This window comes from Algoriphagus sp. oki45 (assembly GCF_036245605.1).
GTDB lineage: Bacteria > Bacteroidota > Bacteroidia > Cytophagales > Cyclobacteriaceae > Algoriphagus.
On the sequence record NZ_BTPC01000001.1, the window covers coordinates 2075442 to 2133112 of the forward strand.

Below are 57671 nucleotides of genomic sequence, written 5' to 3' on the forward strand. Positions count from 1 at the left end.
ATCTTAGCAGAGGTGAAGAGCATGGCAGAAGCGTTTTTACAAGCTGCTACACAGGCACCGCATCCGATACACTGTGCCGCATCCATCGCCAAATCTGCTACGGTCTTTGGAACTGGGATTTCATTGGCATCAGGAACCCCGCCTGTATTTACAGACACATATCCTCCCGCTTGGATGATTCGGTCAAAGGCAGAGCGATCTACCACCAAATCTTTGACTACAGGGAAGGCTTTGGCCCTCCAAGGCTCAATGGTGATGGTCTCTCCATCATTGAAGGAGCGCATATGCAGCTGGCAAGTGGTGGTCTGCAAGGGACCATGCGGCTTACCATTGATGTATAAGGAGCACATACCACAGATACCTTCCCGGCAATCATGATCAAAGTGAACCGGGTCTTCCCCCTTTTCGGTCAATTGATCATTCAGCACATCCAACATCTCCAAGAAAGACATGTCTTTTGAAATCCCATCCACAGGATAGGTCGCAAAACCTCCCTTGTCTGAGTTATTCTTCTGTCTCCAAATTTTTAATGTCAATTTCATATTTCTAGCTATGAATTATTGTCAAATGATTATTTATAACTACGCTGGGTCAACTTCACATTTTCAAACTCAAGCGGCTCCTTGTAAAGCTCTTCCTGAGTACCCTCTCCGACGTATTTCCAAGCGGCTACATATGCAAAGTTTTCGTCATCACGAAGGGCTTCACCTTCTGGAGTCTGAAATTCTTCACGGAAGTGGCCACCGCATGATTCTTCTCTATTCAATGCATCATCCACCATCAATTCACCCAATTCAAGGAAATCAGCAACACGGTGGGCTTTTTCAAGAGATTGATTCAATTCTTCATTGGTCCCCAATACTTTCACATCCTTCCAAAAATCAGCCTTCAATGCCTGAATCTCAGCTTTTGCTTTTTTCAAGCCTTCTGCTGTTCGAGCCATGCCACATTCGTTCCACATGATTTTGCCTAGTTTTTTGTGGAAGTAATCCACTGTCTTAGACCCATTGATGGATAGAATAGTCTTTATTCTATTTTGAACCTCTTCTTTAGCTTTGGCAAATTCAGGGTGATTTTCATCCACTTTCTTTGGCGGCACTTGAGCGAGATAGTCCCCTACAGTGTAAGGAATCACAAAGTATCCATCTGCCAATCCCTGCATGAGAGCTGAAGCTCCCAATCGGTTGGCTCCGTGGTCAGAGAAGTTAGCTTCTCCCAATGCATACAGCCCCGGAACGGTCGTCATCAAATTGTAATCTACCCAAAGACCACCCATGGTGTAGTGGACCGCTGGATAAATCATCATTGGCACCTGATAGGGATCCTCTCCTGTGATTTGCTTATACATATCGAAGAGGTTGCCGTATTTCTGCTCAATGATATTTCTTCCGTCCCGCTTGATCGCGTCACGGAAATCCAAGAACACCGCTTCACCGGTTTCATTGACTCCACGTCCTTCGTCACAGACATATTTCGCATTTCTGGAAGCAACATCTCGAGGAACAAGGTTACCGAAGGAAGGATATTTTCTTTCCAAGAAGTAATCTCTGTCTTCCTCCTTGATATCGTTGGCCTTGATTTGGCCTTTTCTGAGTTTTTCAGCCGTTTCTTTAGTTGCCGGCACCCATACTCGTCCGTCATTTCTGAGAGATTCGGACATCAGCGTCAATTTGGACTGATGATCACCTGAAACAGGAATACAAGTTGGGTGAATCTGGGTAAAGCAAGGGTTGGCAAAGTAAGCACCGCGCTTGTGAGCTCTCCAAGCCGCTGTCACATTGGAACCCATTGCATTGGTTGATAAGAAGAAGACGTTTCCGTATCCACCGGTGCAAAGCAAAACTGCATGAGCTGCATGCGTTTCCACCGCACCTGTGATTAGGTTTCGGGTCACTATCCCTCTTGCATGGCCATCAATGACGACCACGTCCATCATTTCTGTTCTTGGGTAAAGCTTTACTTTTCCATTCGCTACCTGACGGCTGAGCGCAGAATAGGCACCCAATAACAATTGCTGTCCAGTTTGGCCCCGTGCATAAAATGTTCGGGATACCTGAGCACCACCGAATGAGCGGTTGGCCAATAGCCCTCCATATTCTCTGGCAAAAGGCACTCCTTGGGCCACGCATTGATCAATGATTTTTACAGACACTTCGGCAAGTCGGTAGACATTGGCTTCTCTTGCCCGGTAGTCACCGCCTTTGATCGTGTCATAGAATAGTCTAAATACAGAGTCACCGTCATTCTGGTAGTTCTTGGCAGCATTGATCCCTCCCTGAGCAGCAATAGAATGCGCTCTTCTAGGGCTGTCCTGGAAACAAAAGGCCTTGACATTGTATCCCAACTCCGCTAACGAGGCTGCAGCAGAGGCGCCTGCCAAGCCTGTACCCACTACGATGACATCGTATTTTCTTTTGTTTGCCGGATTGACCAGCTTGCTGTTAAACTTGTGCTTTGTCCATTTTTCGGCCAATGGACCAGCAGGTATTTTGGAATCTAGTATCATACGGGACTATGGATTAACTAGTAAAGTAAATATATAAAGGCATGCTGGCGAATAGGATCGGAACTGCAATGCAGTAAAACTGACCCACCGCCTTGATAGCAGGTGAATACTTTTTATGATTCAGGCCTAAGGTTTGGAAAGCAGAAGCGAATCCGTGGGAAAGGTGAAATCCTAGAAATCCCATGGAAATCACATATAGGGCCACCAGCCACTCTTGTTTGAAGGCTTCACTTACTATTAGAAACAAATTTTTGTATTCTTCTCCTTCGATGGTAACCATGGGCATCTCTCCCCAGTGCATTTTGGCCCAAAAACCCTGCAAGTGAACAACCAGGAATACCAAAATGATCGTACCCAAGATTCCCATATTTCTGGAAGACCAAGTACTGCTAGTTGCTGCCTTGGATTCGGCATAACCTACCGGCCTTGCTGATTTGTTGTGTTTGGTCAAGAAAATGGAATAGATGACGTGACCAATAATAGAGATGTAGGTCAGATAAGAGAGAATTTTAACTGCCGGATTGGTAGTCATAAACTTGGCATATATATTAAATGCCTCTCCACCGTCATTTTTGAACAAAAGCAAATTACCGGATACGTGACCTGTCAGAAACAGAATCAAAAACAAACCGGTCAAGGCCATGATCAACTTTCTACCTAAGGTACTGCTCAAGGTTTTTGTAACCCAACTCATACAAGTGATGCGATTAGTTTAGAACGAATTTCTTTTGCATTAATTTGAGGCCAAATTTAAAAGGGAGCAGACTAGCAAACAATGCAATCGAGTTCCATGCGCTTATTTTAATTGTTTCTAAATAATAATATTCCTAAGCTTTTTTCCCTTCATTCGTTATTATGCCAACAGCCTGTTTATTTTTATTGTTTGAAAAAGCCCTGAAATTCTCTTTTCTTACCTCTAGCATAGAAGAAAAGAAAAATTACTCCGTTATATGAAGTAACTTTTACTGCATTAGCGGCGTTTTTCACAAACAAAGACCAAAGCAAACCCTCATGAAGCTTAAATTTTCGCTCTTCACATTTTTCCTTTCACTGCTTGGGATGATCCATGAGTCTTTTGCCACCCACATCAGGGCAGGTGAGATCATTGCAGAGCGGATTTCAGTTCAGACACTCACTTACAGAATCACGGTAGTGGGATATACCGATACCCGATCCAGCGTAGTCTTTGGCCCAGGTACTATCAACTTTGGAGATGGAAGAGAAGAGCAACTCAACACAGAAAGCGATTTTTCATTTGTAGAAGATGTAGGAGACCTAATCGAGAAAAACACGTTCATCATTACCCACACTTTTCAGGGGCCAGGAAGATATAAAATACGATTCCAGGAGTTTAACAGGAATGATTTGACATTGAACATGGATAATTCGGTAGACACTCCTTTTTACGTGGAAACCGAAATCAACATCGATCCATTTATTGGAGTAAACAATTCACCAGTCCTCACCATCCCTCCTGTAGACAACGGAGCTGTAAATGTTCGCTATATTCATAATCCTGGAGCTTATGACCCAGATGGAGACAGCCTTTCTTACGCCATTGATGTTCCCAAGCAGGCTTTTCAAAGAGAAGTAAACAATTACCGTGATCCCAATGTGGCCGAATTCAGCAGGAGTCAGGAGTCAGGTCAGACCCCAGCTCTTTTTGGGATAGATCCGGTATTTGGCGACTTAATTTGGGATGCGCCGGGTACTGCAGGGCAGTTCAACGTAGCCTTTCGAATCATCGAGTGGAGAAAAATCAATGGGAGATTTGAGCAGATCGGTTACGTGGTCCGCGATATGCAGATTATCATCGAAAACTCCAATAACCGAAGGCCTGAGTTGATTTTGCCCCCTGACCTGTGCGTAGAAGCAGGAACGCTCATCGAGGAAATAATTCAGGGGCAAGATCCGGATGGAGATCCAGTGAAAATTGAAGTTTTTGGTGAACCCATAGAAATCAATACCTCTCCAGCCACCTATTCTCCTGAAAATGTATTCCAGCCTCAGCCAGGCATAGTCAATTTCAATTGGCAAACGGTCTGCAGCCATGTCAGAGAAAGAGAATACGATGTACGTGTGCGAATCACCGACCAACCTCGGTCTGGACCCAAACTGGTGGATATCAAAACCTGGAGAATCAAAGTAATCGGTCCTCCACCTGTTTGGGATCAAATCGAACAAATGCCGGGCAGGACTGCTGAGCTATCTTGGGATCCTTATGTCTGTGCAGCCACTGCACAGGAAATGCAGATATGGAGAAGAATCAATTCTGATCCTTACCAGCCAGACTCCTGTGAGACAGGAATTCGTCCGGGATATGAGCTAATCGGCATCACCGATATGAACACCTTCAGCTTCAAAGATCTCAATGGAGGTGAAGGGCTTGCTCCCGGAAACACTTATTGCTACCGCTTAGTAGCTGCATTCCCTCAACCAAGGGCCGGATTAAGTATAGTTTCTGAGGAAATTTGCCTCACTATTGATGTGGATGTCCCTATCATCACCAATGTCAGTGTAGAACAAACTGATCTCACAGATGGGGAAATATTTGTCAAGTGGACCCCACCGTATGACATCGATGTAACCCAATTCCCTGGTCCATACACCTACGAACTCCTGAGAAGTGAGGGTTTTGAGGGAAATCAAAACAGAGTCAGTTTGGGAATTACCTCGGATACCTTGTTTACCGATACGGGCTTAAACACTGAAAATCTAGTATACAATTATCGGGTAGTTCTACTCGATCAAAATATCAAAATTGACACTTCCTCCTCAGCTTCTTCTGTCAGATTAGAGCCAACAATTATAAATGAGGCCATTGAATTGAATTGGACTTTCCAAGTTCCTTGGAATAACCAAGTCGCACAGTTCCCTCATGAGGTTTGGAGAAACAGAACCGATCCTGAAGCCTCCGATGATCTAAATTTTGAAAAAATAGCCGAAGTTGACGTGACTACTCAAGGCTTTACTTTCTTGGATGATGGCAGCTTTAATGGAGTGCCTTTAAATAGAGACACTGAATATTGCTATTTTGTGGTGACCAAAGGTTCCTATAACGTCGATCGAATCACCTATCCTTTAGAAAACAAGTCACAAATCATCTGTGCCAAACCGGATGACGACCGACTGCCATGTCCTCCGGTGCTGACCTTCGAAGGTCCTGAATGCTCCGCCTACGTTGCAGAACAGCCATGCAATTCCAATACCTTCGAGCATGAACTGAGCTGGGAACCGGATTTCTCAGGAAATTGTGATGATGAACTCAGCGGCTATCGCTTGTATTTCACTCCAGATGGAGAAGAAGGGGTATTCAATCTGGTGGGCGAATATTCCAACCTCGCTCTTAATGCCACCCTTACCAATCTTCCTAACTATAGAGGCTGCTATTATATCACCGCAGTGGATAGATCCGGCAACGAAAGTGAGCCTAGCAATGTCGTCTGTGTAGACAATTGTCCTGTATATAACCTGCCCAATGCATTCACTCCGAATGGAGACGGAAACAACGATACCTTTATCGCCTTTGATAATCCCTTCTCCGCTTGTCCTAGATTTGTTACGGGAGTAGAAATCTTCATCGTCAATCGATGGGGAGCGGAGGTATTCCGGTACAATAGCTTAGAAAGCAATGAAAATGATATCTTCATTCGCTGGGATGGAAGAGATTCCAATGGAAACGATCTGCCGGCTGGAACCTATTTCTACTCCGGGAAGGTATTCTTTGATGTGTTGGATCAAAGTCGCCGAGAGCGAGAATTGAAAGGCACCATTCAAATCCTGAGATGATCCCGGGCAGGTCAGTCATTCTTTTTGACGGGGTCTGTAATCTTTGCAATACCTCAATCGATTTCATCCTAAAACGAGACAAAAACAATCGTTTTTTGGTTGGGGCATTGCAAAGTGAAGCAGGAAAATCCTTACTTGAAAAGCTTCAAATCACAGGAGATTATCTGGATTCTTTGGTTTTGATCGAAGGAGAAAAGGCCTATTTCCGAAGTACAGGAGCCCTCAAGATTGCCAAACACCTTTCCGGACTTTGGCCTTTGCTATATCCCTTGATCTTCATTCCTGCCTTTTTCCGTGACCCCGTTTACGATTGGATAGGAAAGAATCGATACCGATGGTTTGGTAAAAAAAACACCTGCCGACTTCCCTCACCTGAAGAAAAAGCAAAATTCATCAGCTGATTTTTTCAAAAAGCCTGTATAATCATCCAATAAATCGGCATTCCCAAAGTAATGTTGAAAGGGAAGGTAATGGCCAAGGCCATGGGAACGTACAATCCTTCGTCAGCCTCCGGATTGGCCAGCTTCATAGCCGCAGGTACTGCAATGTAGGAGGCCGAAGCAGCCAGAATAGAGAAAATCAACCGATCCCCTACTCCCGGTGCAATCCAATGAGTTAAAAATGCTACGAGGCACCCATTAATCAGTGGAATGACAATTGCGAAAACGGTAGAAAAATAGCCGGTTTTGAAAAAGGCTTTTAGCTTCCTGCCACTATTTATCCCCATATCCAAAAGGAATACAGCCAAAAAACCCTTGAAAATATCGGTCACGAAGGGCTTGATCCCCTCCGCCTGCTTTTCATCTGCTATCAACCCAATCACCAAACTTCCCAGAATTAGCAATACAGAACCATTGGTAAAAGCATGGATGATGATTTTACGGAGACCTCCTTCCGGTTTTTGCTCAGAGTATTTGCGAAGCAATATCACCCCTGAGATAATAGCAGGAGCTTCCATAAGGGCCATTACCGCCACCATATGTCCTCCAAAGGTGGTGCCCTGAACATCCAAAAATGCTACCGCCGCCACAAAAGTCACCGCAGAAATGGAGCCGTAGGAAGCCGAGATTGCAGAAGCATTGGCGACTCCAAGTTTTTTCTTAAGAATAAAAAAAGTATAAAAAGGAATAGAAGCAGATAGAAACAAGCCAAAAACCAAAGCCCAAAGAATCCCCGAATCAAACTCACTGTGGGATAATTCCTGCCCACCTTTGAATCCAATCGAAAGCATCAGATATAGCGCGATAAACTTGGCACTGCTGCCGGGTATTTCCAGATCGCTTTTGAACCTCACCGCCAAAATCCCCAAAACGAAAAAGAGCAAACTCGGATTCGTGAGGTTGTTAATCAAAATTTGAAAATCCATGGCCCAAATATCAGGCGAGAATTTTTTAAAAAAAACAAACCATAATAAATTTCAATACGTAATGGTTTTTAAATTAAAATAATTTATGAATTTTTCTCTCCAACAACTCCGCGCCTTTCAGATCGTAGCCAAGCATCAGAGCATCACCAAAGCAGCCAAAGTGATGAACCTTACTCAGCCTGGTGTATCCATTCAGCTCAAAAATCTTCAGGAGCAGTTTGATGTACCATTGACCGAAATCATTGGCAAAAAGATTCATATCACAGAGTTTGGACAAGAGTTGGTAGATACCGCAGACCGGATTTTCTCAGAACTTGACCAGATTCAACAACGAATGCTGGAGCTTAAGGGCCTTTTGGGAGGAAAAATGAGAATCTCATCCGTTTCCACCGGAAAATACTTAGTACCCTACCTGATGGCAGATTTCATGAAAATCCATCCTCATGTAGAAATCAGCTTGGAAGTGTCCAACCGCTTTACGGTACTGTCCCATCTCCAGGAAAATACCACAGACTTGGCTTTGGTTTCTGTATGGCCGGAAGATATGGATTTGGAGAGCATCACCATCGCCGAAAATAAATGGTACCTCGCCTGTGCCCCGGAGAAAAAAGAGCTGTATCAAAAAGAAATCAATGCAGGAAACTGGCACAAAATCCCCTTTGTCCTCCGGGAAAAAGGATCCGGAACCCGGACAAAAATGGAGTCCTTCTTCAACGAGAAAGATATCAGCATCGAAAGCAAACTGGAATTGGCAACCAATGAGGCTGTGAAGCAGGCCGTAATGGCTGGATTAGGGGTTTCAGTCCTTTCTATTTTTTCTATGCATCAGGAGATTTACGACAAACGGATTGAGATTCTGGAATTTGAAGGACTTCCTCTTCTTGCAGATTGGAAGCTGATTTGGCTAAAGCAAAAAAATCATCCGCCGGCTATTAAAGCCTTTATCCGATGGCTGGGAGAAAACAATAAAGCCGTCATCCATGACCACTTCAAGCTGGTCGATCAGCTGATGTAATGGGTGGAGGAAGTAAAATCGCCTATATTTGCCCCTTCAACCTACCCTACCCAGTGAAATCTAGTCCAAGTGATTAGCCTAGTTCATGAAGCTCTAGACGCTGATTTAGATTTCAGGTGAGGGCTCAAATCATTAACAAAAACACATGAAAGCATTTGTTTTTCCGGGTCAAGGCGCCCAATTCCCGGGGATGGGAAAATCACTTTATGAAGAAAACTCAGAAGCTAAAGCGCTCTTTGAGCAGGCCAATGAAATCCTGGGGTTTCGCATCTCTGACATCATGTTTGAAGGAACGGACGAAGAGCTAAAACAGACCAAAGTGACCCAACCTGCTATCTTTTTGCATTCGGTTATTTTGGCCAAAACCACCCCAGATTTTGCTCCAAACATGGTCGCCGGACATTCCTTGGGGGAGTTTTCAGCCCTAGTTGCCAATGGCACCCTTTCCTTCGAAGACGGCCTCAAACTCGTTTATCAGCGAGCATTGGCCATGCAGGAAGCCTGCGAAATCAACCCCTCCACCATGGCTGCTATCCTAGGACTTGCTGACGAAAAGGTAGAGGAAATCTGTTCGGAAGTAGAAGAAAGAGTCGTTCCGGCCAATTACAACTGCCCCGGGCAGCTGGTCATCTCAGGCACTAATAAAGGAATCGAAATCGCCTGTGAGCGAATGAAAGCTGCAGGTGCCAAGCGGGCACTCCCTCTCCCTGTGGGAGGAGCTTTTCACTCTCCGCTGATGGAACCTGCCCGTGAAAAACTCCAAAAAGCGATTGAAGCAACTGAATTTCATACCCCATCTTGTCCGGTCTATCAAAATGTAAGTACGACAGCAGTCTCTGACGTGGCGACCATCAAGCAGAATCTCATCGCTCAGCTTACTGCTCCTGTCAAATGGACTCAATCAGTACAAAACATGGTAAAAGACGGAGCCACCCAATTTGTAGAATGCGGACCGGGAAAGGTTCTCCAAGGGCTGGTCAAAAAAATCCATCCTGAAGCCGAAGTGTCAGGCTTATAATCAAAAAAGAAGAGGCTATCTCATAAATCGTTTCGTTGTCAGCCTGACCCTTCGATTTCGAGACTCTCGTCTCTAAAGTGCTCAGGGTGACAGGAGTCGAAGGCAAATTCCAATTATCTGGAACACATTTCGACTTCGCTCAATGTGACAAACTTTACTTTTGAGACAGCCTCTTTACTTTTCATAAAGCTTCACCTCGCTGGGGTCACCACATTCCTGAAGCATTTCCAGGGGAGTTTTCCCGGATAGGGGATGTCTAAAATCAGGAAGAAGCTCACCCAAGGGGACAAGCACAAATCTCCGATCGGCAATAAAAGGATGAGGCACGGAGAGTCGCTCATTTTCAATCTTTTGATCTCCAAAATACAGGATGTCAATATCCATGGTTCGGTCGCCCCAGGGATCTTCCCGCTTTCTCCCCAAATCCCGCTCAATTTCCTGAAGGATATCCAAAACATCATCAGGATCGAGTCCAGTAGAGATGATAGCCAACTGATTTAAAAAATCCCCCTTTGCCACGCCTCCCCAAGCCGCTGTTTCGTAGATTTTGGAAACCCGAAGGAGCTGGAAATGATCATTCAAACACTCAATAGCCCGAAAAAGCAACTTTTCCCGGTCACCTTTGTTCCCTCCTAAACATAACACAACCTCTGTTTGCATCGCTTATCACTTAGGTGATTGTAAACACCGCCCAATTTGAGTTAATTTTGGGCAAATTAAAATTCCAATAGACTGCAAAAAACTAATTTGCTTTTGTAGTTGTAGTAAATTGGATTTGAAAAAGAAAGAAAAAAACAAAGTATAAAAAATGAAATTTCTAGGTAACGTATTGGCCGTCATCGTCGGTCTTTTTGTCTTTTCGATTCTCAGTTTTCTCGTCCTTTTTGGGATCATTGGGATCATTGCCTCCTCTTCCGAAAAAGAGGTCAAAGTGAAAGAAAACACCGTGTTGCACCTGAATCTCAACGGAAGAGTGCTAGTAGAGCGAACTACGGATAATGATTTTGATTTTGGAGGCTTTGGAAACCCTTTCGGAAATCAAATGAATGCGGGTTTGATCAATTTGAAGAAGGCAATCGCAGAAGCAAAAACCAATGATAATATCAAGGGGATTTATCTCAACACCGGGTTGATTTTGGCCGGACAGGCGGGATTATTGGACCTGAGAGAAGCACTTCTTGATTTCAAAGAATCAGGAAAATTTATCATTGCCTATGACGAAGCCTACGGAGAAGGGGGTTACTTTTTGGCTTCTGTAGCTGACGAAATCTACCTCAATCCCTTAGGAGGCATTGACTTCAACGGACTCGCTTCTGAATCTATTTTTCTGAAAGGCTTCTTCGAAAAAGTGGGAATCCAGCCTGAAGTATTCCGCGTGGGCGAGTTCAAAAGTGCCGTTGAGCCTTTCATTTTGGACAAAATGAGCCCGGAAAACAGACTTCAGACCCAATATTTTCTGGATGACATCAATGCACATGCTGTCAATCTCATTGCTGAAAGTCTGAAAATGACTCCGGACAGCCTGATGAAAATCAACTCAAAAATGCTGGTAAGAAAGCCTGCTGATGCTGTGACCTATGGCTTGGCTACCGAATTGCTCTACGAGGATCAAGTGCATGCTAAGCTGAGAGAAAAGCTGGGATTGGAGGAAGATGCAGACATCTCCAGAATTAATGCTACTGATCTGGCGTCTTTGGCCAAGTCAAAAAATATCACCTCCAAAAACCTAATCGCCGTCATCATTGCCGAAGGGGAAATCGTCGGTGGAAGTGCTGAGGGAGTAATCAGCTCGGAGAAGTTTGCAAAGGAAATCCGAAAAGCCCGCAAAGACGACAATATCAAAGCCATCGTACTTCGTGTCAACTCACCGGGGGGATCTATTCTAGCCTCAGATGTGATCTGGAGAGAACTGACAGAGGCCAAAAAAGCCAAGCCGGTAATTGCATCCATGGGAGAAGTGGCCGCATCAGGGGGATATTACATCTCAGCCCCTGCAGACACGATCGTAGCTCAACCCAATACCATCACGGGTTCTATTGGTATTTTTGGCTTGTGGTTTAATGTACAGGAGCTAATCAATGACAAGCTTGGTGTCACAACGGATGTAGTAGCCACAGGCGAACTCTCTGACTTTATGAATCCGGGCCGACCAACCACCGAAGTAGAGCGCATGATCATCCAATCCTCGATAGAAGACGGATATGAAACCTTCATTTCCAGAGTGGCTGAAGGCCGGGGTATGCATCCTGATTCTGTAAAGAAAGTGGCCTCAGGACGCGTTTGGACAGGAAATCAGGCCAAAGCCAGAGGCTTGGTGGATGTCTTGGGAGGATTGGATACTGCTATTGAAATTGCAGCTGCCAAAATCGACGCAGGTGATGATTACAGGGTGGTATTTTATCCTGAACAAAAGCCTTGGTTTGAAGAATTCATGACCTCATTCTCCGACAATGTCCAGGCAAAACTTCTTCAGGTATACCTTGGAGACCAATATCCACTTTATCAGAAAATACAGAAGATCAAGCACTATCAGGGCGTGCAAGTTCGCATGCCACAGGATATCACTATCAAATAAATCAAAGCATTCTAAACCAAAAAACCCCTCAAATTCCGGAATTTGAGGGGTTTTGCTTTTACGGCTTTTGAAGGAGAATTTGCCAAGCCTTTTCTACATTTCCGGCTTCTAATTCCATTTTTGCCCACCTGTGCAAATGATCCGTCCATGAGTCGGGGTCATTTTGGAATCGAATCCGCATTTCTTGAACTTCCGAAGATCGGGAAAGTTCCTCCACTTCTTCTTGGGAGGGTAATTGTTCCACATTTCCTAAGCGTCCCAGATTGTTTCCTGTCAGTACAGGACTTTTTCTGATTTCCTCGGGAATCTGGTCCACCCCGATTCCAAGCTTGGTTAAGGGTTTTGGGATTTGAAAAAGGGAATCCGGGGTAATTTTGGAATACCAACTTCCTCCCAAACGCGCGACAGGTGCTAGAATGTGAGGATCTATGGCCCCATGCTCATCCAGAATCCTTTCATCCAAGTGAATTCTGAGAATCTCACAGATCACCAAATTCCCGGCCCCTCCTTGATCACCCAAAGATTTGACCTCATTCACCCGGCACTCAAAAGCTACCGGGGACTCTTTGACCCGAGGAGGAGTAATCAAGTCGGATTTAACAGACGTCAGTCCCGCCTTTTCAAATTCATTGACCCCCTTGGGATATTCTGTACTGGCCAGAGACATCTGCTCCACCTGATCAAATCCTACGATGTGAATCACCACTTCGGGCACTTCCAGTACATTTTCCAGCGTGTGTTTGGTGGTATTGTCACGGACTCTTCGACTAGGAGAAAAAACGAGAATCGGAGGATTGGCACTGAAAAGATTGAAAAAACTGAATGGACTGAGGTTCACATTTCCTTCCAAATCCACAGTACTGGCAAAGGCAATCGGCCGAGGAGCTACTGCCCCCTGCAAAATGGCCTGCAAATCTTGGGTTTTGAGTTCGTTGGGATCAATGGTTTTCATACTTTTAAAATAGCATGTGTTTTCTAGATCAATAAGCCTTTTTACACGAATAAGTTCATCATGACCTCAAAAGCCAACCTAATCCACTCGCTGCTAGCGGGATTACTTTCGCTCCTTTTATTAGGACCTGTTTCAGCTCAAACCCACCGTTTTGCCACCTTTAATATTCGCTGGGACAACCCCAACGATGAAGGCAATCTTTGGAAAGACCGGGCACCCCATGTTATTCATTTAATTCAATTTCATCAGATTGGGCTTTTTGGAACTCAAGAAACCTTGGTTCATCAATTGAGGCAAATCAATGAAGGCTTGGGATACCAATCCATCGGAGTAGGCCGGGATGATGGCATGGAAAAGGGCGAGTTTTCACCGATTCACTATGATCCTGATTTATATCAATTGGAAGATTCGGGGACTTTTTGGCTTTCTCCCACTCCAGAAAAACCAAGCAAAGGTTGGGATGCATCCTTGAATCGGATTTGCACATGGGGAAGGTTTAAAAGTAAGGATGGGGCTAGGTTTTATGTGTTCAATATCCACTACGACCATATCGGACAGCTGGCGAGAGAGGAAAGCAGCAAACTGGTCGCTTTACAAATTCAAAAAATCAATACCGAAAATCTTCCGGTCATCTGGATGGGAGACTTCAATGTAACTCCGGACAATCCCGCATATGAAACCATCGTTTCCAACAACAACTGGAAGGATGCCCGTCTGATTTCAAAAACACCTTCTTACGGTCCCAAGGGGACATTTACCGGTTTTGACTGGGAAAAAATGCCGGATGGAATTATCGACCATATTTTCGTTTCCGGGAGAATCGAGGTTCTCCGCCATGGAATCTTGACGGATAATTATGGAAAAAAATACCCATCGGACCATTTTCCGGTGATGGTGGAATTGAATTTCTGACCTTTTGCTTTTCCTAAGTTTTACCTTTTGGGAAGGCCTTTGGTGTCAAAAAAATAAAGAAGTTGTCTCTTAAATCGTTTCGTTGTCAGCCTGAGCGGAGTCGAAGGCCATTTCCAGCTTTCCGGACGACATTTCGACTTCGCTCAATGTGACAAACTCACTTTTTAGACAGCCTCTTCGCTGTTGGATAAAATTTCTTATTCCTCTGCCAAAGCAGCTACTCCAGGAAGTACTTTTCCTTCCATGTGCTCCAGCAAAGCTCCTCCACCGGTGGACACATAGGAAACCTGATCCGTGAATCCAAACTTATTCACTGCAGCGGCTGAGTCACCTCCTCCGATCAGGGAGAAAGCTCCTTTTTGAGTCGCCTGAGCCACATACTCAGAGATTGCTATTGTTCCTTTGTTAAAAGATTCCATTTCAAAAACCCCCATTGGACCATTCCAAAGTATGGTTTTGGATTCCAATATGGTTTTGCCGAAAAGCTCTCTGGTCTTTGGTCCGATATCCAAGCCCATCCAACCATCAGGAATCTCTCCGCTACTTACCAAGTCTTGGTTGGCATCATTGGCAAAGGCATCCGCAATGACTGTATCTACCGGCAAAATTAAATTCACTCCTTTTGCTTTGGCTTTTTCCATCAGTTCGAGGACATAATCCATTTTATCGGCTTCTAGAAGGGATGTTCCGATTTGGCCACCTTTGGCTTTCGCAAAAGTGTAGGACATCCCGCCTCCGATAATCAGATTGTCCACTTTGTTCAATAGACGCTCAATTATCAGGATTTTGTCTGCAATCTTGGCTCCACCCATTACAGCAGTATATGGCCTTTCTGCCTTATCCAATACCTTATCGGCATTAGTCAACTCGGACTCCATGAGGTAGCCCGCTACCTTATCTTTGAAAAACTCAGCAATCACGGCTGTGGATGCATGCGCCCGATGGGCTGTACCAAAGGCATCATTTACATAGACATCTCCTAGTTTAGCCAATTTGCCTGCAAAGTCCTTGTCACCTTTTTCCTCTTCTTTGTAAAAGCGGAGATTTTCCAACAAAAGAACCTCTCCCGATCCCAATCCAGCCGCCAACTTAACCGCTTCTTCTCCAATACAATCTCCGGCAAACTTGATCTTTTGTCCCAAAGCTGCTTCCACTGCCGACACAATGTGCTTCAGGGAATATTTATCCTCAGGTCCACCTTTGGGCCTACCCAAGTGAGACATCAAAATAGCAGATCCTCCATCTTTCAAAATTTTCTTGATCGTGGGGATTGCAGCCTGAATACGTGTATCGTCAGTGACAGCAAAATTCTCATCCAGAGGTACATTGAAATCCACTCGAACGAGCGCTTTCTTCCCTGCAAAACTCAGGCTATCGACATTTTTTACGGTTGAACTCATAAGATTAGTTTAATGGTTTTTCAAATTTGTCTTTTAAAAAGAGTTTGAATTTAAGCCAATTTCATGCAAATCTTGCCCTTTGCCCATGATCAATTTGCTAATTCTTCGGCTTGGGATTCCGTAATCGATTGAATGGATAGGATGATTGGAAGATTCAAAAATTGAAAGATTGAAAAATTTGTCTTTTGAGGAAGACATCGAAATTATACTTAGAAGTTATTTGACTGCAGCTCTTCTCAACCGGTCATTGATTGCTCTTCCCAATCCTGTTTCCGGCATCAGCTCTGCTAAGATTATTTCGGCGTTGCTTTGATCTAAACTACGCATGACTGCAAAAAGATTTTTGGCGGCTTCTTGAAGATTAGCTTTTTCACTCAAAATGAACTGATTTTCCACACCGGGAAAATGCTTTGAAAAACTCAGCACCCCAAACAATGCTCTTTCTTCTTTCTTTTCAGAAATGAGCTTTTCCAAATCTCCCAGTACAAAAGGCTTTCTCGGCGCATAATGGCTCTCCAGCTGACCCGGGGCGGAAGGATTGCTGGAACTATGGTCTTTCACTTTTATGGGACCGATTTGCTTTTCAATTTCTGAAATATCCAATCCTCCCAATCGATAGATCACCACGTCATCTCCTTCCAAACCCACTATCGTACTTTCCAAGCCTACTTCGCAAGCCCCTCCATCAAGTATGTAAGGAATCTTATCTCCCAATTGGGCCTCTACATGAGCAGGAGTGGTCGGACTGATGTAGCCAAAAGGATTGGCACTGGGAGCTGCCAAAGGAAAATCAAGGGAATCAAGCAAGGCTAAGGTCTGGGGATGCTTGGGCACCCGAACGGCTACCCGCTCCAATCCCGAGGTTACCAAATCAGGCACAATGGGCTTTCTCGGCAGAAGCAAGGTCAGTGGCCCCGGCCAAAAGGAATCCGCAAGTTTTTTCAGCCTTTCCGGAAAATCCAAAACAAAATCCTCTACTCTTTTCAAAGAAGAGGTGTGTAAGATCAGCGGATCAAAACTGGGACGATTTTTTGTCTCAAAAATCAAAGCGACTGACTCGGGATTAATGGCATTGCCGGCAAGACCATAGACAGTCTCCGTAGGAATCCCCACGAGTTGGCCATTTTCCAAAAAATACTGGGCTTGGGCAATATCTTTTCCGATTTCAGCCATGGCTTAGTCTTCGCAGAAGTCTTTGATCCAGGTTTCCGCTTGGGTATAGCCCAAAGAAAGAGCCATTTTCAGATCAGCACAGCCCTCACTTTTTTGACCCAGAGCACTCATTCTAGTCACTCCCAAAAGGTAGTAAGCCTCGGCGTTTTTCGGGTCCAGATTGACGGTGTTGGTGAGCGACTCCAGTCCGTGGAGAGGGTCGTTCAAGCCCAATTCAGCCTTTGCCTTTCGAAAATGTGCATCCGCTTGATTGGGGTCTGACTCCAGCACAGCCTGAAAATCCAAGAGCGCGTCTTCGTATTGCTCCATATTCAGAAGAGCGGTACCCCTGTTGAAAAAAATATCCGTCTGACTGGCGTCCAAGGCACTCGCAATATTGAAATCGGCTAAGGCTTCCTTGTATTTCTCCAGCTCCATTTTGGCATTTCCCCGATTAAACCAAGGCTTATAACTGGTCGAATCAGCCGTTATGGCTTGGTCAAAAACAGGAATCGCTTCCTGAATTTTTCCTTGTTGAAAAAGCGCAACTCCCTTGGCATTAAGTGCGGTGGCATTGGTAGGATTTTTTTCCAGCAATTGATCAAAAATGCGAACGGCATCTGACCAAGCTTGGGAATCCATCTTTTGCATGCCTTTTTGCATCAATTCATCTTCACTTGGGCTGCATGCAAACAAGCCTGCAAAAAGCAATGTAATCAACCAGATTTTTCTCACGGGAGGGTAATTTTTGCGCAAAGATAGGCAATTGGGCCTTAGAACTGCTTCAATTTGGTTCGGTATTCGGCAGGAACCGGTACCGGTTTCATGGTTTTCATATCTACAGAGACCAAAACGCATTTGCATTTTGCGAAGACCAATTCTTCTCCGGCGGCATTTTTTCCCACCAAGTATTGATCCAGATCAAAGGAGGAATTCCCAACCCGGGTGCATTTGACCAAGGCCTCCACCTGATCTTCCATATGGATGGGACGAAGATAATCGATCTCTACCCGACCGACCACAGTCCCCACAGTCAGCACGTTCCAGCCACAGGCCTCATAGAGAAATACCGCCCGTGCGTGTTCGAAATAGCTAAAATAGATGCCATTATTTACATGAAGATATCCATCAATATCGGAAAAGCGGACTTGGATGGGCTTTGAAAAAGAAAAAGCAGAACGAATCTCTGCTGGATTAACCTGAGGCATTAAAGTAATATTTCTGATTTGCTCGTTTTTTCCAACATCCTCAGTATGGAGGGATTGTATCCGATCATGTCCACTACCGAGTCAAAAGCTATCCAAGCAAGAGAAATGCTTTCCTCAGAAATCTGCAATGGTTCCTGAATATCCGCTTCCAATAGATAGCGAACATCGAAATGAAAATGCTCGGGCACATGGGGACGCTCCGGGATGATATGCTTATCCAGATCGAAAATGGTGGAATCCACCAGACGAAGGCTTTGAAGACCGCTTTCTTCTTGTGCTTCTTTCATTGCCACCTCGATCAGATTCTCGTTTCCATCGGCATGGCCTCCCAATTGCAACCATCGACCCAACTTGCGATGAAGAGTCAAAAGTGTATGGGTACGTTTCTTATTGACAATCCAGGCAGATGCAGTAAAGTGGCCCGCCAGCCTTTCTCTTTTGTAAGCCAAGGGGTCTTGGGTCAATTCCAGAAAATCGGCAATAAAGGGGGATTCTTCCTCGTAGGGTGTTCTGTATACCTGAAGTTGATTTCTCAGACTGAGTCTATCCATTGTTGTTTTTTTTGAAGATGCCATCCAACAGCTGATCGAAGGAGCCGGCATCCTGGTACAGGCGATCGGAATATACCGTCGCCAGGCATTTGATATAGCTGGGTTGATTGTCAATCGAGACTTTTTCCAGGGCCACATTTCCAAAAAGCTGAGAAATCAACTCCCCTTCCTTGGGTACTTGCAAAGGCGGCTTGAAATAAAATTTCTCAGTCACCTTTACCTGTTCGTTGATTTCTTCAAATTTTCGATCCAAACTGACCTGATGATATCCCAAAGCTAAAATACGACGGCTAAAAGCCAAGAAAATCCTGGAAAAGGATTGAAAATCGAAGGGTTCATCGTAGGTCACCGCAAATCCATTGGCATAGGGAGACTGCATAATGTGAACTTGTGGTCTTTCGTTGATTTGGGTTCGCTTGAAATGATAATTTCTGAATATCAGATCAAAAAACCGCTGGCACTCGGCAGACTCCATCCACTCATCCAGATCTTTTTGATCTTCCTCTTGGATGACAAAGTTTTCTTTCACCTTCATCGGGGTATTTTCCGAAGGTTTGAAAAGTTTTTTGAATAAATCATCGAGGAAATTAGCCATGAGTGATCAATTTCAGTTTTCCCTCCTTGGTTTTGGTGATCTTTCCCTGATCGATCAATTGACGGACAAGTTGGAGATGAGGAGGAGTAGCGGGTTTATTGATCTTTTCCAAAAGATCACTTTCACTTAACTCACCGCCTTGAGCTAAAGTTTCCAAAATTTTCTCAGTGAGCCAATCTTCTACTTTTTCGGGAATCTTGGCTTTTTTGCCTGAAATGCAAACATCACAGATTCCGCAATCTTCCTCAGTCATTTCCCCAAAATAGCCCTGAATGAATCTGGATCTGCATATTCTGCCCTGATGGGCATATTCCACCATACTTTTGGCTTTCTCCATAGTGAGCTCCTTTCGAGCTTGAATTCGCTGAAAATTGAGCGGAAGCTTGCCCGCGTCGTATCGCTGAGTCAGAAAAGTGAGTTGGGGCTGATCCTTTTTCTGATCGTAGTCCAGCACTTCCATTTGGTGGAGCTGACGCAAAGCTTTGACTAGCTCGGATTCCTTCATCTCAAGCACTTTGGCCAATTTGTTTTCCTGAATTTTGAGGTATTCGGAAAAAAGATTGCCGCCATAAGTCCTCAGGAGCACTTTGATGACCGGATCAAGCTTGGCATGGGCAATCTGAACTTCATAAAGCCGGGTAGGATTAATCAAAAAATGAATCCTGGAGGGGACATAAAAACTCTCACTCAGCTCAATAAATCCCTCCTCTTCGAGTACTTTAAGCGCATAAAAGGTCTCCAAAACTCCTAACTGGTAGGTGTCACAAAAATCCGAAATCACAAAATCAAAACTGCTCATCAGATTAGTGCCAACTGCCAACTGAAAATAATTGGCCAAGCACTGATAGACCTTCCGAAGGTATTCGATCGGCGGATAGACTAGAGCAGATCGATTCATCACCTGCTCAAAATCCTGTTCATTTGCCATCAGAACGGCAAAGGCTTTGGCGCCATCCCTCCCAGCTCGTCCGGCTTCTTGGTAATAGTTTTCCAGATTTTCCGGCAGATCACTATGCAAAACCACCCGAACATCCGGTTTGTCAATGCCCATTCCAAAAGCATTGGTACTGACCATCACCCTGATTTGATTTTTTTTCCATGACTCCTGTCTGGACGAACGTTCTTCATTGGAAAGTCCGGCATGATACGGGGAAGCGGAGATTCCGAGCTGCTGAAGACTTTTTGCTATCTGATGGGTACCCTGCCTATTGCGCACATACCAAATCGCCGTGCCGGGAATCTTGTTCAGAATCTCCACCCCTTTCTCCAGTTTGTTTTCCACTTGCCGGACACTGTAACTGAGATTTTTTCGTGCAAAACTCTGCTGAATTACCTTCGGGGAATTCATTTCCAGCCTTTCCTGAATATCCCTGGCTACCTCTGGGGTCGCTGAGGCGGTAAGTGCAAGGACTTGGGCTCGGGGATGATAGGCCCGGATTTTGACAATTTCCAGATAGCTGGGGCGAAAATCATAGCCCCATTGAGAAATACAATGCGCTTCGTCGACAGCAATCAGATTGACATTCATCTGCTTGAATCTCTCGATGAACAGCTCGGTTTTCAATCGTTCGGGAGAAACGTACAGGAACTTATAGTCTCCATAGATGCAATTGTCCAGGGTGGTATCAATTTCTCTGCTGCTCATCCCGGAAAATATCGCTGCCGCTTTGATTCCTTTTGCTTTCAGGTTGTCCACCTGATCTTTCATCAGGGCAATCAAAGGAGAGACGACCAGACAAATCCCCGGTCTAGCCAATCCTGGAATTTGATAACAAAGACTTTTTCCTCCCCCAGTAGGCAAAATGGCCAAGGTGTCCCGAGTGGATAAAACCGAGTCAATAACCTGCTTTTGGACTGGACGAAAGTCCTCAAATCCAAAAACCTGCCGGAGAATATGACTCAGTTGATCCTCCACCTACCAAACGGGTTTGGTTTTGGACAAAAAAGCAGCGATACCTTGGATACAGTCTTCACTGGCACGGGCTCGGGCATTGGCCTCTGCCGCTGCGATTAGCGCTTCATCCCTTTGCTGCTTTCCAAGGGATCGAAGAAGGCGCTTAGTTTCTTTCATGGCTAGGCCGGAATTGGATTGAATCAGCTTTTGAGCAAATTCCTCAGTGAATTGCTCCAAAGCCCCATCTGCCACCACTTGAGTAATCAGGCCCAGTTCGGTAGCTTTCTGAGCAGAAATCAATTCACCGGAAAGCAAGAGTTCCGTCGCTTTGGCCTGCCCAATCTGCTCCGCAAGAAAGACTGACACCAAGGCAGGAATAAAGCCGATTTTCACTTCGGTATATCCAAAAAGTGCTTCCGGCGCCGAAAAAGCAAAATCACAGACTGTAACCAGCCCACATCCTCCTGCTAGCGCGTGTCCCTGAACCTGCGTTATCACCGGCTTAGGGTATTCATATATCTTGGTAAAGAGATCAAGCAGCTTCCGACTGTCTTCCAAGTTTTCTTCGAAAGTGAAATTTTGCAACTGTCGGATATAATCCAAATCAGCTCCTGCGCAGAAGGCCTTTCCTTCTGCTTTGAGCACGATCACTTTAGCTTCCGAATTGCCAGCAAGTACCTCCAAGGCCTCGGAAAGGGAGGCAATCAGATCGATACTCATTGCATTTCTTTTTTCCGGCCGGTTGAGTGTAATCCAACCTATCCGTTCTTTTACCTCTACTACTACTAATTTTTCCATTCTATTTGGGTTGTTGGGATAAAGTTGGGTCAGAAAATCCCAAGGTCAAAAAAGATTTCAGAAAATCACCCGAAAGCCTGTTTCATCGATCACAATGCTTTCTGCTATCTGACCCGATTCCACTTCGTTGCCTTGAAAATAGCGAATTGACTTTGGCTTTTCCTTATTCCAGAAAATCCTTTTTTGATCTACTGAAAAAGAAAAATCATAACCTGGAACCCTAAAAATTGAATCCAAGAAGACCGCTTCCAGTGGTTCCGGAAAGCAACTTCTACCTTCCTGAACTCGATTGGGATCGATAGAAAAGCTCAGCTGATCCAGAGGAAAGCTTTGATTCCAGGATAAGGTTTGGTCACCTGATTGCAATTCCAAAAGGAGTCCTTTTTCTCCTGCGAAAACCCATAGAGACCTTGCAGGCTTGCTCGATTCTCTGATTATCCCCTCACCAATCCAGACAGCCCAAACCATTAGGAAAAGCGCTGTAAATTTTCTCCGGTCACCCCATTCCCAATTCCCCCAAATCAAAAGCAACACCCAAACCAGAAGCATTCCGGAAATGGAAATAGTCAATCGGTCCAAGCTCCCGAAAGGCAAACTCTGAAAGAACTCCGCCGTCCAAATCTGAACTCGGATTAATCCGTCGATCGCCCAGCCCAACACATCCCCTACTCCCCATACCCAGCTGAAAGCCAAGAAAGGCAATCCGACAGCCATAATTAAAAAAGCCAAGGGTACAACTACCAAGTTGGCGAATAGAAAATAGGTGGGAAACAGGTGAAAATAGTAAACAGAAAGTGGGAAAGTCGCTAACTGAGCCGCAATACTGACTGCGGCCAATTGCCAGAGGTACTCCAAAACCCTATTTGGTGGAAGCCACCATCTTACAATCAGGGGTTGCAAAGCGACAATTCCGGCCACAGCCGCATAGGAAAGCTGAAAGCCGATTTCAAAGAGAACATCCGGATCCCAAGCGATCATGATCATGGCCGAGAAAGCCAGGATATTCCAGATCGAAGGTCTTCGCTGTCTCATTTGCCCAAGGGAAAACAGAGAAAACATGGTAGAAGCCCTTACCACCGAAGGGGAAAGCCCGGTCAATGCCGCATAAATCCAGATAATCGCAATCACAGCAATCAAATACATTTTCTCGGGCTTTCCTTTTAGCTTTATAAGGCGAAGAGGGAAAAGCAAAACCAAATAAATAATCCCGACATGAAGACCAGAAACCGCTAGAATGTGCATGGTACCGGTCTCGGCGTAGGAATTGCGCAAAGTCTTGTCCAGGTTTTCTTTTTGCCCTAGCAATAGCGCCTGAGCAATCTGTCGGGCATCGGATGAGGGTACTTTTGCCTCAATGGATTCAGAAAAAAAGTTTCTCAGGCGATCCATGCCAAACCTCCAAGACTCGTGAGGCAAGGAATCCATCACCCGTAAATTTTCACCTATAAATTGTCGGTAAGAAATCCCCTTTTTGGCCAAGAATGCCCGATAATCAAACTCATCAGGATAAGATGTAGGAGATATTTCTTCAGGAATTTTGGAAATAAAAAGAAGGTCTCCGGGCCGAATCTGAAGGGAATCCTGATGGTAAACCAGGACTTTTCCATCCCCCCTTTTCCAGCCGGTAGAATCTTTAATTGCCAGAATCCTTACCAGATTCTCGCGAGAATTGGGTTTTTCTGAATCAAACTTCTGAGCCTCTGCTAGGTAACCCAGTGAATTTGTCGAAAAGGGAGTTGGAGATTCTGCCTTGGTCTTTTGGTTCCAAAGTGAAAGACCAAAGCCAAGCAAAATCAATTGAGTGTAGGCCAAAAGAGCAAACGGTGGACGAAAGGTCAGATTTTTCTTGACAAGGAAAATCAAATAAGTCATCCAAATTGACCCTAGTAAGCCAAGAGATGGAGACAAAAGTGATTGAAGCGGAAATAGCTTTCCGAGAAGGATCCCCGCTATCAAAAAGGGCAGATAGCGCAAAAATGGAAAGTCGCCAAATCTCATTTTCTGAAAAATTAAAGCTTTAATTTAAAAAAATTGAACAAAAAAAGAACCCTTGCGGGCTCTTTATTTATATGCTTGGTCTTTTAGAATCTATAGCCTAAACTAAAACCCCCATTGAATTCGATAGAGGTAAATTTATCATTGACAGCCTCACTGAAGTTTCGGGCTACACTTGCATAAGGTCCAAAAGCAAAGTGCTCGGAGACTTCAAACTTATATCCCACTCCTGCACCAAATATAAAAGCGGTCATATCTGTAGTCACTACTCCTCCATCACCCGGCTCCTCAAAGTCTCCAAAACGAAACTTCATAAAAGGATAAAGGTGAAATCTCCCGTTGGGATTATCACCAAAATAGAAGTTCATTCCAGCTTGAACTGCGTTGGTTTTGTAATTTTTACCATTTCCCTGGCTATTGTATCCAAAGCGATCATTGATATGAAGCTGGAGGTCAAGTGAATGATTATCACTCAAAAACCGCTCATAACCCACCTCAAATGATCCCAAAAGAATCAAATTGAGGAAATTGATTTTTACCTCATTTTCAAAATTACCCAGATTTGGATTGGAAGAAGAGGAGGATGAAATCACCTGCTGGGCATTGACCATGCTGATAGTCATTCCCACAAAAAGGAGAGATAGGAAAATTTTTTTCATGTGTTCAAAATTTGTTAACTAAATACGACAAGGATTAGGCCAATTGCATTTTGAAGTGCTGAATGCTGCATTCTTCAAACATTTCACCTACCTTTTTGAATCCGAATTTTGAGTAAAGTGGAACTGCATCCAACTGTGCATGAAGATACTTTACTTTTCCTTCTGCATGACTATCCGAATGAATATCTTTTAATACAGCCTCTACGAGACTTTTTCCCACTCCTTTTCCCCTGAATTCTTTCAAGACGGCAAATCTCTCCAACTTGATTCCCTTATCGGTATATCTCCATCGAGCGGCACCGACAGGCTTACCGTCCATCCGAGCAAGAAAATGGGTTGAACTTTCTTCAAACTGATCATATTCATCTTCCTTGCTTACTTTCTGCTCAATGACGAATACCTGCTCACGGATTTTGACGGCTTCTTGAAAAGAGGATGGATCAGAAATTTTTTCGACCTTGAGACTCATAGCGCTGCTGATCTTTTTCTTCCTGATTCTTTTCGTAGGCCTCGATGATCGCCTTGACCAGTTTGTGTCGGATGACATCTTTTCCGCTCAAATTTACGATTCCGATTCCCTTTACATCTTTGAGAATCCTTAATGCCTCGGATAGGCCGGATTTCTGTCGAACCGGTAAATCCACCTGAGTTTGGTCTCCGGTGATAATCACCTTGGAGTTAGGCCCCATTCGGGTCAAAAACATCTTGATCTGCTCACTTGTGGTATTTTGAGCCTCATCCAGGAGTACAAAAGCATCATGGAGCGTTCTCCCACGCATATAAGCCAAGGGTGCGATTTCGATCACTCGGGTTTCTTGGTAGTATTTGAGCTTTTCAGGTGGCACCATATCCTGAAGGGCATCGTAGATCGGTCTCAGATAGGGATCGAGTTTTTCCTGCAAATCTCCAGGTAAAAACCCGAGATTTTCCCCAGCTTCAACAGCAGGACGAGTAATAATTATCCGCTTTACTTCCCGGTTTTTCAGGGCTCTCACGGCCAAGGCCACAGCGATGTAGGTTTTTCCTGTTCCTGCAGGTCCCAAAGCAAAAACCAAGTCATTTTTTACGGCTGCCTCCACTAGCTTGCGTTGATTGGGAGACTTGGGCTTGATTACGAGTCCTTTATTTCCAAAGACAATTACCTGGTCTTTGCTCGCTTCGGCAAAAGGGATTCCTTCTACATCCAGATAATCTTTGACATTTTCGGGGGTGAGATGACCAAATCGGTCAAAGTGCTCCAGAAGTAGATTGATCACATCATTGATCCGTAGAATTTCTGGTGCACCACCCTGAATGCGGATTTCATTCCCTCTGGATATGATTTTACTTTGGGGAAAAGCCTGAGAAAGCTGCCTGATATTTTCATTGGCAGCGCCCAAAAATTCAGGCAATGGGATATTTTCTAATGTGATTACTTTTTCGACCAAACTGATTGTGGATTTTGATATGGCTCAAGGGCTAAAGAAGAAAATTTCTATTTTTGTTCGATCCCTTACAAACAAAATTACACAATTTTAATAGACTTGCTCTTATGGCATTGGTTACTTTCCTCTCTGATTTCGGGGACCAAGATTACTACGTACCGGCTGTCAAAGCCAAAATGCTTTCCATTAATCCACAACTCAACATTATCGATATTTGCCACAAGATCGAGCCTTTCGAGATCGAGCATGCTGCTTTTTTGCTTAAGTCTGTTTTCAGAGAATTTCCAAAAGGCACTGTCCACCTAGTCGGGATCAACACTGCTGATGATTTGACTCAGGGATATATGGGGGCCAAACTTGAAGACCATATTTTCATCTGCCCAAACAATGGAATTCTCAGCCTGATTACTGAGCAAGAACCGGGGATCATGGTGCAGTTTGCGGACATTCACCTGCAGGACACTCCCTTTCCAACCAAGGACATTCTTGCCCCCATCGCAGCAAAAGTGGCTAGTGGAGCTGCAATCCATGATTTTGGAGGTCCTCTGAAAGGATTCCGCAAACTTATGTCCCGACAAGCCAAGGCAACACGTGAACACATCCTAGGCCATGTGATCCGAATCGATCGCTATGGAAATCTGATCACCAATATTCAACGAGAGGTTTTTGAAAAACTCAATCCGGGAAAATTCACTATCCAGTTTGGCCGGGAATCTGTGCAGCGCCTGCAAAAAGGGTATGGACAGGTGGAACTCGGCGATCCCTATGCCTTTTTCAATAGCCTGAATCTTTTGGAAATCGGAATCAACCATGGACATGCTGGAAATCTGCTGGGTCTAAAGCGGGATAGCGTGGTCTATATAAATTTCGAAAACTGATGCTCACCCGAATCGTCCGTATGGTTTTCCGCCCCGAAGAGGTCTCCTCATTTCTGGAAAATTTCGAAAAAAACAAAAAAGCGATCCGAAATTTCCCCGGTTGTCATCATTTGGAGCTCTGGAGAGATTTTTCTGAAGAAAATATTTTCATGACTTATAGCTATTGGGAAAGTGAGGAAGCACTGAATAAATATCGTGATTCTGAGCTCTTTAAATCGGTATGGAGCTATACCAAGACCTTATTCGCAGAAAAGCCGCAGGCATTTAGCATAAAAAAATTGCAGGAAGTGCAGGAGTGAGTTTGTAGGAAATCATTTTTGTTTTCATATTTGCAGCCCGTTCGGCAAGGAACGGGAATACTTGAAATGCCCAGGTGGCGGAATTGGTAGACGCGTTGGTCTCAAACACCAATGAGGTTACACTCGTGCCGGTTCGACTCCGGCCCTGGGTACATGACAAAAGCTCGCAGATATGCGGGCTTTTTTTGTTTCAGCCTCTTGCTGGCTGAAGCTTTTCCAAAGATTTAGACTTTGGAAAAGTTCTGTTGAGCTGAGCATCAAACTTTCAGATTTCATACTTATTGACCATAAAACCATGCAAATTGAAAGTTAAACTTTCAATTTGCATACTTTTTGATTATTTTTCATGAAATTTGAAAGTTAATCCAGAATCCCATGATCCACCGAACTCTTGAAAACAAGCTAATCCAAGGTCTGAAATCCATGCCTGTAGTGGTTATTTTGGGACCAAGGCAGGTCGGAAAAACCACATTGGCCTTGGAGTTTGCCAAGCCTCTTTTGGATAAACCTGTTCATTACCTCGACTTGGAGTTGGATTCCGACTTAGCCAAGTTGGATGACCCGGAAAGCTATCTTCGGCAATTTGAAAATCAACTTTTGGTCATCGATGAGGTGCAGCGTAAGCCAGACCTTTTTCGAATTATCCGAGGCCTTGTCGATATCCGAAAACGGGCAGGAGAAAAGGCGGGCCACTTTCTCCTTTTAGGTTCGGCCTCAAAGGAACTGCTCCAGCAGTCTTCTGAAACCTTGGCTGGGAGAATCCGATACTTGGAACTGACTCCTTTCACCGCCAATGAACTCCACCAAAATGATCCTCTAGGGTTCAGTTTGGAAAAACTTTGGTTTAGAGGAGGATTTCCGGACAGCTATCTGGCGGAAAGTGACCAAGAAAGCTGGAATTGGCGACAGGATTTTATCACCACCTATGTAGAAAAAGACATTCCGCTATTCGGCCCTCAGGTTCCTGCCACCCGGATGAAGCGGTTTTGGACGATGCTAGCCCACTTTCATGGTCAGCAGGCCAATCTAAGCAATATTGGCAAAAGTCTGGACGTGAGTCATACCACAGTCAAAACGTACTTGGACACCCTTCAGGATTTCTTTATGGTAAGACAAGTGCAGCCTTGGTCAGGAAACATCAAAAAAAGGCTGGTGAAGACACCAAAAATTTTCATTCGAGATACGGGCTTACTTCATGGCCTGCTAAGCATTTACAATTTCGACCAGCTGCTTGGTCATCCGATCATAGGAGCCAGCTGGGAAGGTTTTGTGGTAGAAAATATCTTGAACACGATCTCTTCCACCTGGACTCCGAGATACTATCGCTCTAGCAACCAAGCCGAAATTGATTTGATCTTGGAAAGAAACAACCAGGAAGTGTGGGCAATTGAAGTAAAAAGATCTAGTGCGCCCTCACTTTCTGCAGGCTTTCATAATGCCTGTGAGGATATCGGCGCCACCAAAAAATGGGTTATTTACTCAGGAAAGGAGCGATTCCCGGTCAAAAATGAAACGGAAGTGATTGGCTTGATCGAGTTTTTAGGATTATTAAAAGGATAGTAATGTGAGAATAGAGTACCAACTTTTCCAAAGTTCAAAACTTTGGAAAAGTTTTTAAAGCCAAAATATCCTATCTCCCCAAAAACCAATAAATCAATACCGTCACCACGCAAAGAAGAACAGATAACGGTTTGGCCAATCGCCAGGATTGAAGATTGAGAGGCCCTGAAGGAAATTGGTTCACCTCTTTTGGAGGATATTTTAAACTTACCAGATACATCACCAGCAGATTGAGTAAAAACTCAATTCCCCATACATGCACAAAATGGAGATCTACTTGGAAAATAAAGGTGGTGAACAAGTAAAAAAATAGCCCAACTGCCAATCCTGCTTTGGCACCGGCAGCTGAGATTTTCGGCCAAAAAAAGCCTGCCAAAAGAATAGAAGCTATGGGAATAAAAAAGATCCCATTCAGCTGCTGCATGAGCTGATAAAGTCCCTCGGGAGCATTGCCCACCATGGGTGCAATCAAAATAGATGAAATCGCCAAAATCAAGGAAACCCATTTCCCTACCCGCACCAACTGAAGTTCCGATGAGTCGGGACGGACGATCTTTTTGTAAATGTCCAGACTGAAAATGGTAGATGCGGAGTTGAGCACCGAATTAAATGTGCTTAGTACCGCCCCCAATACCACTGCAGCAAAAAATCCGATCATACCAGCGGGTAAAACTTTCTTCACCAAAATCGGATAGATCATATCCTGATCATCAAAATGCTCCTCACCAAAATAGTAAAAGGCAATCACTCCCGGTAAAACGATGATCAAGGGAATCAAAATCTTGAAAATCCCAGTGTACAAAAGCCCTTTTTGGGCCTCTGCCATATTTTTGGCACCCAAGGCCCGCTGAATAATCGTCTGATTCATTCCCCAGAAATACAGCTGATTGATCATCAAACCGGTGAAAAGCGTGCTGAATGGCAAAACAGAATCTTCTGCTCCTATCACGTTGAATTTTTCAGGAACAGTTTCATACACTTTGGCCATACCAACCCCAATATCTCCGCCTCCGATTTCCCAAAGGGCAAAAACCGGAACAGCCAGTCCACCAACGACTAGTCCGATAGCATTAATTGTATCGGAATAGGCTACCGCTTTTAATCCACCCAGAATGGCATAAACTGAACCAATCCCTCCTATTGCCAAAACGGAAATCCAAACACCCTGAGATCGACTGAAACCAAATATTTCAGATACAGAAAACAGACTCTCCAGATTGATGGCACCGGTGTAGAGCACAATGGGAAGCAAAGTGAGCACAAACGAAAGCATGAGGAGAATGGAAACAAGCGTCTTGGTGGTCTCATCGTAGCGATAGGCTAGGTATTGAGGAATCGTGGCCAGTCCCATTCTGAGGTAAATAGGCAAGAAATAAAGAGCCGCAATCACCAAGGCGATCGCGGAAGTAACCTCCCAAGCAATGATGATCATGCCATTCTTATAGGCGGATCCATTCATCCCGATAAGGTGCTCTGTGGAAATATTGGTCAAAATCATTGATCCTGCGATGACTCCCCCGGTCAGGCTTCTGCCTCCCAAAAAATACCCATCTCTGGATTTAAGGTTTTCCTTTCTGAGCCTATACCAAGAGATAAACGCCACCAAAAATGTAAAGCCCAAAAAGGATAAAATGGTCAACATGGATTGGGGGAAACGATTCTTGAAATCAAATAAATACAAAAGGGATGATCGCCTCATCCCCTTCAACCAGTTAAAATTTAAGAACGGAAGGCAAATATTTGGCCACCAGATCCTCATAGTAGGGCCTCAATGCCTTGGAATCAGGAGGTACAGGCACCTTGGAATACAGGTCGTAAGGGTTAAACTTGTCCACCCATTTAAACATCTCCCGATCATGATCATTCAACAGGTGATCGTAGGCATTCTCCCTGTGCTGCGCGTAAAAGGAGTGATATCGGATCATGTACAATGCCGGCTCAGGGAGGTAGTTTTTGAACATCTGATACAGATATTCATCATGCCCCCAGGACATTTTTACCCGGTCTAGACCACAATGATGAGAATAAACCCCATACTTGGTATTGTATCGCTCATCCTCTGAGTCCGGATTCAAATCAAAAAATTCAGGATAAACAATCCGGTCGGAATGCTTGCATCCTACCGGAAACGTATCGCCAACCACCGCCCATTGAGGTTCCCCAAAGAGACAAAGTACTTTTCCCAAATCATGAATAAATCCAGTCAAAACAAACCAATCCGGGTGTCCGTCTGCTCGAATCGCTTCTGAAGTCTGCAACAAATGCTGCAATTGATCCAAATTAGTATCAGGATCCGAATCATCCACAAGCGTATTCAGGTAATCTACCGCATCCCAAAAAGGCATTTCTTTTTTTTCAAATCTGAGAAACTCTTTTTCCTTTTCGACCACAAAATCATAGGTCTGGTAGGTGTGATTGAGTTTGTAAAATTCCCGGACGGTATCCACCCTCTCGGAATCGTGGTAGTTTCGCTAATCTTCCTTCGCTTTCTCTTGCTTGGATTTCGGTTCGGGATAACGAACCAAAAGATCCTCTTCCCATTCCTCGATGGATTGAAGCGGAGACTTTTCTGATTCTGACAACTTGGTTTTCATGGGCTTAGCTTTGATTGGGGAAGATAAACACAAATTCAAAAAAAACCAGCTGGTGCATCTTCAAGGATTAAAATCAAAAAAGCCCCCTTTCGGAGGCTTATTTGGTTTTATCCATTTCCGCGGAGAATCTCCATCGGAGGCTGATTGATGATTCGACGCCCATTCAGCCAACCCAACACAATTGTCAGACCAGTGATTGCTAAATAAATGATCAACCCTTCCTTCCAAGCCAAGCTGAAATTCATTTCGAAGACAAACTCTCCCAAGAGGAAGGTGGCCATAAACGAAAGTAAGATTCCAGAAAGTGAAGCCAAGCTTCCCAAAAAGAAGTATTCTAAGGTATTGATCACTCGGACGATGCCCGAGCTCGCACCCAAAGTCCGCAAAAGGATACTTTCCCGCATCCGCTGATACTTGGAGATAATCAGCGAGCTGATCAGCACCAAAATCCCCGTGGCAATGGAGAAAAAAGCCATAAACTGGATCACAAAGCTGATTTTACCCAAGATATCCTCCAAGGTCTCCACAATCGTCCCGAGATTGATGATTGAAATATTCGGAAACTCCCGGACGATCTCTGACTGCACATCGGCAGCTTGACGGTCGTTTTGGGTTTTGGTGATGATCACATGGAATTTGGGGGCCTGTTCCAAAACTCCACTCGGGAAGAGCACCAGGAAATTGGTAGAAACCTGATTGAATTTCACATCCCGAAAGCTGCCGATGTAGGTTTTGATCGGACGGCCTTGGACATTGAAGATCAGCTCATCGCCGATTTTCATTCCATTCCCTTCTCCAAATCCTTTTTCCAAGGAGACAAACACACTGTCTCCTCTAGCTCCCAAGGGGATCAGTTCGCCTGAAGTCAGGGTTTCGGAAGAAATCAAGGTATCCCGATAAGTTACTCGAAACTCCCGGTTGTACAGCCAACGACTGTAATTCTCTTCGTCTGGAAGCTCTTCATTCTCTCGCTTATCTATTCCATTAATCTCATTGAGCTGCATGGTCACGATAGGCACCTCTTGGATGATACGCATTTTTCGGCCTGTCACTTTGGACTTGACATCCACCAGTTGAGGAGTTTGAATGTCAAACATCAGCATATTCGGCTGATCTTCTTTATCGGCAAACTTGGCCTCCTCCAGTAATTGGTTTTGGAGGAAAAAGAGCGTGCTGATCATTGCCGTTCCCAATCCGATGGTGGCAATCAGTGAAATGGTCTGATTGTTTGGCCGATAAAGATTAGCCAAAGCCTGTCTCCAGGGGTAGCTAAGTGTAATCGGTAAAAACCGCCTCACAGCCCACATGATGAACTTTCCTACTCCCCAAAGTGCTCCAAAAGCCACCAATACAAATGCCGTAAAACCGATAGCCCAGGCCACCTGCTTCAAAAGGTAAAAGCTAAATCCAAAGATAAAGAGTAAAATCCCCAGAACTACCGCCCAGCGGGCAGGGTCCTTTAGCAAGGTGGAATCGGCAGTTTCCGGTCTCAATGTAGCCATTGGAGAGACATTCCGCACTTTCAGCAAAGGAAGCAAGGCAAACAATACCGACACAAGAAGTCCTGTAATCAACCCAAAACCTACCGAAGTCCAGGAAATCCCCACCGTCACCTCCACAGGAAGGAAATCCGCAAAAACGGCCGGAAGAACAAACTGAAGCAAGGTGCCCAAAATCGACCCGATTAGTGCTCCGAAAAGACCCATGACTACGATTTCGACCAGATAAATCAACAACACATCCCGAGATGCTACTCCCAAACAGCGGAGAACCGCCACAGAGGCGAGCTTTTCTTTAACAAAAACATTGACTGCTGAGGCCACTCCCACACAACCCAAAAGCAAAGCGATGAAGGCTACCAAGCTCAGGAAGTTGGACAAGTTGCCGAAAGAACGGCCGGTGGATCTCTTTCTATCCTCGACGGTGTCGGCATCTACCCGATCGATCTCCCATTGGTCCTCGAAGGGCTTGATCAGTTCTTCCACATCTGTACCAGGCGTAAACTGCAAGTATCGATTGTACTCCACCCGGCTTCCGTATTGTACCAGCCCGGTTTCCTCAAGGTAGGCCATCGGAATATAGACTGCAGGAGCTACGGTGGCAGTGATCCCTGTCTGACCGGGGACTTTTTGGAGTTCGCCCACGATTTGAAACATTACCGCCCCAACCTTGATCGAGTCACCGACTTGTGCATCAAACTGCGCCATGAGCGTCTTTTCCACCAAGGCTTTTTTGCCTCCACTTCTAAAATCAGCATCTCCTTCTGCAGGTACCGTTTCCAATTTTCCATAAAAAGGAAAATCTCCCTCCAAAGCCCTAACCTGAGTCAGTCGGCTGGCGTCTTTGGCAGGAAAAGCTACCATGGAAGCAAAATTGACCTCGGAGGCAAATTGGATGGCCGCAGAATCAATAGCCTGATCGCCCAAAGGCTTGTTGTTTTCCAAGACCAAATCCGCTCCCAAGAGCTCCTTGGCCTGATTGTCTATGTCTTTGACTAGATTTTCCCCAAAACTGCTGATCGCTACCAAGGCAGCTATCCCAACCACGATGGAGGACACAAAAAGCAATAGGCGGGAGAGATTTTTGCGAAAATCCCGCATCGCCATTTTCAAAATCCAATTGAAATCAGGCATGGGCGTCCTCCTGTATTTTACCTCCCTTGATATGGATGATTCGCTGGGTTTTGGCAGCTAGGTCCAAGTCATGTGTCACCAAAACCAGAGTGGTTCCTTTTTCGGTATTCAGGTCAAAAATCAATTTTTCGATCATCTCTCCCGTTTCGGTATCGAGGTTTCCGGTGGGTTCGTCTGCGAAAAGAATTTTCGGCTCATTGGCAAAAGCCCGGGCAATCGAAACCCGCTGCTGCTCACCTCCGGAGAGTTGGGTGGGATAGTGTGTGGCACGATCTCCAAGTCCTACTTTTTCCAAAAGCTCTTGGGCTTTTTGACGCGCATCTTTTCTTTTTTTCAGTTCCAGAGGAACCATTACATTTTCCAAAGCGGTCAGCGTAGGCAGAAGTTGGAAGTTTTGAAAAATGAACCCCACATCTTGGTTGCGCACCGCTGCGCGCTGATCCTCATTGAGATTTTCAAGAGCCTTGCCGTTTAAGACCACCGATCCGGTAGAGCCGGAATCGAGTCCTGCGCAGAGTCCCAAAAGGGTGGTTTTTCCACTTCCGGAAGGCCCCACGATGGAAATGGTTTCCCCGGCCTGGATTTCAAAATTGACATTTTCCAAGACAGTCAGTTTGCGGTTGCCGCTTTGATAGGTCTTGGAAAGATTGCGAATAGCTAGTATGCTCATGGAATGTAAATAGGCGATAAGTAGAAAAGAAACTCGGTTGAGGCCAATTGGTTAGCCAAATTAAAGTCTGACACTTCAACCCATGTAAAGAAAATAAAATTCCCCGGCATGGGCCAAGCCGACTCGACAGACGGGGAGATTTGCTCGACCAACGAGGAAAAAGCTATTTTTAAGGAAAAATTCAGAGTTTGGAGATGCCAATCTGAACCTTTTTTTCAGAATTCCTTTCTAAAGGTAAATCACTCAAAAAATGAAAAGACAAAAGTCCACCCTTGCGATTTTACTGCTCCTGTTCACTTCAATGGTTCTATTTTCCTGTGGGGGAAATTCATCGGAAACCCAAACTGCAGAACAGACAGAGACGACGTCTGAAAGTCAGGAAGAAAAGCAGAAGGTAATTCTGTTTTTCGGAAATAGCCTTTCTGCAGGCTATGGCATCGACCCGGAGGATGCTTTTCCGGGGTTGGTTCAGGCTAGACTGGATAGCTTGGGTGAAAACTTCAAAGTCATCAATGGGGGGCTAAGCGGAGAAACCACTGCGGGTGGTTTGAGCCGATTGGATTGGTTTCTGGAAGAGGAACCTTTCATTTTCGTACTCGAACTGGGAGGAAATGATGGGTTACGAGGCATACAGCTGAGCGAAACGAAGAAAAATCTTTTGGCGATCATCGACAAAGTCAGAAGCAAGTATCCTGACACCAAAATCATTTTGGCAGGGATGCAGATTCCACCGAATATGGGACAGGAGTACACGGATGAATTCATGAAAATTTATCCTGCAGTCGCACAAGAGAAAAATGTCAAACTGATCCCTTTCCTTTTGGAAGGAGTGGCCGGCAATCCTGAACTCAATCTTCCGGATGGGATTCACCCAACCGAGGAAGGTCATCAGATTGTATTTGGGACGGTTTGGCCTTTTATAGAAGAAAATATCTAATCCATAAATAGCCTCTGTAATTGGAGGCTATTTTTTTGATACGATTTTTTAAATTGAATCGAGACAGGAAATAACCTATCCTTAAGCGTAATTTTCGAAATTGGGAAAATTGACTTCCATTCACGAAAATTTTACTCTATATTTTCGACTTCATTAAAATTTTTAAAAATGAGCTTTCAAATCAAAGAAACCCCAGACAGCTACGATGTGATCATCGTCGGTTCTGGTGCAGGAGGAGGAATGGCCTCTAAAGTCCTCTCCGAGGCTGGCCTTTCCGTGGCGGTGGTAGAGGCCGGAGGTGATTTCGATCCGGCAAAAGAGGAAGATCGGACGCAGCTTCGTCCACCTTGGGAATCCCCACGACGGGGAGCAGGTACACGAATCCGCCCATTTGGGGATTTTGACCAGGCTATTGGAGGATGGGATATCGATGGAGAACCCTACACCCGCAAAGACGGAACTTCCTTTGACTGGTTCCGATCCAGAATGGTCGGTGGCCGAACCAACCACTGGGGAAGAATTTCTTTGAGATTCGGTCCCAATGATTTTAAAAGAGCCAGCATTGACGGATTGGGCGACGATTGGCCTATTGGCTATGAGGATCTGAAGCCCTATTATGATAAAGTAGATAAGCTAATTGGAGTTTTTGGCTCCAAAGAAGGCATTTACAATGAGCCAGATGGCTTTTTCCTCCCTCCTCCCAAGCCAAGACTACATGAGCTATATATCAAAAAAGGAGCGGAAAAAGCAAATATTCCCACGATACCCGGGCGTCTATCCATGCTCACCCGACCGATTAACAATGAACGGGGAGTCTGTTTCTTTTGCAATCAGTGTAATCGAGCTTGCCAAGCTTATGCCGATTTCTCTGCAGGGACTTGTCTGGTACATCCTGCAATGAAAAAAGGCAAGGTCGATCTTTACACCCATTCCATGGTCCGTAAAGTAACTACCAACGATCAGGGATTGGCCACCGGAGTGTCCTTCGTATCCAAGATCGACATGAAAGAGTACAAGCTCAAGTCTAGAGTAGTGGTATTGGGAGCCTCTGCCTGTGAATCTTCCCGTATTCTGATGAACTCCAAATCCAAATCCCACCCCAATGGAATCGGAGGGGATTCAGATGCCTTAGGAAGATACTTGCACGACTCTACGGGAGCAAGCCGTGCGGGTATTCTGCCCGAATTGTTTGACCGGGATCGGTACAATGAGGATGGTGTCGGAGGGATGCACCTCTACACGCCTTGGTGGCTGGACAACAAGAAGTTGGACTTTGCCCGTGGATATCACATCGAATATTGGGGAGGAATGAGCCAGCCCTCTTATGGATTTGGGGGAGGAATGGACAGCATGCGAAAATATTTGAAGGACGAGTTTGGAAACCCAAGTCCCAACGGAGGCTATGGAGAAGGGCTGAAAAAAGATATTCGCCGAATATATGGCTCCACCCTGAGCATGGGAGGTAGAGGAGAGAGCATTCCTCAGTACACCAACTACTGCGAAATCGACCCGAATGTGGTGGATAAATACGGAATACCAGTCCTTCGATTTCATTACAAATGGACCGACCAAGAAATCAAGCAGGCCAGGCACATGCAGGATACCTTCGAGGAAATCCTGACCAATGCAGGAGCCACTCTCTTGGGTTCAAAACCGGGTCCCGAGACCAATTATGGTCTGGCAGCTCCCGGTCAAATCATCCATGAGGTAGGAACCACACGAATGGGAAATAACCCTAAAACCTCCGTCCTCAACTCCAACTGCCAAGCACACGACTGCAAAAATGTATTCGTAGTGGATGCGGGACCTTTTGTATCTCAGGCAGACAAAAACCCCACCTGGACTATCATGGCCCTGTCTTGGAGAACTTCCGATTACATTGTCGAACAATTGAAACAAAAAAACATCTAACCTATGAACAGAAGAGAAAACCTCAAATTGCTCTTTACCGGCTCCGTGGGAGCGGGTTTGTTGCTGACCGGTTGCGAGCCGGAGCAGGTGGCTGTCCAAGGTCAGGTAATGAATGGAGGCACACTGGGTGGACGTACAGAGGAAGAAAAGGCCCGGGACGCACGTTTGCTTTCGGAAACCTTTTTCACCGAAGAGGAAATGAAAAAGTTAAATACACTGGTAGACATCATCATGCCCGCTGATTCGGAGTCTCCTTCTGCGACGGAATTGAAAGTGCCGGATTTCATCGAATTCATGATGAAAGACCAACCAGGAATGCAAACCCCCATGCGGGGCGGATTGATGTGGCTGGATTTTGAAGCAGATGAGTTGTTTGGGAAAAAGTTCAATGACTTATCCAAAGAAGAAGTCATCCAAATCGTGGACTTAGTGGCCTGGCCTGAAAAGGCCACAGAAGCTTATTCCGGTGGAGTTCGCTGGTTTAATATGCTCAGAAATTTGACCTGCTCCGGCTATTTCTCTACTGAAGCAGGCTGGAAATATATTGGCTATTTGGGCAATCAGCCCAATGTTTGGGACGGCGTCCCGCAAAATGTCCTGGATAAACATGGCTTTTCCTATCCGGAAAAATACCTCAGCATCTACCTCAAGCCCGAAGAAAGAGGAAAAGTGGCTGTTTGGGATGAGGAAGGGAATCTGATTGGATAAGCAAAACCCATTTAATGATAAACCCGTCAGTTAATTCTGGCGGGTTTTCCTTTTTAAAAATATTCCAGTGACTTTGTTGATTTATAGAAATTCATTGATTTTTTTAGTGAAAAAACTGGAAATGAATCGATATTCTTACCTCTTACTTTTATCCTTTGGGTTTTTAATCTGGAGCTGTAATCCAAATGCTCAAGAGACGATTGTAAAAAGCAATCCAGCCAACTGGGAGTTTGAAAAAGTGGATTCGCTTCAGATTGACATTCTGGGTAATCCCGTCTTGGCAGATGTGGAGTTTGGCAAAGTATTGATCTACGATACCCAAAGTCGGGAATTCTTAATCCTGAAACTTCAGGGAGAAGTGCAGAGCCGGTTTATAAAAGATCCAGATTCCTTTGACAATTTTGGGTTTCCCCTCTTGCTCCCCGCCTTTTTAGACGAAAATCAGGTGATGATTCCGGGTACTTCAGGCCTGTATATTTATGATCTGGAGGGAAAAATGGAGGCCAAAATCCCCCATCCCGAAGTGCTTTCGGGAAGTACTTTTACCAATTTCCCGGGCTATTCCATTGACTACTTGAAAACTGGGGACAATCAACTAATTCTCAGCAAATCCTTTCGAATCTTCGAATCCTACGTCGGCCAAAAGGAATTCTATTCCCGGTTTCGGGCCTTGGAAGTACTCAATTTAGAAGACAACACAAGCCGGGCTTGGATTCCCTTCCCGGAAGACAGCCGATTCAAGAATGGGAATGGCTATATCCAAAGTGACTTTGAGCCTTATTTCGCAGCAGACGAAAAAGATGTGTATTTGGCCTTCGCCGGAGAACCCCGACTTCATCAGTTTGCCTGGTTGGGAGATTCGCTCAGCCACCAAAAAACGCTGGACTTGAAGCTTCCCGATTTTGCAGAAATCACCGGGAAGCCCTTGGAAAAGCTGGCAGATGTTGGGGTATCCACCAACCTTTCCACAGCAGCAATTCGTAAAGTCAGCCTTTGGGGGGATCGTATCTTGGTTTTGTTTTACCCTGGATTATCCACCGAGCAAGCGGAAGCCATCACTATGGAATTCCAAAAAGGAAACAGGGAGGAAGCCTTGGCAATGAGAAAATCATTTTTGGGCGACCGAAAGATGGGCATGGCTGTGGTGGACAAAACCTCATTCCAGCAACTGGGCATAGCCCAGTTTCCGGATTGGGTCAATCCTGGTGGATTTGTGAGAGAGGCCGAAGATTTTTGGTTCCAAAAAGCCTTCAATCCCGATGAGGAAGAGGATTTCTTGAAGATTTACAAAGTTAAACTGGTTGAAAAATGAGACGACTTTTAGTCCTTATCCTTGGATCTATTTTCCTATTCTCCTGCACTTCCAATGAGAAAAAAGACCTATCCGAATCAAATGAATGGGAACTAATCGTCGTCGATTCAATTCAGGTAGATTATTTAGGTCTTGTAGATGGATTGGAGTTCAAAGACGGGAAAGGGGTCCTGTTCAATTTCAAGGAAAACAAACTCTTGGAATTTAACTCAAGTGGAAAAATCCTCCACGAGCAAAGCTATCCCTTCGATGGTCCGGATAAGGTATTTTATCCTGTTCAGTTAAAATACACGAATGACGACAAGCTTTATGGGGCAAGTTTCATCGGATGGCTATACGAATTCAACTCGGACCTGACATTCAAACGGGAAATCAAATTGCCCTTCCTGACCGAAGCGAAGGACGGAGGGGGCTTGAGAAGGGTCCTTGAGGAATGGAGGGATAAATTAATCCTATATTATCCGGGGCGGGATGGAGCCAACCCGTATGACCCATTCTTTTTCAGAGATCATTTTTTGTTGGAAAAAGTGGATCCATCAACGGGAGCAGCTGAGCCGATTATTCGGACACCTTCCACGTCCCGGTATAGTTCGGACAAGTACTACGAAAGACCCTGGGTCAATTTTGGGATTTTGGGTGATACGCTCTACTTCACTTTGGATAATGAACCCCTAATTCATTTGTACGATTTGAATCAAAACGGAAAGTATCTAAGCACCCTAAATTTTCAACCCAGTAGGTTTGAAGACAATGGAGAACACACAGAAAAATACCAATATATCTCCGGCACTCAAATGCTGGATGGCAGGATCAAGCAACTTTTCCCAACAAAAGAAGGTATCGTAGTCACTTTCGAGGAAGGGATTACAGCCGATATTTTTGCTCAAAACGACCTGAAAGACCCCAAAAACTTCCCGCTTTATCCCCGATTCCAAAACCAAATCCTGAAGATCATCCAGCTGGACGGAACGCTTTCCAACGAAATCATCATCCCAAATCAAGTAGACCGCTTGGTAGGTCTTCAATCCCTCGACGAACCCTTTTTCGCCGTTCGGGACGACGAATGGATTGGAGAGGAGCAGGATTACATTACATTTTATAAACTCAAATTGGTCAGAAAATGAAAAACCAACTTTCTTTACTACTTCTCCTGATTTTTTTGGCCATTTCCTGCAGCCAAAAGGAAGAATCCCTTTCCGAAAAACCCCTTTCTGAGCAGCAGTTCGAGTTTGAGATTTACGACTCATTAGTGGTGGATTATTTGGGGAATCTAACCTTGATGGATCAAAGTCCTGACGGAAAGCATTTTTTGCTGATTGACCAAAATACTGACTCAATTCTCGTAACAGATCCCTCCGGAAAAACAATTTACAGTTACAAAATTACTGGAGAAGGTCCTGAAAAGATGGAAGGAAACCGGACTGGAGTTGCCAAGTTTTTAGATAATTCCACCTTTTTGATCCCTAGCAGCAGAGCCCTTTATCAGTATTCACTGGCTGGAGAATTGATCAAAAGCTTCCCCCCGGATTTTGAAGGAATGTCCCAATTGGTCATCCCTTCCAGCACTTCTCATACGAGGATGGGAGATCAGGTGATCACGCTCATGAAAGGCCGATACGACAAATTGGGTTCTTCAGGATTGGAATACCAAGCCCAATCCCGTCAGTTGGAAATCTTTGACTTTCAGACCGGAGACTTTTCTCCCATCGTACCTTTTCCCAAAGAATCGAAGTTCAGCAGCTCTACACTGGAATTTGGATTAATCGACCATTACCCTGCCTTCACTGTTCGAGATGACAGCCTTTACCTGATCTTTAGAAATGAACCCAAACTATTCATCTACTCCAAGGATCAATGGGACACTCCAGCAAGTATAAAACCCATTCCCCTTCCGAAATTTATTGAGCGGGAGATCAGTCAAAAAGACGCCGAAGGATTCAATGTTCGGGACTTTTTTTATGGCTCCATCGGAGGAATTTGGGCTCTGGAAAATCAAAACTTTTTGATTAGCTACCTCTCAGGACTGACCAATGAGGAATCAGATGAAGCTATAGCAGCGGCAGGGTCAGACTTCAACAAAATCTTTGAAGAAGGTGAAAAGAAAAACTCCGGAGGATATGTCCTTTTCAATGGAAATCAGGTTAGTCCCGTAATCATTAAATCAGAGCAACTGGGAAATATCAATTCAATCTACTCCCAAGAAGAAATTTGGTTTTCCCCAGACTTTGAAAAGGTAGAAAATGATTATTCAGTGATCTACAAAACCCGATTGATTTCCAGATGAAAAAGCTAATTTCCCTCTATTTACTTCTTCCTATTCTGACCTTTTCCTGTAGCCAAAAGGAAGAGTCCCTTCCTGAAAAACCCCTCTCTGAGCAGCAGTTCGAATTTGAGATTTACGATTCGCTGGTAGTGGACTATTTGGGAAATCTGTATTTGGCTGATATCAGTCCGGATGGGGAGACTTTCATGCTTTACAATGACCAAAATGACTCCATCTTCCTAGTCAACTCAGAAGGTGAGATTCGTTCAAAATTCATGAGAAAAGGAGAAGGGCCAGGAGATTATCGGGTTTCAAGGTACAATCCACCTCAGTTTTTAACCAACGCCGAAATCATCATACCGGCATGGATGGGATTTTATTGCTATTCTTTTTCAGGGGATTTAACCCGTAAGTTCGAAATGGGATACAACCCTTCCCATTCCCTTTTGGACCTGTATACCAACAAGATGGTGATTACAAAAGACCAGATAATTTACCCTTGGGAGGGAAGAAATGGGGATAGCCTGGGAGTTCAGGGAAAGGCCTTTCAACTTCAAACTAAAAGGCTGGAAGTCTTGGATTTGGAAAGCGGAAAGTTCACCCCCACCACCCCGTTTCCGGATCAATCCAAATTCAAAACGGATCAAACCGCCTACTTCAATTTCAATTACACCACTCGATTGGCAGGTTTGGGAGACTCCATCTATGTGGCCTACAGAAACGAACCCAAGATATTTACCTATCATCTGGAAAACTTAAATCAACCTAGCTCAGTACTAGAGATTCCTTTTGAGGAGTTTGTAGAAAAATCTCCCAGAGATGGGAATGATTTGAGCAGCTATGACATGAGAGACGTCTACTCTGGATCGATCAATGCGCTAATTCCATCAGGGGAAAATCGGTTTTTGATTAACTTCACAAGAGGAACGACGGATGAAGAGTACAACCAAATCTTCTCAAAAACAGGTCAAATCAATCAGGAATTTTATAAGGAAATCAGAAAAATCAGCGTATATGGCTGGATTTTATTTGATGGGAAGACAATTTCTCCTTTGATAGCAAGACGCCCGGAAATAGGAAGTCTTGGCAAACTGATTTCTGAGAATGAAATATGGTTTACGCCCAATTATTCGGAGGTGGAAAAAGACTACATAGTCCTCTACAAAACCCGACTCGTATCCAAATAGCCTCCTCCCAAATCCTGCTTTTTCCATTCGCGGGGAAGGCCGTCTGACTTTCCCCGCGATTGCTTATATTCCCTCCTGATCAATAAGAACCCCATGCAAAAATCCACCTACCTGATCTTGGCCACTGCGGGAATGCTATCATTCAATTCCCTCGCCCAAGATATCAAGCCAACTTCTGAAAAAACCCTTCAGGAATCCATAGACAAGCACAAAGCCCTTTTCGAATCCTCTCCCCTTCGGGATTTCAAAGCCCGAAACGTGGGCCCGACCAATATGTCCGGCCGAATCGTCGATATCGAGGTAGCCAATAACCTCAACACCTATTACATCGCCGCTGCATCGGGAGGTATCTGGAAAACCACCGACAACGGGCAGTCTTTCACACCCATCTTTGACCATCAGAGTGCTTTAGGCATTGGAGCTATGGCCCTGTCGGCTTCTGACAACAATATCCTTTGGGTAGGCACCGGAGAGGACAATTCCAGCCGATCCACTTACGCCGGATCGGGAGTGTACAAATCCACTGACAGCGGACAAACCTGGCAACATATGGGGCTCGTTCATTCCCAGCATATCGGTCAGATTCTCATTCACCCGACCAACCCGGATGTGGTATGGGTAGGCTCCATGGGCGGTCTTTATTCCAAAAACAAAGAGCGTGGACTCTACAAAACTACCGACGGAGGCAAAACCTGGAAAAAAGTCCTCTACATCGACGACAACACCGGCATCATTGACATTCAAATTCACCCGACCAATCCCGATGTGCTGCTAGCAGCAAGCTGGGAGCGATTCCGTCAGGCTCATGACTTTATCGGTAATGGAAAAGGCTCCGCAATTTGGAGATCCGAGGATGGTGGAAATACCTGGAAAAAAGCAGTCGAGGGCTTCCCACAGAACGAGTTTGTAGGAAGAATCGGATTTGATTTCGCTAAAAGTAACCCGGATGTAGTCTATGCCCTTTTGGACAATCAGGGAAAATCCGACAAACCTGCTCCAGAACCCCGACGCCGAGGAAATCAGCAGCAAGAAGAAAACCCGCTGAAAATCGAGGACTTCCAAAACATGCCTTTGGAGGAGGCTTTGGGCTTGGAAGACAAAAGACTGGAGACTTTTCTTAGAAGAAATCAATTTGCTACTCACTACACCCCGTCCGAGCTAAAGCGTCAGCTTAAAACAGGTAAAATCACCACGGCTCAAATCGCCAATTACAACGGTGGTGCAGTCGATGCCAATGCGGCTATGTTTGGACAACCTATCATTGGTGCTGAGGTCTATCGCTCAGAAGATGCAGGGAAAAGCTGGCAATTGGTCTCTGAATCGGACATCCGTCAGCTCTACAATACTTATGGCTATTATTTTGGCGAAATCCGGGTGAGTACCTCCGACGAAAATGAAGTCTTTGTTTTGGGAGTTCCTTTGCTGGTTTCACGAGATGGTGGCAAAAACTTCTCCCGAACTGACACCATTGGCCGACCTCACTCAGACCATCAGGCCATGTGGATCAATCCCAAGGACAGCAAGCACATCCTGTTGGGAAATGACGGAGGACTTTATCGAAGCTATGGTGGCGGCGCGATTTGGGATCACCTGAATACCCAAATGCCAATTTCCCAGTTCTATTCTATTATGGTCGATCAGGCTACCCCATACAATATCTATGGTGGTATGCAGGACAACGGGGTTTGGTATGGTAAGTCCACCAACAAGCCGGAGGATCCTTGGGAGCCTTTACTTGGCGGTGATGGAATGGTCGTCGCAGTGGATACCCGGGACAATGACATTGTGTATACCGGATCCCAGTTCGGAAATTACATGCGGATCAACAAAAAAACCGGAGAAAGACGCCGAATCACTCCCGGACATGATATCGGAAATGCTCCCAATCGATGGAACTGGAGAACGCCTGCTGAGTTGAGTTACCACAATCAAGACATCGTGTATATGGGTTCCCAGTACGTGTACCAGTCCCTAGATCAGGGAAATACCTGGACCACCATCTCTCCCGACCTGACTAAAAATCAAAAGAGCGGGAATGTGCCTTTTGCAACTTTGACCGTGGTCGAGGAATCCCCCTTGGAGTTTGGAACGCTGTATGCCGGAACGGACGACGGAAATGTCTGGATTACCCGAAACAATGGAGGCAACTGGACCAGTCTGAATGCAGGCCTTCCTCAGGACCGATGGGTGAGCAGCATTTCTCCCTCCAAGTTCAAAGAGGGAAGAGTTTACATCACACTGAATGGATATCGCTTTGATGAATTCAATACCTATGTGTATATGAGTGAGGACTATGGGAAAACCTGGACCTCAATCAAGGGAAACCTTCCTGAAGAAGCTACCAACATCATCATCGAAGACCCAAAAATGCCCAATATTCTATATTTGGGAACAGATCATGGCTTGTATGTGAGCTTGGATAAAGGAAAAAATTGGAACTTATTCCAAGGGGAAATTCCAAATGTAGCCATTTACGATATGGTCATTCAGGAAAGAGAAAACCACCTCGTGGTGGGTACGCATGGTCGCAGTGTGTATGTCGTCGATCTGAAACAGATTCATGAATGGGCTAAGCCCGGACCCAAAGTCATGGAAAACAATTAAATGAAAAAGCCTCTGAAGTCGACTTCAGAGGCTTTTTTATGGAAAATCAGAAAATCAAAACAAACGGAACCCAACCGAAAGAATCCATTGATTGATTCGGTTATCGGTCTGGAATTGACCCAGGTTTTGGGTGACTTTGGAAAGGCCCCCTTCATATTTTCCCTCAATAGAAAGGTTCCCGATATCCACACCTACACCGGCTTGGTAGCCTAAGGTAGCATTGCTGAAGTTGGCCTCGCCTACCGTATCAATAGATTCTTCCAGTTTCGAATTGATATTGATACTGGCCACAGGACCTGCCATCAATCGGATGACTTTAAACACTCTGAAACCAGCTAATACAGGAATATCCAAGCGATTGAACTCCGCTTTATAATTTTCAGGAGGAGTACCACCGCTTACCCCACCGGGGACAAAGGCAAACTCTCCCTTAGTTTGGGTGAAAAGCAATTCGGGCTGCACAAAAAAGCCGGCACCGCCAAATCGCCCAAATAAACCAATATGATACCCTGTCTGCGCATTGGCAGGCACAAAGTTTTCATTTTTAAAATCAAGTTCAGTACTGCTAAGTCCTGCTTTGATTCCTACTCCATTTTGGGAAAAAGCCCAATGGGAGAGCAGTAGTAATGTGAAAAGAAATGTGAGTTTTTTCATGAGTAGTGCGGTTTAGTTTTGGTATAAACGCACTTTTTGCAATTCTCTTGCCAGAAAAAAAGAGAATTAAGCCACTTGGGATTTGGCAAGTTGGTATAGATCAAAAAAATCGATGGGTTTGGGGACTAAGCAGCTGAATTGCCCCTCGGATTTTTCTCTATAGTAATTTACGTCCCCGGCAGTAAATCCGATAATAGGAATTTGCTTAGTTTCATCACTTTCCCGTACATGCTTTAAAAGCTCAATTCCATCCATTTCAGGCATCATGATGTCAGTAAGAATGATTTGAAAAGTTGGGTCAAATTCCAATTGAATCAGGGCCTCTTTCCCATTTCTGGCAACAACGACCTCATCATTTGATTTCTCAAATATCCTTTTCAATATCATCAAATGAACGGTGTCATCTTCAACCAGCAGGACCTTCATTAAAACAGGGGCGAATGGAATTTAAAATGCTTTTTCAAGTATACGAAAATACCCAACACGATTACGAAAAACTATGCCAAAAAAATAGCCAGTCTTTCGGACTGGCTATTGAAATGATGACAAGTTTTCCTTATGCCGCTTGAGGAGCACCAAATAGGCCGATCATGTTCAAGATCAAAAGAATGATCACCACAGGACAAACCCATTTGATAAAGAAAATCCAAGCCGTACGGGAAATACCTTTGAAACCAGGAGCTCCCAAGGCCAGTTCGTCAGCATAATCGCTGATCTTCTGACCCCAGCCGGTATACAGAGAGAGCATCAGACAGATGACAATCACCGCAAAAGTACCGAAAATGAAGTCCATTGCACCAAAGAATCCTTCGATAGGATTACTTAGGAAAGAGAAACGAATTTCCGCGAAGAAATTCCCTTCAATGGAAGAAAGTGCAGAAGGAATAGAAAGCAACATGGCTGCGATACCTACAGTCCAAGTGGCCTTCTTTCTGTTCCACTTGCGGTCGTCAATCAGATAGGCTACAGGCACTTCCAGCATGGAAATGGTGGAAGTCAAAGCAGCCACCATCAACAAAAGGAAGAATAGCGCACCGATAAAGCTTCCCCCTGGCATGGCATCAAAAACTCTTGGAAGCACATCGAAAACCAAAGCAGGACCTGCTGCAGGATCTTTGCCCGGCAATAGGGCAAACAAAGCAGGGAAAACCATCAAACCTCCCAACAGAGCAACCGCAGTATCCATACCCGCAATCCAACCGGAAGACTGAATGATATTGGACTTTTTATCCAAATAAGACCCAAAAGTAATCATCAATCCCCAGCCTACAGACATGGAGAAAAACGCTTGCCCCAAAGCCTGCAGAATAACTGTTCCATTGATCTTGGAGAAGTCGGGGTTAAGGTAATATTGAATTCCTGCCTCAGCACCCTCCAGGGTCACCGAACGACCTGCAATAAACAGGATGATGATAAAAAGGATGGGCATCAGGAATTTAGCTGCCTTTTCAATACCTCCTGAAACACCTCCCAAGACAATCAAAATGGTCATCAGGATAAAAAGGAAGGTCAGAGGAATTACATAAAGGGGAGTTTCTACAAACTCTTCAAAATCAACAGGGATATTGATGATTTCAGTAACAATATAGCCTACTGTCCAGCCTGCAATTACTGAATAGTAGCTGAATACGAAAAAACAGACCAAGACGCAAAGCACACCGGCAAGCTGCCAAAACTTGTTTCCTCCGGTATCCCGGATGGCTCCGATGGGGTTTTTTCCGGACCTTCTACCTAAGGCAATTTCATTGAAAAGCAGAGGCAATCCGATAAATAGCACACAAAGTATGTATACAAATACAAAGGCTCCTCCACCGTTTTCTCCTGTGAGGTAAGGAAATCTCCAAATATTTCCCAAGCCTACAGCGGAGCCGGCCGCCGCCATAATAAATCCGAGACTGGATCCAAACTGACCTCTGTCCTCTGAATTAGAACTTACTGCCATAGATAATGCTAAAGTTAAATTAAGGGTATAAACTGCTTTTTAAGAGCGGGCTAAGATAATTTGTTTTGCCAAAATACCTATTCCCGCTTGGAAAGTTTTGGGCTCAAATCCCAGTTGTTTTCTTGCTTTATCGATAATAAACCCTGTTTTCATGGGTCTTTTTGCAGGCTGAGTAAATCGGGTCGAATCTGTCTTCTTGATCAGACTCTTATCCAACCCAAAAAAATCAGCCGTCTGAATTGCCATATCATAAGGCGTCAGCAATTCTTCTCCGGATATATTGAAAATTCCTGTTGCTCGCTTCTCTGCAATCAGGATGCAACCGGCAGCAAGATCTTCAGCCAAAGTTGGAGTCCGAACTTGATCATCCACTACTTGGATTTCCTTTTCCTGCTCCAGCGAAGATTTTACCCAAAGAATGATGTTGCTTCTACTTAGGCCCGGAGCAATTCCATAGACCAAAACAGTTCGCGCTATAGCCCATTTCAATGAGGAATTCTTAACTATTTCCTCTCCTTCCAGCTTGGTCTGACCATAAAAATTCACCGGCTCAGGGGAGGCGTTTTCATCGTAGGGGTTCATTCCGTCTTCCCCGGAAAAGATGAAGTCAGTGGAAACAAAAATAAAATGAGCGTTTACCTTTTCAGCTGCCGAAACCAAGAAACGGGTAGCAGTGACATTGGCACGATAGCAAGCTTCTTGATTCAGCTCACATTCGTCCACGTGGGTCATTGCAGCGGCATGAATCAGCACGTCCGGCTGGATATTCTCAATCACTTCTTCCACGTTGGCTTGATCTTCAATGTCCAACATCTGATAGTGAAAGCCTTTTCCGGATAAACGGGAAGGCCCTCTTCCTGTGGCTATGACCTCAAAATTCCCCTGATTGATCAACTGATCCACCAACTTCTGTCCCAAAAGCCCATTGGCGCCTGTAATCAGGATTTTGGGTTTACTTGGATTCGGGGTAGACATAGCCAAATTCTTTTTCGATCTTCTTTTTAGAAACTTTTTCTACCGTCACCTTCATATAGACTGGGGTGTTGGGCATTTCTCGGGTGGTAGGTTCCGCTGCAATTTTATCCACGACCTCCAATCCAGAGAGGACTTGCCCAAAAACCGTGTATTCAAAATCCAGGTGAGGAGCACCTCCAATCTCTGCATAGGCTTTGATTTGCTCAGGAGTGTAATCTTTGGTCAGCTTTATTTTTAATGTTTCTGCTATTTCATCCCGTTTAGAAAGAAGCAAATTGGTCAAGCTGTCAAACTTCTGCTCTTCGTATAAGCGGGTGTATTCCTGCTTGAGATCCTGAGCAGAACCCAACTGCATGTACTGAAAGACGGCTTTCTGGAGAGCGGGAAAATCGGTGGTCAATTCCTGTTCCTCGTAAGTTCTTCCATCTACAATATAAAATTGCGATCCATTGCTTCTCTTTTGGGGATTAATATTGTCTCCCTGTCTGGCAGCCGCTATCATCCCTTTGGTATGGACATGATTGGTTCGAATCTCAGCGGGAAGGGTCGGCCACTCCTTTGCTGGCAAACCTTCTTTTCCGAAAACATCCCCGCCTTGGACCATGAAGTCTTGAATGATCCGATGAAATTGAGTCGAGTCAAATCTGCCAGCCTCTGCCAAATCAATGAAATTGTTCTTGTGCTCCGGTGTGTCATCAAAAAGAATGGCTTTGATCTCTCCGTGTCGGGTTTCAATGGTGACTAAATAATCTTTGTTTTGTCCACAAGCAGCAAAGCTCAACAGAACCAGGATAAGAGCGAGCGCTCTACAATGGATTCTCATATCAGCGAATTGTTTTTTTTATTTCTTCCAAAATTTCCTTGCCTCCCGCTTGAAGAACTTGCTCTGCGAGTTGCTCTCCTAAGCGCTCAGGGGCATTTTTGGCACCGGAAACGGAAAGACGAATTCTCTTTTTCCCGTCCAGACTGATAATCCCCCCGTCTAAGGTCAGTTTTTCGCCCTCAACAGAGGCAAGAGCAAAAACAGGAATACTGCATCCTCCTTCCAAGACCCTAAGGTAAGCCCGCTCAGCCCGAAGCCGGGCTTCAGTCTCCGGGTGATTACAGGCCTGAATGATTTTTTTCTTCAACTCAGTATCCAAAGATTTGGCCGATTCGATGGCTACTGAGCCCTGTCCCACCGCCGGAATAAACTCCTCCAAACTCAACAACTGCGCTATTTGATCATCATAACCCATCCGGTGGACACCAGCAAAAGCCAAAAGTAAGGCATCACAAAGCCCTTCTTCCATCTTTCGGATTCGGGTTTGAAGATTTCCCCTGACCTCAACTGTTTTTACATGGGGATAAAAATGTTTCAAAGTCGCTACTCTCCGGGTCGAAGAAGTGCCGATCACCAGTGGTTTTTCGGTAGAAGAGAGACTGATCTCTTTGTCATTGGACAGCAACACATCATTGACTTGCTCACGCTCGGTGAATGCGATAAGCTCAAAAGCCTCATCCAGTCTAGATTGCATATCCTTTGCCGAGTGGACCGCAATATCAATCCTCCCGTCCTGGAGCTGATCTTCCAATTCCTGGGTAAAAACTCCTTTACTCCCGATTTTGGCTATGGAGACGTCCAAGACTTGATCTCCTTTGGTGTCGATCAGAACAATCTCGGTATCCATCCCGGCCTTTTTCAGCAAATCCTCCACATGATATGCTTGCCAAAGGGCTAGTTTACTTCCTCTTGTCCCGATTTTTACTGTATGACTCATTGATTTTTATCCCGTTTTAGAGTGGGCATTTTACGGACTCCTGCCTCTACATATTTGATTATTTCCCCTGCGACATTAACTCCAGTGGCACTTTCTATCCCCTGCAAGCCCGGTGAACTGTTAACTTCCAAAATCAAAGGACCGCGGTCAGACTGTAGCAAATCCACACCTGCCACATCCAAGCCCAAAGCCTTTGCCGCGTTGAGAGCTGCCTGCCTCTCAGCCCGGCTCAATTTTATGACGGTCGCCACCCCTCCGCGGTGAAGATTGGAACGAAACTCCCCTTCCGCACCTTGCCGCTTCATCGCCCCGACTACTTTGCCATGTACGACAAAAGCTCTGATATCGGCTCCTTTGGCCTCTTTGATGTACTCCTGCACAATAATCCGAGCTTTCAGCCCATGAAAAGCCTCGACTACAGACTGTGCGGCTTTTTTGGTCTCTGCCAATACCACCCCGAGTCCCTGGGTGCCTTCCAGCAATTTGATGATGACCGGAGCACCACCTACCTGTCCGATGAGCTGCTTTTCTCCTCCTTTGGAAAAATTGGTAAAGGCTGTTTTTGGCATCCCAAGGCCATTTTTGGAGAGAATCTGAAGACTTCTCAGCTTATCTCTACTTCTGACAATCGCTTGGGAAGTCACTGCCGAAAATGCCCCCATCAATTCAAACTGACGGACCACAGCAGTGCCATAAAACGTAACAGAAGCACCAATCCTTGGAATGATGGCATCGATTCCTTCGAGTAGTTGGCCTTTGTAAAAAATAGAGGGGCCATTTTGCTCAATTATCAGATCACAAAGACTGTGGTCGACAATCAATGCCTCATGCCCAGCCTTTTTGATCTCTTCAAAAAGCCTTCTGGTGGAATAAAGCTTAGGATTTCTGGATAAGATGGCAATCTTCATTTTTTGCTGCGATAGGGTTTTCCCAAATTGGTTTTTGATACATCTACCAGAAATCTTCCGGTAAGAATCTTCCGTCCGAGGAGAATGGAATTTTTCATGGAAGAGCGATCAGACAGCGTAAATTCCGCCAGGAACTTTTCTCCTGCGAGACTGAGCTCCGTCTCGATCAAATATCTGATTTCTGCCTGACCGAAGGAATTTTTGATCTTTTTTTCCCTGTATTTTTCAAAGATTAAGGTCTTTCCGGTAAACTTTTCATGGGCAGGCATCAAAATCTGAAATTTCAGCACTTTTTTCCCATCCACTTCCTCTTCACGGATTTCCTCTGCATGAAGACTGCTTGTATAAGCTCCTGTGTCTACTTTTGCCCACACCAAATTCAATCCCAATTTTGGGAGGCTGATTTTTTCTTTTCGTCCGATTATGCGCTTGTCCATAGGTCAGGATTTGGCCATCATCAGGAGAAAGTCCATAGATAGGTCCGTAAAAATCATTTTGGCATTTCCATTTCGCTCCAGATGATAGTGAGCTTTGTTAAACGCTTCATACATCTGCTCGGCATGAGCCTCGGTCAGGACTTTTTTGCTGATTTTGGAAATGAAGTCCAGATCTTCCTCTGTAGTCCGAAGCAGCTGATCCATGTCCAGGTTCTTCAGCATGATCTCCCGGGTCACATTCAGTCCGGCTAGCATCATGGATTTTTGGGCCTCTTTGTCTCTTTTGTGAAAGTGATCGGATAGTGTAAAAATCTCTTTTATGTTTTTGCTGGCGCAAAGTCGAAACCAATCCCTGATTTCCCTGATGGTATGGTCTTCGGTATTGTCCAATAGCCGGAGCGCCTCACCCAAGTTTCCGTCAGCAAGCATCGCTACCTGCTCGGCGGATTTAGGATCGCAGAGCCCCTGATCGACCAAATGGGACTTGATTTCCTCATCAGTAAAGGCTCTCACCAGGATCTTTTGAGTTCGGGAAAGAATGGTTGTCAGCAATTGATCTGCTTGAGCCGTCACGAGGATAAAAATGGTCTTAGCAGGTGGTTCTTCAAGGATTTTCAGCAGGGCATTGGCAGCGGAGGGATGCATGTACTCGGGTGCCCAGATCAACATGATCTTATATCCGCCTTCGAATGACATCAAAGAGAGGGTTTGAATGATCCGTCTTCCAGCTGCACGGGAGATGTTGAGCTGCTTTTTCTCAAACCCAAGAAAGTAAATAAAGTCGTGGATAGATCCATAAGGCTGATACTGAACAAATTCTCTCCAGCGGGAAAGATTGTCCGTCTTATCCTCCTCATCATCTTTTTTATCCTCATCCTTATCCTTTCCTACCTCCGGAAAGGCGAAATTCATGTCAGGAAGAATCAGCTTTTTCATTCGCTGACAGGAGCTGCAAGTGCCGCAGGAGTCTGATTCTCCCGGATTTTCGCAGAAGAGGTAAGTAGCCAAAGCCAAGGCCAAAGTTAGATTGGCAGAGCCTTCCGGACCGTGAAACAGGAGCGCATGCGCCAAATGATTGAATTTGACGGCATTGATGAGTTTCTCTTTGGTCTCTGGCAAGCCAGGAATATCGGCAAATTGCATGATCTATCAGGTAGTTTTATCCCAGATTCTATAGCTTTTGGTCAGTTCAAAAACCTGCTCGAGAATCTCCTGCTCGGTTATATCCCATTCTTTGGATCTTCTGGAAAAGACGACGCGAGCCGCTTCTACAAACTTTCCAAAACTAAAGGTGGAGAATCCGGCAGCCCCTCCCCAAGAGAAGGAAGGGATAAAATTTCTTGGAAATCCGTCTCCGAAAATATTGGCTCCTACTCCCACCACTGTTCCGGTATTGAACATCGTATTGATCCCGCATTTGCTGTGGTCTCCCATCATTAGACCGCAAAACTGAAGCCCAGTATTAGTAAATCCACCTTTGGTATAATCCCAAAGTTTGACCGGAGCGTAATTGTTTTTCAAGTTGGAGGTATTGGTATCTGCACCGAGATTGCACCATTCACCGATCACGGAATTGCCCAAAAAGCCTTCGTGCCCCTTATTGGAATAGCCAAAAATGACTGAATTGGATATCTCTCCACCCACCTTAGAATAAGGTCCCACGGTGGTATCTCCTCTGAGCTTAGCTCCCATATTGACCGTTGATCCCTCACCTAAGGCAAAGGGTCCTCTAATCAGGGAACCTTCCTGAACTTCAGAATTACGACCGAGATAAATCGGTCCATTATCTGCGTTGAGTACGGCAGCTTTGATTTTCACCCCTTCTTCAATAAAAATATTTTCTGGTGAATATACTATTGTGTGGGGATCGGTTACATTTTGGCTTCTGCGGCCCTGAGTAATCAAAGCAAAATCAGCACGGATTGCCTCTCCGTTGAATCGAAAGATATCCCAAGTATGCTGAATGAATGCAGGCTGAAAATCCAGCTGAATCGGTTTCTTGTGTGCGAAAAAGGAAAGATTTTTCTCTGTCTCTCCGATGTAGGCAGCCACGGGAATTTTGCCAAGAAACAATGCCTCGTCCGGATTCAGATTTTTAAGCGATTGAATGAGTTCTTTCGATGGAAGAAAGCCGGCATTGATCGCCAAATGATCCCCTCCCGTACGGGAAAACTTCTTTTCTAAATACGGCTGAGTAAGGTAAGAAACTGGAATGCCACTGATTTTCTCCCACTTTTCGGAAATTTTCAGGATACCTACTCGGATGTCAGCTACTGGCCGGGTAAAGGTGAAGGGCAAAAGTGATCCCCGGATGGCAGGATCGTCGAACAAAAGAATTTGCTTCATGGGACAAAAATAAAAAAGTCTCCCAGAATCCATGCTCCGGGAGACTTTTTACCTAGTATGTCTTGGAATTACTTCTTTGCGTATCTCTTGTTGAATTTCTCCACTCTACCAGCGGTATCAAGAAGCATTTTCTTACCTGTGTAGAATGGATGAGATTCAGAGCTCACTTCGATTTTGTACACTGGATAAGTTTTGCCGTCGGTCCACTCGATGGTTTCGGAAGTCTCGATTGTGGATTTGGTCAAGAACTTAAACTCGCTTGAGGTGTCGTAAAATACTACGTCTCTGTAGTTTGGATGAATATCTTTTTTCATGCTATAGCTAGTTTTCTTTTGCCTTTTTCAAATGAGGCACAAAGATATTGTTTTATACAAAATGCACCAAATCTTTATCAAGGATTTATTAATACTCTGGAAAGAAAGTCAAAAAAGGCCCTATTTACTCTTCAGATCACCCCGTTTGATCGAGCGTATAAACTGAGACCAGGCGAACGGATCTAGGATTCGTAGCGGTCTGGGGCCGTACAAGTCCTGATTTTGGAGCATTTGCCCCTGTTGAAAATAGCGGAAATTCTCATTGCCGGAGGCCGGCATGGTCTCAGCCCACCTAAGGAGCATTTCTGGGCTCATATTGGACCGGCTGATGGACATCGGGTCGACCACATTCATAGCCACCACGGCTTTCTTGAATTCATCCTCGGTGGGATATGGCATGACTTCGATCTCGGCAAGTGCAATCTCATCCACCTCCATGGTCAAAATCAAGCTGATACGGTCATTTTCAAATCCATCTGGCACTTTGAAAGTCTGTTTTTTCAATCCAATGAAAGTAAAAACCACACTGTCACCCTCAAGTACTGGCATGGAGAAATAGCCAAATCTGCCGGAGACCGTCCCCCTCCCTTTTTTGGGAACATAAATATTTACTCCGGGCACAGCATCGGTGCTGTCGGCATTGAGGATAATACCAGAAAGCTGGATTACTTTTTTGTCCCGGTCATCCTGGGCCAAAGCACTTTGAAACAGGCTGCAAAAACCCAAAACCAAAGCAAAAGAAAGAATGTAGGTTATTTTCACGAATATTAAATCAAATTAGTCCGTAGACCTCAGCCTATTTACTAGGCCCAATTTCGGCCTAAATTTTAATTTTACACCCCTCGGCAAGTTAAAACTTACAAATGAGACTCAAAAATATCAGTTTGACCTACGGATTGCGAATTTTTAAGGCACTTTCCGAAGAGCCACGGGTAAGAATGATCCATTTGCTTATGCTTAACAAAGAATTGAGCATTTCGGATTTAGAACACATATTGGATTTTACCCAGACCAAAACCAGCAGACACCTTATTGCGCTCAAAAATGCCGGGCTTTTGGGTAGTCGAAGGGTGGACCAATGGATGTTTTATTACATCCTGGAAGAATATCTTGAAATCATTCAGCAGATTTTCAAGTTTATCCAAAAAGATCCCAGCTTAATCAAGGATCAGGAGACCTTCGAAATCCTCAAATCCAACCGTGAGCTGGCCATCAATAAAATCCAAAACAACCCTTACCGTCGCTGAATCCATCTTGAAAACGTACCAACACCTATTTTTCGATCTGGACCATACCCTTTGGGATTATGATCGAAATGTCACCGAATCACTTTCCGAACTTTACCAAATTTACCAACTTCAGGAACTGGGAATTCCAACGTTAGAAAAATTTTTCGAATCTTTTCATGCAGTCAATTTCCAGCTATGGGATTGGTACAATGTGGAAAAAATAGACAAACACAACCTCCGGAAAGAGCGCTTCCCAAGGATATTTAACCATGCCGGAGGAAGGGCTGATGCCATTCCACAGGAATTTGAGGAAGATTTTATGCACCGAACCTCCTCCAAGCCCCATGTTTTCCCCTACTCTAAGGAAATCTTGACCTATCTCCAAGGAAAGTACCAAATCCACGTGATCACGAATGGATTCAATGAGTCTCAGGCAAAAAAGATGAAATCATCCGGCTTGGATGTGTATTTTGACCTCATTGTTACTTCCGAAACCACAGGACATAAAAAACCCGATCCAAGGATTTTTCACTATGCTCTGGATAAACTGAGCACTAAACCAGAATTTTGCCTGATGATCGGCGACAATCCCAACTCGGATATTCTTGGCGCACAAAGAGCTGAGATTGATCAGGTTTTCTTCAATCCTGATGGAAAAACCATCGAACTCAAACCGACCTTTGAAATCAGACATCTCAAAGAATTAGAGTCGCTTTTGTAAGTGAAATCACTGCCCTTTCGGTCAGGAAAACTTATCTTTGGCCACTCAGAAATCAAATAAACACCAAATATCATGTTAAAGGGATTTTTCAACGTACCAGCTCCTGTCAATGAGCCGGTAAAATCATATGCTCCGGGCAGCCCCGAGCGGAAAGAACTCCAAGCCATGCTGGCTGAGCTCCGGTCCAAGCAAATCGATGTGCCCATGTACATCGGAAGTGAGGAAGTAAGAACAGGCAAAACCCGCCCGATGTCTCCCCCACACGATCATCAACATATCTTGGGACACTTCCACGAGGGCGACGCCTCTCATGTGGAGCAGGCGATCAATGCAGCTTTGGGCGCCAAAGAAGCTTGGGAAAATCTGGAATGGGAACAGCGTGCTGCGATTTTCTTAAAGGCTGCTGATCTTTTGGCTGGCCCTTATCGGGCAAAAATCAATGCAGCTACCATGCTCGGCCAATCAAAGAATGCATTTCAGGCAGAAATCGACTCCGCTTGTGAGTTTATCGACTTTCTCCGATTCAATGTGAAATACATGACCGAAATCTACGCCCAACAGCCTCCCGTATCCGGCAATGGTGTTTGGAATCGCGTGGAGCAGAGGCCTCTGGAAGGTTTCGTGTTTGCATTGACTCCCTTCAACTTTACCGCGATTGCTGGAAATCTCCCAACTTCGGCTGCGATGATGGGCAATACGATCGTTTGGAAACCAGCATACACGCAGATTTATTCAGCTCAGGTTTTGATGGAAGTCTTCAAAGAAGCAGGGGTACCGGATGGGGTAATTAACCTGATTTATGTAGATGGCCCAACAGCCGGAGATGTCATTTTCAAGCATCCGGACTTTGCAGGAATTCACTTTACAGGTTCTACCGGGGTATTCCAGCACATTTGGAAAACTATCGGAGAAAACATCAACCGCTATAAATCTTATCCAAGAATTGTGGGCGAAACTGGAGGTAAGGACTTCGTCCTTGCTCACAAATCCGCTGACGCAAAAGCCGTAGCTGTAGGCTTG

At 44.9% G+C, this 57671-nt stretch carries 53 protein-coding genes, 1 tRNA gene and 1 pseudogene (2 of these 55 cut by a window edge); 21 read left to right on the forward strand and 34 right to left on the reverse strand.

The window, feature by feature from the left end:
- The 3 genes in view from AAA942_RS08995 to AAA942_RS09005 are tightly spaced (at most 29 nt apart) and all read right to left on the reverse strand, a layout consistent with a single transcriptional unit that may run on beyond the window.
- A protein-coding gene (locus tag AAA942_RS08995) for a succinate dehydrogenase/fumarate reductase iron-sulfur subunit (RefSeq protein ID WP_338219908.1) crosses the window boundary here: on the reverse strand, positions 1-542 show its 5' portion. The gene continues 208 nt to the left of window position 1, outside the view; 542 of the gene's 750 nt are visible here — the first part of the coding sequence; the start codon lies at positions 540-542; its stop codon lies off the left edge, out of view.
- A 29-nt stretch (positions 543-571) separates the two neighbouring features.
- Positions 572-2506: a fumarate reductase/succinate dehydrogenase flavoprotein subunit gene (locus AAA942_RS09000; RefSeq protein WP_338219909.1), complete on the reverse strand. Its 1935-nt coding sequence runs from the start codon at positions 2504-2506 to the stop codon at positions 572-574.
- Positions 2507-2519: 13 nt separating this feature from the next.
- A complete protein-coding gene (locus AAA942_RS09005; protein ID WP_338219910.1) occupies positions 2520-3200 on the reverse strand; it encodes a succinate dehydrogenase cytochrome b subunit in 681 nt (226 codons plus the stop codon).
- A gap of 317 nt (positions 3201-3517) precedes the next feature.
- Between AAA942_RS09005 and AAA942_RS09010 the strand changes: the two genes are divergently transcribed.
- Together AAA942_RS09010 and AAA942_RS09015 are read left to right on the forward strand one after the other, a co-directional pair.
- Positions 3518-6295 (forward strand): T9SS type B sorting domain-containing protein, encoded by a 2778-nt coding sequence (locus tag AAA942_RS09010; protein ID WP_338219911.1) that lies wholly within the window; start codon positions 3518-3520, stop codon positions 6293-6295.
- Positions 6292-6696 carry a thiol-disulfide oxidoreductase DCC family protein gene (locus tag AAA942_RS09015; RefSeq protein WP_338219912.1) on the forward strand — a complete coding sequence of 135 codons (405 nt, stop codon included), beginning with the start codon at positions 6292-6294 and terminating at the stop codon, positions 6694-6696. The genes AAA942_RS09010 and AAA942_RS09015 overlap by 4 nt, the downstream gene beginning before the upstream one ends.
- A gap of 5 nt (positions 6697-6701) precedes the next feature.
- Here the strand turns inward: AAA942_RS09015 and AAA942_RS09020 are convergent, their stop codons facing one another.
- Positions 6702-7661, reverse strand: coding sequence for a sodium-dependent bicarbonate transport family permease (locus tag AAA942_RS09020; RefSeq protein WP_338219913.1), 960 nt, complete (start codon positions 7659-7661; stop codon positions 6702-6704).
- An 85-nt stretch (positions 7662-7746) separates the two neighbouring features.
- Between AAA942_RS09020 and AAA942_RS09025 the strand changes: the two genes are divergently transcribed.
- Both AAA942_RS09025 and fabD read left to right on the forward strand, forming a co-directional pair.
- Positions 7747-8676, forward strand: a complete 930-nt coding sequence (locus AAA942_RS09025) for a LysR family transcriptional regulator (RefSeq protein WP_338219914.1) — start codon at positions 7747-7749, stop codon at positions 8674-8676.
- A 145-nt stretch (positions 8677-8821) separates the two neighbouring features.
- Positions 8822-9694 (forward strand): ACP S-malonyltransferase, encoded by an 873-nt coding sequence (gene fabD, locus AAA942_RS09030; protein ID WP_338219915.1) that lies wholly within the window; start codon positions 8822-8824, stop codon positions 9692-9694.
- A gap of 174 nt (positions 9695-9868) precedes the next feature.
- Here fabD and folK read toward each other — a convergent pair whose 3' ends face one another.
- Positions 9869-10354, reverse strand: a complete 486-nt coding sequence (folK, locus tag AAA942_RS09035) for a 2-amino-4-hydroxy-6-hydroxymethyldihydropteridine diphosphokinase (RefSeq protein WP_338219916.1) — start codon at positions 10352-10354, stop codon at positions 9869-9871.
- Between the two features lie 148 nt (positions 10355-10502).
- Here folK and sppA point away from each other — a divergent pair, with 148 nt between their 5' ends.
- On the forward strand, positions 10503-12269 hold the full coding sequence (gene sppA / locus AAA942_RS09040) for a signal peptide peptidase SppA (RefSeq protein ID WP_338219917.1): 1767 nt from the start codon (positions 10503-10505) through the stop codon (positions 12267-12269).
- A gap of 58 nt (positions 12270-12327) precedes the next feature.
- Here the strand turns inward: sppA and AAA942_RS09045 are convergent, their stop codons facing one another.
- Positions 12328-13221, reverse strand: a complete 894-nt coding sequence (locus AAA942_RS09045; protein WP_338219918.1) for a flavin reductase family protein — start codon at positions 13219-13221, stop codon at positions 12328-12330.
- 60 nt (positions 13222-13281) lie between these two features.
- Between AAA942_RS09045 and AAA942_RS09050 the strand changes: the two genes are divergently transcribed.
- Positions 13282-14133, forward strand: coding sequence for an endonuclease/exonuclease/phosphatase family protein (locus tag AAA942_RS09050; RefSeq protein ID WP_338219919.1), 852 nt, complete (start codon positions 13282-13284; stop codon positions 14131-14133).
- 197 nt (positions 14134-14330) lie between these two features.
- On the opposite strand, the gene AAA942_RS09055 is transcribed toward AAA942_RS09050, so the two are convergent.
- From AAA942_RS09055 to AAA942_RS09110, 12 genes are all read right to left on the reverse strand, one after another.
- Positions 14331-15533: a phosphoglycerate kinase gene (locus AAA942_RS09055; RefSeq protein WP_338219920.1), complete on the reverse strand. Its 1203-nt coding sequence runs from the start codon at positions 15531-15533 to the stop codon at positions 14331-14333.
- Positions 15534-15749: 216 nt separating this feature from the next.
- Positions 15750-16706, reverse strand: coding sequence for an L-threonylcarbamoyladenylate synthase (locus AAA942_RS09060; protein ID WP_338219921.1), 957 nt, complete (start codon positions 16704-16706; stop codon positions 15750-15752).
- A gap of 3 nt (positions 16707-16709) precedes the next feature.
- Positions 16710-17420 (reverse strand): tetratricopeptide repeat protein, encoded by a 711-nt coding sequence (locus AAA942_RS09065; RefSeq protein WP_338219922.1) that lies wholly within the window; start codon positions 17418-17420, stop codon positions 16710-16712.
- 38 nt (positions 17421-17458) lie between these two features.
- Positions 17459-17893: an acyl-CoA thioesterase gene (locus AAA942_RS09070; protein ID WP_338219923.1), complete on the reverse strand. Its 435-nt coding sequence runs from the start codon at positions 17891-17893 to the stop codon at positions 17459-17461.
- Entirely contained in the window at positions 17893-18444 is a 552-nt protein-coding gene (locus AAA942_RS09075; RefSeq protein ID WP_338219924.1) for an NUDIX hydrolase, read from the reverse strand. Before AAA942_RS09075 ends, AAA942_RS09070 begins: the two co-directional genes overlap by 1 nt.
- Positions 18437-19039, reverse strand: coding sequence for a hypothetical protein (locus tag AAA942_RS09080; protein WP_338219925.1), 603 nt, complete (start codon positions 19037-19039; stop codon positions 18437-18439). The genes AAA942_RS09075 and AAA942_RS09080 overlap by 8 nt, the downstream gene beginning before the upstream one ends.
- A complete protein-coding gene (locus AAA942_RS09085) occupies positions 19032-20954 on the reverse strand; it encodes a RecQ family ATP-dependent DNA helicase (protein ID WP_338219926.1) in 1923 nt (640 codons plus the stop codon). Before AAA942_RS09085 ends, AAA942_RS09080 begins: the two co-directional genes overlap by 8 nt.
- Complete coding sequence (locus AAA942_RS09090) at positions 20955-21731, reverse strand: enoyl-CoA hydratase/isomerase family protein (RefSeq protein ID WP_338219927.1); 777 nt, start codon at positions 21729-21731, stop codon at positions 20955-20957. It abuts the gene before it with no gap.
- Between the two features lie 57 nt (positions 21732-21788).
- A complete protein-coding gene (locus AAA942_RS09095; RefSeq protein ID WP_338219928.1) occupies positions 21789-23729 on the reverse strand; it encodes a ComEC/Rec2 family competence protein in 1941 nt (646 codons plus the stop codon).
- Between the two features lie 83 nt (positions 23730-23812).
- Positions 23813-24385 (reverse strand): outer membrane beta-barrel protein, encoded by a 573-nt coding sequence (locus tag AAA942_RS09100; RefSeq protein WP_338219929.1) that lies wholly within the window; start codon positions 24383-24385, stop codon positions 23813-23815.
- A 34-nt stretch (positions 24386-24419) separates the two neighbouring features.
- Entirely contained in the window at positions 24420-24854 is a 435-nt protein-coding gene (locus tag AAA942_RS09105) for a GNAT family N-acetyltransferase (protein ID WP_338219930.1), read from the reverse strand.
- Complete coding sequence (locus AAA942_RS09110; protein WP_338219931.1) at positions 24826-25812, reverse strand: PhoH family protein; 987 nt, start codon at positions 25810-25812, stop codon at positions 24826-24828. The genes AAA942_RS09105 and AAA942_RS09110 overlap by 29 nt, the downstream gene beginning before the upstream one ends.
- 104 nt (positions 25813-25916) lie before the next feature.
- Between AAA942_RS09110 and AAA942_RS09115 the strand changes: the two genes are divergently transcribed.
- The 4 genes from AAA942_RS09115 to AAA942_RS09130 all read left to right on the forward strand — a co-directional run bounded on the left by AAA942_RS09115 (position 25917) and on the right by AAA942_RS09130 (position 28546).
- On the forward strand, positions 25917-26687 hold the full coding sequence (locus tag AAA942_RS09115) for an SAM hydrolase/SAM-dependent halogenase family protein (protein ID WP_338219932.1): 771 nt from the start codon (positions 25917-25919) through the stop codon (positions 26685-26687).
- Positions 26687-26986 (forward strand): putative quinol monooxygenase, encoded by a 300-nt coding sequence (locus AAA942_RS09120; RefSeq protein ID WP_338219933.1) that lies wholly within the window; start codon positions 26687-26689, stop codon positions 26984-26986. The genes AAA942_RS09115 and AAA942_RS09120 overlap by 1 nt, the downstream gene beginning before the upstream one ends.
- Before the next feature lie 68 nt (positions 26987-27054).
- Positions 27055-27138: transfer RNA gene (locus AAA942_RS09125), tRNA-Leu, on the forward strand.
- Positions 27139-27361: 223 nt separating this feature from the next.
- Entirely contained in the window at positions 27362-28546 is a 1185-nt protein-coding gene (locus AAA942_RS09130) for an ATP-binding protein (RefSeq protein ID WP_338219934.1), read from the forward strand.
- 70 nt (positions 28547-28616) lie between these two features.
- Here AAA942_RS09130 and AAA942_RS09135 read toward each other — a convergent pair whose 3' ends face one another.
- From AAA942_RS09135 to AAA942_RS09150, 4 genes and pseudogenes are all read right to left on the reverse strand, one after another.
- Positions 28617-30188 carry a solute:sodium symporter family transporter gene (locus AAA942_RS09135; protein WP_338219935.1) on the reverse strand — a complete coding sequence of 524 codons (1572 nt, stop codon included), beginning with the start codon at positions 30186-30188 and terminating at the stop codon, positions 28617-28619.
- A 70-nt stretch (positions 30189-30258) separates the two neighbouring features.
- Positions 30259-31140, reverse strand: a pseudogene (locus AAA942_RS09140) (inositol oxygenase family protein).
- A gap of 107 nt (positions 31141-31247) precedes the next feature.
- Entirely contained in the window at positions 31248-33773 is a 2526-nt protein-coding gene (locus AAA942_RS09145) for an ABC transporter permease (RefSeq protein WP_338219936.1), read from the reverse strand.
- The gene (locus AAA942_RS09150; protein WP_338219938.1) at positions 33766-34443 is read right to left on the reverse strand and encodes an ABC transporter ATP-binding protein; all 678 of its coding nucleotides are present in this window, start codon (positions 34441-34443) and stop codon (positions 33766-33768) included. The genes AAA942_RS09145 and AAA942_RS09150 overlap by 8 nt, the downstream gene beginning before the upstream one ends.
- A gap of 250 nt (positions 34444-34693) precedes the next feature.
- On the opposite strand from AAA942_RS09150, the gene AAA942_RS09155 reads away from it, so the two are divergent.
- The 8 genes from AAA942_RS09155 (at position 34694) to AAA942_RS09190 (ending at position 45365) form a co-directional block, all read left to right on the forward strand.
- The gene (locus tag AAA942_RS09155) at positions 34694-35380 is read left to right on the forward strand and encodes an arylesterase (protein WP_338219939.1); all 687 of its coding nucleotides are present in this window, start codon (positions 34694-34696) and stop codon (positions 35378-35380) included.
- Positions 35381-35548: 168 nt separating this feature from the next.
- Positions 35549-37291 (forward strand): GMC family oxidoreductase, encoded by a 1743-nt coding sequence (locus AAA942_RS09160; protein WP_338219940.1) that lies wholly within the window; start codon positions 35549-35551, stop codon positions 37289-37291.
- Between the two features lie 3 nt (positions 37292-37294).
- Positions 37295-37999 (forward strand): gluconate 2-dehydrogenase subunit 3 family protein, encoded by a 705-nt coding sequence (locus tag AAA942_RS09165; protein WP_338219941.1) that lies wholly within the window; start codon positions 37295-37297, stop codon positions 37997-37999.
- Between the two features lie 121 nt (positions 38000-38120).
- Entirely contained in the window at positions 38121-39311 is a 1191-nt protein-coding gene (locus AAA942_RS09170) for a hypothetical protein (protein ID WP_338219942.1), read from the forward strand.
- Positions 39308-40435 (forward strand): hypothetical protein, encoded by a 1128-nt coding sequence (locus AAA942_RS09175; RefSeq protein WP_338219943.1) that lies wholly within the window; start codon positions 39308-39310, stop codon positions 40433-40435. The genes AAA942_RS09170 and AAA942_RS09175 overlap by 4 nt, the downstream gene beginning before the upstream one ends.
- On the forward strand, positions 40432-41595 hold the full coding sequence (locus AAA942_RS09180; RefSeq protein ID WP_338219944.1) for a hypothetical protein: 1164 nt from the start codon (positions 40432-40434) through the stop codon (positions 41593-41595). Before AAA942_RS09175 ends, AAA942_RS09180 begins: the two co-directional genes overlap by 4 nt.
- Positions 41592-42761: a hypothetical protein gene (locus AAA942_RS09185; protein ID WP_338219945.1), complete on the forward strand. Its 1170-nt coding sequence runs from the start codon at positions 41592-41594 to the stop codon at positions 42759-42761. The genes AAA942_RS09180 and AAA942_RS09185 overlap by 4 nt, the downstream gene beginning before the upstream one ends.
- A 93-nt stretch (positions 42762-42854) precedes the next feature.
- Positions 42855-45365 carry a WD40/YVTN/BNR-like repeat-containing protein gene (locus AAA942_RS09190; RefSeq protein ID WP_338219946.1) on the forward strand — a complete coding sequence of 837 codons (2511 nt, stop codon included), beginning with the start codon at positions 42855-42857 and terminating at the stop codon, positions 45363-45365.
- A gap of 54 nt (positions 45366-45419) precedes the next feature.
- Here the strand turns inward: AAA942_RS09190 and AAA942_RS09195 are convergent, their stop codons facing one another.
- The 12 genes from AAA942_RS09195 to AAA942_RS09250 form a co-directional block, all read right to left on the reverse strand.
- Positions 45420-46019, reverse strand: a complete 600-nt coding sequence (locus tag AAA942_RS09195) for a porin family protein (protein WP_338219947.1) — start codon at positions 46017-46019, stop codon at positions 45420-45422.
- Between the two features lie 66 nt (positions 46020-46085).
- Positions 46086-46445, reverse strand: a complete 360-nt coding sequence (locus tag AAA942_RS09200; RefSeq protein WP_338219948.1) for a response regulator — start codon at positions 46443-46445, stop codon at positions 46086-46088.
- 130 nt (positions 46446-46575) lie between these two features.
- Complete coding sequence (locus tag AAA942_RS09205; RefSeq protein ID WP_338219949.1) at positions 46576-47961, reverse strand: sodium-dependent transporter; 1386 nt, start codon at positions 47959-47961, stop codon at positions 46576-46578.
- Between the two features lie 39 nt (positions 47962-48000).
- Entirely contained in the window at positions 48001-48936 is a 936-nt protein-coding gene (locus AAA942_RS09210) for an SDR family oxidoreductase (protein ID WP_338219950.1), read from the reverse strand.
- Positions 48914-49759 carry a peptidylprolyl isomerase gene (locus tag AAA942_RS09215; protein ID WP_338219951.1) on the reverse strand — a complete coding sequence of 282 codons (846 nt, stop codon included), beginning with the start codon at positions 49757-49759 and terminating at the stop codon, positions 48914-48916. Before AAA942_RS09215 ends, AAA942_RS09210 begins: the two co-directional genes overlap by 23 nt.
- A gap of 1 nt (position 49760) precedes the next feature.
- Positions 49761-50696, reverse strand: a complete 936-nt coding sequence (hemC, locus tag AAA942_RS09220) for a hydroxymethylbilane synthase (RefSeq protein WP_338219952.1) — start codon at positions 50694-50696, stop codon at positions 49761-49763.
- Positions 50693-51604 (reverse strand): 30S ribosomal protein S6--L-glutamate ligase, encoded by a 912-nt coding sequence (rimK, locus tag AAA942_RS09225; protein WP_338219953.1) that lies wholly within the window; start codon positions 51602-51604, stop codon positions 50693-50695. The genes hemC and rimK overlap by 4 nt, the downstream gene beginning before the upstream one ends.
- Positions 51601-52041 carry an ATP-dependent zinc protease family protein gene (locus AAA942_RS09230; protein WP_338219954.1) on the reverse strand — a complete coding sequence of 147 codons (441 nt, stop codon included), beginning with the start codon at positions 52039-52041 and terminating at the stop codon, positions 51601-51603. Before AAA942_RS09230 ends, rimK begins: the two co-directional genes overlap by 4 nt.
- Before the next feature lie 3 nt (positions 52042-52044).
- Positions 52045-53184 carry a DNA polymerase III subunit gene (locus AAA942_RS09235; RefSeq protein ID WP_338219955.1) on the reverse strand — a complete coding sequence of 380 codons (1140 nt, stop codon included), beginning with the start codon at positions 53182-53184 and terminating at the stop codon, positions 52045-52047.
- A 6-nt stretch (positions 53185-53190) separates the two neighbouring features.
- Positions 53191-54387, reverse strand: coding sequence for a GlmU family protein (locus tag AAA942_RS09240; protein WP_338219956.1), 1197 nt, complete (start codon positions 54385-54387; stop codon positions 53191-53193).
- A gap of 68 nt (positions 54388-54455) precedes the next feature.
- Positions 54456-54701, reverse strand: a complete 246-nt coding sequence (locus AAA942_RS09245; protein WP_026950917.1) for a type B 50S ribosomal protein L31 — start codon at positions 54699-54701, stop codon at positions 54456-54458.
- A gap of 120 nt (positions 54702-54821) precedes the next feature.
- Positions 54822-55457, reverse strand: a complete 636-nt coding sequence (locus AAA942_RS09250) for a carboxypeptidase-like regulatory domain-containing protein (RefSeq protein WP_445083335.1) — start codon at positions 55455-55457, stop codon at positions 54822-54824.
- A gap of 107 nt (positions 55458-55564) precedes the next feature.
- Here AAA942_RS09250 and AAA942_RS09255 point away from each other — a divergent pair, with 107 nt between their 5' ends.
- The 3 genes from AAA942_RS09255 to pruA form a co-directional block, all read left to right on the forward strand.
- Entirely contained in the window at positions 55565-55948 is a 384-nt protein-coding gene (locus AAA942_RS09255; protein WP_338219957.1) for an ArsR/SmtB family transcription factor, read from the forward strand.
- Between the two features lie 7 nt (positions 55949-55955).
- Entirely contained in the window at positions 55956-56651 is a 696-nt protein-coding gene (locus tag AAA942_RS09260) for a YjjG family noncanonical pyrimidine nucleotidase (protein ID WP_338219958.1), read from the forward strand.
- 72 nt (positions 56652-56723) lie between these two features.
- A protein-coding gene (pruA, locus tag AAA942_RS09265) for an L-glutamate gamma-semialdehyde dehydrogenase (protein WP_338219959.1) crosses the window boundary here: on the forward strand, positions 56724-57671 show its 5' portion. It continues 690 nt past the right edge of the window; the window shows 948 of its 1638 coding nt (coding positions 1-948); it begins with the start codon at positions 56724-56726; the stop codon falls past the right edge of the window.

What these genes read in the sequence shown, in the direction of transcription:
- AAA942_RS09150 (WP_338219938.1), bottom strand. Translation starts at nt 34,443, where the DNA reads ATGAGCATACTAGCTATTCGCAATCTTTCCAAGACCTATCAAAGCGGC.
- AAA942_RS09175 (WP_338219943.1), top strand. Translation starts at nt 39,308, where the DNA reads ATGAGACGACTTTTAGTCCTTATCCTTGGATCTATTTTCCTATTCTCC.
- AAA942_RS09090 (WP_338219927.1), bottom strand. Translation starts at nt 21,731, where the DNA reads ATGGAAAAATTAGTAGTAGTAGAGGTAAAAGAACGGATAGGTTGGATT.
- AAA942_RS09230 (WP_338219954.1), bottom strand. Translation starts at nt 52,041, where the DNA reads ATGGACAAGCGCATAATCGGACGAAAAGAAAAAATCAGCCTCCCAAAA.
- AAA942_RS09010 (WP_338219911.1), top strand. Translation starts at nt 3,518, where the DNA reads ATGAAGCTTAAATTTTCGCTCTTCACATTTTTCCTTTCACTGCTTGGG.
- AAA942_RS09195 (WP_338219947.1), bottom strand. Translation starts at nt 46,019, where the DNA reads ATGAAAAAACTCACATTTCTTTTCACATTACTACTGCTCTCCCATTGG.
- AAA942_RS09160 (WP_338219940.1), top strand. Translation starts at nt 35,549, where the DNA reads ATGAGCTTTCAAATCAAAGAAACCCCAGACAGCTACGATGTGATCATC.
- AAA942_RS09075 (WP_338219924.1), bottom strand. Translation starts at nt 18,444, where the DNA reads ATGGATAGACTCAGTCTGAGAAATCAACTTCAGGTATACAGAACACCC.
- AAA942_RS09055 (WP_338219920.1), bottom strand. Translation starts at nt 15,533, where the DNA reads ATGAGTTCAACCGTAAAAAATGTCGATAGCCTGAGTTTTGCAGGGAAG.
- AAA942_RS09045 (WP_338219918.1), bottom strand. Translation starts at nt 13,221, where the DNA reads ATGAAAACCATTGATCCCAACGAACTCAAAACCCAAGATTTGCAGGCC.
- AAA942_RS09155 (WP_338219939.1), top strand. Translation starts at nt 34,694, where the DNA reads ATGAAAAGACAAAAGTCCACCCTTGCGATTTTACTGCTCCTGTTCACT.
- folK (WP_338219916.1), bottom strand. Translation starts at nt 10,354, where the DNA reads ATGCAAACAGAGGTTGTGTTATGTTTAGGAGGGAACAAAGGTGACCGG.
- AAA942_RS09120 (WP_338219933.1), top strand. Translation starts at nt 26,687, where the DNA reads ATGCTCACCCGAATCGTCCGTATGGTTTTCCGCCCCGAAGAGGTCTCC.
- AAA942_RS09190 (WP_338219946.1), top strand. Translation starts at nt 42,855, where the DNA reads ATGCAAAAATCCACCTACCTGATCTTGGCCACTGCGGGAATGCTATCA.
- AAA942_RS09060 (WP_338219921.1), bottom strand. Translation starts at nt 16,706, where the DNA reads ATGGCTGAAATCGGAAAAGATATTGCCCAAGCCCAGTATTTTTTGGAA.
- AAA942_RS09180 (WP_338219944.1), top strand. Translation starts at nt 40,432, where the DNA reads ATGAAAAACCAACTTTCTTTACTACTTCTCCTGATTTTTTTGGCCATT.
- AAA942_RS09165 (WP_338219941.1), top strand. Translation starts at nt 37,295, where the DNA reads ATGAACAGAAGAGAAAACCTCAAATTGCTCTTTACCGGCTCCGTGGGA.
- sppA (WP_338219917.1), top strand. Translation starts at nt 10,503, where the DNA reads ATGAAATTTCTAGGTAACGTATTGGCCGTCATCGTCGGTCTTTTTGTC.
- AAA942_RS09015 (WP_338219912.1), top strand. Translation starts at nt 6,292, where the DNA reads ATGATCCCGGGCAGGTCAGTCATTCTTTTTGACGGGGTCTGTAATCTT.
- AAA942_RS09050 (WP_338219919.1), top strand. Translation starts at nt 13,282, where the DNA reads ATGACCTCAAAAGCCAACCTAATCCACTCGCTGCTAGCGGGATTACTT.
- AAA942_RS09200 (WP_338219948.1), bottom strand. Translation starts at nt 46,445, where the DNA reads ATGAAGGTCCTGCTGGTTGAAGATGACACCGTTCATTTGATGATATTG.
- AAA942_RS09000 (WP_338219909.1), bottom strand. Translation starts at nt 2,506, where the DNA reads ATGATACTAGATTCCAAAATACCTGCTGGTCCATTGGCCGAAAAATGG.
- AAA942_RS09170 (WP_338219942.1), top strand. Translation starts at nt 38,121, where the DNA reads ATGAATCGATATTCTTACCTCTTACTTTTATCCTTTGGGTTTTTAATC.
- AAA942_RS09115 (WP_338219932.1), top strand. Translation starts at nt 25,917, where the DNA reads ATGGCATTGGTTACTTTCCTCTCTGATTTCGGGGACCAAGATTACTAC.
- AAA942_RS09070 (WP_338219923.1), bottom strand. Translation starts at nt 17,893, where the DNA reads ATGCCTCAGGTTAATCCAGCAGAGATTCGTTCTGCTTTTTCTTTTTCA.
- AAA942_RS09005 (WP_338219910.1), bottom strand. Translation starts at nt 3,200, where the DNA reads ATGAGTTGGGTTACAAAAACCTTGAGCAGTACCTTAGGTAGAAAGTTG.
- AAA942_RS09185 (WP_338219945.1), top strand. Translation starts at nt 41,592, where the DNA reads ATGAAAAAGCTAATTTCCCTCTATTTACTTCTTCCTATTCTGACCTTT.
- AAA942_RS09210 (WP_338219950.1), bottom strand. Translation starts at nt 48,936, where the DNA reads ATGTCTACCCCGAATCCAAGTAAACCCAAAATCCTGATTACAGGCGCC.
- AAA942_RS09205 (WP_338219949.1), bottom strand. Translation starts at nt 47,961, where the DNA reads ATGGCAGTAAGTTCTAATTCAGAGGACAGAGGTCAGTTTGGATCCAGT.
- AAA942_RS09215 (WP_338219951.1), bottom strand. Translation starts at nt 49,759, where the DNA reads ATGAGAATCCATTGTAGAGCGCTCGCTCTTATCCTGGTTCTGTTGAGC.
- AAA942_RS09095 (WP_338219928.1), bottom strand. Translation starts at nt 23,729, where the DNA reads ATGAGATTTGGCGACTTTCCATTTTTGCGCTATCTGCCCTTTTTGATA.
- AAA942_RS09235 (WP_338219955.1), bottom strand. Translation starts at nt 53,184, where the DNA reads ATGCAATTTGCCGATATTCCTGGCTTGCCAGAGACCAAAGAGAAACTC.
- AAA942_RS09080 (WP_338219925.1), bottom strand. Translation starts at nt 19,039, where the DNA reads ATGGCTAATTTCCTCGATGATTTATTCAAAAAACTTTTCAAACCTTCG.
- AAA942_RS09100 (WP_338219929.1), bottom strand. Translation starts at nt 24,385, where the DNA reads ATGAAAAAAATTTTCCTATCTCTCCTTTTTGTGGGAATGACTATCAGC.
- rimK (WP_338219953.1), bottom strand. Translation starts at nt 51,604, where the DNA reads ATGAAGATTGCCATCTTATCCAGAAATCCTAAGCTTTATTCCACCAGA.
- AAA942_RS09135 (WP_338219935.1), bottom strand. Translation starts at nt 30,188, where the DNA reads ATGTTGACCATTTTATCCTTTTTGGGCTTTACATTTTTGGTGGCGTTT.
- fabD (WP_338219915.1), top strand. Translation starts at nt 8,822, where the DNA reads ATGAAAGCATTTGTTTTTCCGGGTCAAGGCGCCCAATTCCCGGGGATG.
- AAA942_RS09130 (WP_338219934.1), top strand. Translation starts at nt 27,362, where the DNA reads ATGATCCACCGAACTCTTGAAAACAAGCTAATCCAAGGTCTGAAATCC.
- AAA942_RS09025 (WP_338219914.1), top strand. Translation starts at nt 7,747, where the DNA reads ATGAATTTTTCTCTCCAACAACTCCGCGCCTTTCAGATCGTAGCCAAG.
- AAA942_RS09245 (WP_026950917.1), bottom strand. Translation starts at nt 54,701, where the DNA reads ATGAAAAAAGATATTCATCCAAACTACAGAGACGTAGTATTTTACGAC.
- AAA942_RS09145 (WP_338219936.1), bottom strand. Translation starts at nt 33,773, where the DNA reads ATGCCTGATTTCAATTGGATTTTGAAAATGGCGATGCGGGATTTTCGC.
- hemC (WP_338219952.1), bottom strand. Translation starts at nt 50,696, where the DNA reads ATGAGTCATACAGTAAAAATCGGGACAAGAGGAAGTAAACTAGCCCTT.
- AAA942_RS09240 (WP_338219956.1), bottom strand. Translation starts at nt 54,387, where the DNA reads ATGAAGCAAATTCTTTTGTTCGACGATCCTGCCATCCGGGGATCACTT.
- AAA942_RS09255 (WP_338219957.1), top strand. Translation starts at nt 55,565, where the DNA reads ATGAGACTCAAAAATATCAGTTTGACCTACGGATTGCGAATTTTTAAG.
- AAA942_RS09105 (WP_338219930.1), bottom strand. Translation starts at nt 24,854, where the DNA reads ATGAGTCTCAAGGTCGAAAAAATTTCTGATCCATCCTCTTTTCAAGAA.
- AAA942_RS09020 (WP_338219913.1), bottom strand. Translation starts at nt 7,661, where the DNA reads ATGGATTTTCAAATTTTGATTAACAACCTCACGAATCCGAGTTTGCTC.